The organism is Kluyvera sp. STS39-E (assembly GCF_040932435.1).
Taxonomy (GTDB): domain Bacteria; phylum Pseudomonadota; class Gammaproteobacteria; order Enterobacterales; family Enterobacteriaceae; genus Kluyvera.
In genome coordinates this window covers 346,029-402,123 of record NZ_JBFQGA010000001.1, presented here as the reverse complement: position 1 = coordinate 402,123, position 56,095 = coordinate 346,029, and the positions used below count along the sequence as shown (strand labels likewise).

The following is a 56,095-nucleotide window of genomic DNA, read 5'->3' as shown; positions in this document are numbered from 1 at the left end:
ACTTTCCCGGAGCATTGCCAGGTGGCGGGAGATCTTGGGCTGTGACTGTTCTAGCGCAGTACAAAGGTCGCACACGCACAGCTCTCCCATCTCTCTAAGCAGCAACACAATGCCCAAACGGGTTTCATCGGAGAGGTTTTTGAAGAGTTGTAATGCTGTAAAAATCATAGTCGTTCCCCTACCTATCTGGCTCTATGATACTCGGCGAAAGATTCCTTGCAAGATCACATATGGTAAATCAAATGTATAGCATAAATAGCGAACGCACAAGTTTGTGTGTTCGCTATTAACTAAAGGAATCATTCAGTAAGCCGACAAGTATCGACAAAAATATCGAGGTTTAAATCCAAAGGTTTTGATAAAAATGTTCTCTCATGCTTCCCATCACCAATAAAGAATAAATTCGTACCATCAGGGAAGTATCGATTTTTAATATCTTTAACCTTGGCTCTTCGGAATGCACTTATCTCTTTACCATCTTTCAAGAGGTTATCTTCAGCATACTCAGACATTGATATAAATGATTGAGTATCAGTCGGAAGATTTTTTCCCACAAACGACAGTATGAGATCAAAATTTCTGTCATCGATATCTTCCTTAAGAATTGCGTCAAGCATAAATGGAAGTCGATGTATATTGTCTGTTTTTCTTATTAAAGAATTTAATGCAAAATGATATGACATTACAGTTTTATGAAGTTCAACCCCTTGAAAAGGAAATGAATTTATTTTATAAAGATCTGTATATCTAGGTTCTGTTACATTGAACAACTGCATATCATTAAGATATTCTTTAAATATTTCCTTGAAATCTTTTTCTTTGTTAAACCGCTCGACAAAAAGAGACTGCTCCTCTCCCATCCCATCAATTAATCCTTTAATTTCATCAGACCTTTTTGTATATTCTTCTATCTCTTCATGAATATTGCCTAACAGACGTATGTTTGCTTTATTATCGATCCATGTGTTGACAGATAAATTTTGTGATTTTTTCTCAAGAAAATATGAATACTTTGAAGATATATCAATTTCTAACTTTTTAATCTTCGCAAGTGAACTATTAATGTCAGACTGTATTTTTTGTATTTTATTATTTATTTGCTCCGATAGTTTATCAGTATCATTGATGTTTTGATAATAACCATATAACCCTTCTAAGGAATAAGGAAGTATTTGCGTACATGCAGGACAACGATCAATATTGTTATAGTTTTGGTTTTTAATATTTCTTTTAGTTCTTCTTAGTATCTTGACATGATTTTTAGTTAAGGATAACTTATTACACAAACCAGTATATACATCACGTTCTTCATCTAATGATGCTACTAATTTAATATAACCATCTATATACTTCTGAGCCTCATCACCAAACTCTTCATCCAGTAATTTAGAAACAACAAAGTGATGCTCGGCGCTATATTTATTCAATGAGGAGATCTTCGACTGAAGTTGTGCCCGCTCTTTTGTTAATTTATAAAAATATTCTTTATCAAAAGAATTTTCTATGCCAAGATAATAATCAAGATACGTATCTTTAAAGTCTTTATAAAAACCAAGATTAGAGAATGACTCTCTTAAATAAACCCACCCTACAGATTGAGAAATATAATAAGGCAGGAACATGCATTCTATCGATGCTTTTTTTAGCTCACCCTTCTGTTCTAAAAGCATGTTAAAATCAAATAATTGAGATAACATCTCCTTAAGCTTCACATGTTCAACTCGACTATCAGAGTCAATTCCATGAAAACTAAAAACATTTCCCCCATCCTCTTTTAAATATATGCTACCAAGCTCTCTTACTATTATATATTTTTTATCTACGCCTCCTTTAGTGAGGCTGAAATCCAATCTGAACGTAGGGTTGTATCGAATAATTTCGCTCAAGCCATCTTTAACATCGTTAATTCCAAAGGTAAATAAAATACTCTGTATTAAAGTACTTTTACCTGAGGTATTACACCCACTTATTATGTTTATTTTATTTGAAAACTTTTGGTCGAAATATAAATTATGACTTTCAGAGACAACAAACAATCTATCAAACTTTATAATTGTCTTCATGGTTTACCTTAATCGTAGCACTCAACGTATGAACACAGAACTGCAAAAAATGTATCAATATTATCTAGGTTTATAGAATGAGATTTTCTAACATTATCAACATATGCAGTTAATGCGTCTTGAAGAGAAAAATATTGAGTTGTGTAATCATTATTTCTAACAAAGTCTTTAATGATTTGATAATCGTAATTACTCATATCCTTGAGTAGTTCAAAAGAGTTAAGTATATAGTTTTCATGATTTTTCTGTATGCTAAGTGGTATTCTGAATTTCATTGAGAATTGCTGTGCTTCGTCACGCCAATAGTCGAATGCCTTTTGCTGTGAATCAATTATATTCATAACTTTCTTAACATCTTCGCCTTCAACCCTTTTTGTTGGATCGAGTAGACATATTTCCTGCCCTTGATTATATACAGTTTCCACATTTCTAAATAGAGCAAGTATTACCTCGATGGCTGCTTTCGAGTCAGCTATATGAGAAAACTTTCTAGACATAAGTCCAATAAGCGATTCTTTTTGTTTTGCAGCTGTTCTTGGAAAATCTACCCACTGAATTTTTAGGTTACTTAGTTCTTTACGATGGAAAACAGAAGATTCTTCATTACAAATATCTGTAACTTTCTCTTCAATTTTATTCTGAATGTTTTTATGTAATTCATCATAAGCACAGATAGAGTTTTGCTCATTAATCCTTAATATCTGCTCAGTAATACCTTCTTTTTTTAACGCCTTTGGCGGTGAGTATTTTAATTCTATTTCTGTATTTGATATAAATGTTAGCTGGTGTTTATAATCTTCACTTTTTTCAAAAGCATCATTTCTTAAATTTTCGCCCACCAATAGTATTTTAGATACCATCTCAGAAAACCTAGAATCGATAGTCCATATTTTCCCGCTAAGTTTCTTTGCTTGATAGGCATGTATCTCGTTTATATAACTTAAGCAATCAGTTTTATAACAAAATAGAAAATCATCGTGATGTTCGATACAAATAAAGAACTCTTTATTGATAAAAGAATTGAAATTATCTAACAAAAGATACAATGCACAGTTTCTTTGAAACTCAAAACCAGTTAACGCATCAACCCCGGCGTTTGCCGCTTTATTTTTAGCCACCCTGCTCTCCTACAACAGCTAAAAATTTCCATCGTCATCCAGTGATGGATGTGGATGCAAATTAAACCATTTAAGGCGATGTGTATCACGAAAATCAAAAAAAATAAATTTGTAAGATCACTTTTAGTGATCTAATGCACTGTTTTACATACTGTTTTTTTATACAGTTAAAAGATAGTACTTCTAGGGAAAACTTTAAAAACTCGTTTTCCCTATTTACAGACTTATACAACCTTAGTCAAAGATGCTTCAATATAATCCGCATACCACTGCATCATCTCCTTCCTCCCCTCCAGATATTGAGCATGGTTATACGTTCCACGAATTGAGTTCTTATCGACGTGAGCCAGTTGTAACTCAATCCAGGCCGAGTTGAATCCCTGCTCATGCAAAATGGTACTCATCGTGTGGCGGAATCCATGCCCTGTAACGCGCCCGGCATAGCCGATACGCCTTACCAACACAGTTAATGCCATATCACTCATCGGTTTCTTAGGATTATTACGTCCTGGGAACAGCAACGTTCCTGCTCCAGTCATGGGTTTAAGCTGATTAAGCAGGTCAATTGCCTGGCTTGATAACGGAACCAGATGAGGTCGGCGCATTTTCATTCGCTCTGCTGGCACGTTCCAAACCTTCCGCTCAAAATCAAATTCCTGCCACTCCGCTTGCCTCAACTCCCCAGGCCTTACTCCTGTCAGAATAAGTAATTGCATCGCAATCTTAACAAGCACACTACCGGCATAGGTGTTCAGAGTCCGAAGAAACTCTGGCAATTCATCCTGGGTTAAAAAAGCATAGTGCTCTTTCTCATGAGGAGTCACGGCGCTGGCTAGATCTGGTGCTGGATTGTACTCGGCCCTGCCAGTCACAACGGCATACTTCCAGACTTCTCCACAACGCTGGCGAACCTTACGGACCTTCTCAGTTGCTCCTCGTGCTTCTATTTTTGAAAGAACTGCAAGCAACTCCATCGGCTTGATATCTTTGATTGGCCTGTGACCGATATAAGGAAATACATCTTTCTCAAAGGTTCTCAGCATTTCTTCGCGGTAGGAGACAGACCAGCGGTCATAGCGACGCTGATACCACTCCCGTGTGATAGCCTCAAACGAGTTTTCAGTGTCTTGTTGACGACTAAGTTTCTCAATTTTTCGTTCAAGAGAGGGATCGTTGCCAGCCGCTAATGTTCTTTTAGCATCCTCACGCTTACTTCGGGCTTCAGCTAAAGAAACATCGGGATAAACGCCAATAGCGAGCAGCTTCTCTTTACCTAACGAACGGTATTTGAGACGCCAGTATCTTTTACCGTTGGGATTAACCAGCAGGTAAAGCCCACCACCATCGGCCAGTTTGTAGGGCTTCTCTTTGGGTTTCGCAGTTTCAATCTGACGAGCAGTCAGCTTCATTGGGGGTACCTCTCAGCAGGGGGTACAATTATACCCCCATCCATACCCCCACATTGAGCTTGACCTTGGGGGAGTACAATTGAGTTCAATAGACTAATAGAATGCTATAACTGCTGATTTATCAAGGGAAAATTGAGTTTGGTAGACTTCAGGAGACTTGAGTTTGGAGCGGGTGAAGGGAATCGAACCCTCGTATGCAGCTTGGGAAGCTACCGTTACTCCATCTCAACATTGTACATATGGCTGTACCTGATAGCGTGATTTTAGAGGATTAAAATCATGTCTATCAAGAACAATCAGTATCTTTTTCAAAGTCATTCGGGCGTATGGATCTTTCAGGTCTTTGTACCTGCGTACATGCGTCACCTGTTCGACAATAAACGAGCCTGGCGAAAATCCACAGGGACAAAGGACATACTTAAGGCTCGCCACTTCAGAAATCACATGTTGATTGAGTTCAACAACCTGAAAGCCCTGTTGAATCCTGATCGTGAAGACATTCGCATCCAGAATGCGATCACCACACTCCACACCACAATAAAACAGGCAAAGAGTGCGCCTGTAGCAATATCTCCGATCCCAACGCTGGCAGTCATACGTGATGAATACATGACGGTGTATAGCGAACGTCGGGCATTTTCCACACTCAGCAAATCCGCGCGAGCCGTGGAAGTTTTTCTTCAGAGTATCGGTAAAGTTGATCTTGGGTTGAACAAGATCGGACGCCGAACCGTTACTGATTTCATCGAAGGCCAACAGAAAAAGGCAGCACCTCAGACCGTGCAGAACTGGCTAACCTCTTTGGGGAGCCTGTACGAGTTTGCCAAACGCCGCTACGACGCGATCCCGGACAGTAACCCTTTTCACGGTCATAACCTCGAAGCCCGCCGCACCATCGAAAGTTATCAGCCGTTCGAGCCACAGCAGCTAACTACGTTACTCAACGAAGCTGACGAAGAGCTACGAGACGTAATTCTGATCGGGCTGTTCTCTGGAGCCAGGCTCGACGAAATCGCCAGCATTAAGCGGGAAGAAATTGTCATGATGGATGGTGTGCGCTGCTTCTTCATCAGCAAAGCGAAAACCGTTGCCGGGGTCCGTTATATCCCAATCCATTCGTTGTTGATTGGCATCGTGGATAAACTCCTGAGCCAGAATAACGGCGAATACCTGTTCCCACACGCTAACAAGATTAAACGCGCTGACGGCAAGAAAGGCCCCTTCTACTCTCAAGCGTTCACGAGACTACGTAATCAAGCGTTGCCAACCGCTACAGATCGTCAATGTTATCATAGCCTTAGAGGCCACTTTATAACGTGCCTAGATCGCGCTGGCGTTCCTGAACAGCGTATAGGGGCAATAACGGGCCACACGGCGCAAAAGGCTAAGACGGAGGCTTTCAGGACGTACACCAAAGGCGCAAGCATGAAAGAACTGTCTGGGTATGTCGAGCTGGTCAGCTACCCAGATATGCCGAATATCTAAAGTTTTCCCAAATCCCAACGATACCAATATTAAACCCAGGAGCAGGTAAAAATCATGGCTATGAAAAAATGTCGCGAGTGTGGGCAGGCAGTATCATCGAGCGCAAAAATTTGTCCGAATTGCGGTGTGAAAAATCCGTATGCATCGCCGAAAGGCTTAATCAGATTTGTTCTCCTACTTGGGCTTATCGCATTCGCCGCGATAACCAACCAAGGCGGAAAATCGTCAAGTTCAAGCTCCAGTGGGAGCAATTATCAAACAGTTGAGGACTCTCAAGATTTACGGGACGAAGCGCAGTTGGTAATCCAGGCGAAGGGCTACAAATGCAAAAAGGTGAACAGCACGTCTGCCGCAGCCTTTGGCGGAGAAATTACTGTATTTTGTGATGATGTCTATCAGTACAAGATTAAAGACAACGGCGGGAAGTACGTTGTTACCGCTGAATAGCAGACACAAAAAAGGCCGGGTTGCCCGGCCTTAAGTTTTCAGTTTTGTCTTCCGTTGCTGATCGTAATAAGCGAGGGCCGATTCCCAGCCGTAATCGTTCACGCGTTGCAAAAATGTGCTACGTGGAATTTGGAAGTATCTCGCTATGGCTGAGAGGTTCAGCCATTTGTCAGATTGATTATCGAGACTCATCGCCAGAAGAGGCAGACCCTTCGAATTGAACAGTTTCATGTGCATGTGTAAATCTCCTTTCCATTGCCTCACCTGGCAGCGGGAGCAATGCGCTCCCACAATATACCCGCCAGGGGGTTAACGGTTATTACCGTTAATCGCCCTGCGATACCAATAGCCGCTGTTTATCTTACTCAACCGGGACCAAGGTCATTTTAGTGACCAGGTCGGGACGGAAGTTGTAGCTCAGGAGGCTGTACTCAGAATACAGATTGCGGTTCCGAAGTTCATCGAATGCCCTGTATGCGTACCAGTCTTCAACATCACCAGATGCGGAGATTTCCAGATGGCGAGCGCATGGACCAACGAAGCGACCCATTGGTAGACTCTGCTCAACCGGAGCATTTCCAAATACAGGGACCAGGAAAGCCTCGTTTGACTTCACGCCGCTAAATGCTGAGTCGCTGACTTCGATCAGGCGTACAGAACCCAGAATAAAGGAACTGAACCCTGGCAGAACGTCTGACGGGAACAGCACATCAGAACCAACCAGACCATTTCCGTAGACAAGCAACTCGCGGATTTGAGGATGGTAGCGAATTGCTCTGTAGGCATCGGAACCACACAGCAGAACCCAGCCACGTAGATATTGAGTCAGACCACCCATCAGTGCTTTTGTGGCACTGACCTGATCGTCAATATCGCGCATCGGGTCATCGTTTACTTTTTGGTGCAAATCAGCGGTTCGCTGGTTAAGTCCAAACTCTACAGACCAGTCGATCTCCGGCTGCTGTGTACCAAATGCATCAACTTTATTGAAGATCAGCGTCTGCCAATAGGCATATTCGCGGGAGCGCTCGAACTTGGCACGCATCTGAATAAACTTATTGGCCTCAATTTCATCAAGTGACTGCTCCAGGGCGCTCCCCGGCTTACGGTAACCTTTCAGATCGGCTGAAGTTACACGGTCCGTCACACCCCGCCACACTAGCTCGTAGAGATAACTCCCGGCAGTTGGTTTCTCGATGGTTCCCCACTCACTGGAAAATCGCATCAACGGAGCATCCACGCCAATTGCGGCGTCAGCAATGCGATCCACGGTCACTTTGTGGGAATCTGCGATCTGACGATCAGCAAAAACGTTGAGGTGAGTAAGTAACAGGTTGCTTTGTGGAACCTGGTCACGGAAAACTTTGCTGTAGTCAACATAATCAAATGATTTAATAGCCATTTTTGAAGTCCTTTTCTTGTCAGTTATTCTGCGATGACAACATCGTCAGAGGTCAGGCGAATGTTTCCGTTAGCGGTCAATGCTGCTAACGCTGCATTTGTCGCTGAACCCATTACGGCGCGAATTGCTTCCGGGTACACGTAAATCAGGCGGTCAGCCACGATGACAGGAACGTCAGAACCCGCGTCAGCGTAGGACAGGCAAAGGATCGCATCGTCGCCAGAGGTGTATAGCGTCCCGGTGGAATCAACCACGCTTCCCGGTTCAACGGCTTGCGCCAGTGTTTCGAACACATACATTTTGCGGTCAAAATTGGCAGTTGCCGAATTCTTCACCACGTTGTTATACGTTTTTGGATGACTATCCAGTTTCATAATCTTGAATCTCCATTCAGGTCATCGCCAATGATGGCGTTATTATTTCTCTGGCAAATTTGCCATTGAGGGGCGAAAAGAAAGCCGCTATCAGCGACTTCGTTCACTTCGTTTTCCATACAGAAAAAGACCAAGGCGAGAATATCCCGCCTGGTGTAGGTCAGTAGTTTTCTGATGGAGAGATTTGGAAAGCATGATCGGTGGGTCACGCTTCAGGAATAAGGAGCACGAGAGCGGGAGACCTCATATCTTCGCTGTCGCACTCAATGCCAGTTTGCATCATGGCTGATGACCGGAGGAGAGCCGGATTTAATGGCCTAATCCAGGGTTACCCGGAGTAGTACTTCTTTTCTGAATACAACCAGCGGTCGGCGAAAACCTTCCCGTATTGCCCCCACAGAATGATGATGATTTGCATCATCGCCCAGCGGCTTATTGAGAGTCGGATTATTGGCTGTATTTAGAAAAGGCGCTTTGGCGAAGCGCACTTTATTTCGTAGGAGAAGGGAAGAATGCAGTAGTACGCACATACAACCTGAATTATCACCCTATATTATTATTTTACCACGGAACTATATCTTTCACAACAAACACTTGGCGTATTTGACGGAAAAACATTGACTTCCTGTTAAATTTTTTATTCAGAAAATGAAATTAACGAAGCCCCATCATGAGGGCGTTTATTATCGCAGAACGATTAAACGAACGGCTAACCCGTTATCAGGTCACGAAGTGATGACACAAAGTGTCACCGCAAAGCGGCCTAGCTGCCGGGTACTTCTTAGTGCGGTGAATTAATATGGAACTCCCAGGATAAGGTTGTTCTGGGCCTGATTATTATCGTGAATCCGGGCATCGATCAGGTTATTAACAGCCCCGTCATTCACATTGATATCAATAGGTGAGAGTGTAATCTCAGCTTGTCCGGTAACGCTGACAGGGATCGGCTGTCGCTGCGTCATGCTGTTCATTGTCGGCGCGGTAAATGTCGGTTGTGGTGCCTGGTAGTTGAAATCGGGAACACTCAACGCTAACGCTGGATTGTTAAACGCCGTGCCTGAGCCGTATGTCTGCGACGGCATCCCCTGAACACCAGGAATTGTGCTGGCACGGGTAATACCTTCAACCGCATTGCTGAACGACTGCCAGACACGGCCCACCATCGAATCTTTATAGTAAAGACCGTTTTCCGATAGCTGTTCATGCTTGTTCTCAGGGTTGATGTCGATGGAGCTAAACCATGATGTAATTTTCAGCACTGCCGCTGACATTTCGCCCAGTGACTTACCCAAACCGTCCGTTATCGGGATTAACCCTGCCATGCCTTTGCTCAGGTTGTCGGTGTTCTGACCATACTCACCCAAGCCAGCGACGAACGAAGCGGAGAAATGATCAGACAAACTCGTCTGCACCCGGCTGTATTCAGTGTTCAGCGCTGAGAGTTTATCGAGGTTTGCCTGTTGTGCTTCGCTCAGGGCGTAACCATTCCGGGCGAGGTCATCCATGCGTTTCTGAACAGCGTCACCACCATCAGCAAAGGCGGGTAACACCTTGCCTGCATCGTTGATCGCTTCTGCAAAAGCGGCTGTTTCTTTATCCGTGAACTTGAAAGTCTTCTGCAACTGCTTCAAATAAACCAGGAAAAGATTAAAGTCGATCCCCTGAAGTTCTTTAACTACGCGCTTTGCCGTGGCAACGTTGGATTTGCCTGCAATAGCGTTGATAAGGTCACCAAGCTCACCACCACCGGACAACGTTGATTGACCGTTTTTGTTGGTCTTCCATGTTCCGTTAGCCGTCAACTGACCCACTTTGTCGTTATAGTCAGCAGAAAAATCAAGAGCTTTGTCTGGGGAAATATTAAAGCCGGTCTTATTTGCAACAACATCACGCACAGCTTCATATTCAAGGCGGGACACTCCTTGCGCCTGTAGGGATTTCATCTGTTGGTTGCGTTCAAAGCTACCCTGTAGCACAGTCCCGGCTTTAGAGATCCCCATACTACCGATCAAAGCAGCACCGCCGATCACACCAGCGGCGGCAAGACCTGATCGCCCTCCCCGACCTTCGGTGCGTACACGACCAGCACGAACACCTGCGGCTTTCTGTTCACGGGTAATACGTTGCTGTAAACGGGCCTGTTTGCGTAACTCAGTAGTGATCCGGGCCATTTCAAAGCGAGTTTCCTCGACGGTGTAGCGCTCTTCTTTCTGGGCTTTCAGCGCCTCTTTTGCCGCACGGATGGATTTGTACCGTGTTGCCACGTCTGCACCATTTATCGAGGCCAACTTATAAGAAGATGTGCGGAGCTGGTTGTAATACGTCACCTCGCGCTTAAGCGCCGCTTCCTTCTTCTCTTCAATCGCCAGTGACCGCTTTTGTGCCGTAATCTCTGCCGCTATGCCGCTATGACCACGGGCCATCTGTGCATTTTGACGAGAGGACACCGCCGGGTTGTAATGCTCTCGACCGATAGAAGGTGCATCCGGGTTATACGTCATAGCCCGGTGTTGGCTTGCGGCTCGCACCTTTGCAGAGATACGAGCAAGCCGCATATTCTGACGGGCCAGAGCCTCTGCGCTTCTTGCCTGGTCGCTTTGACTCTTCGCTGCAAGGTTCGCCATTTTCCTGGCGTGGGCTACCTCAGCGGCTGCGGCACGGGCTTGAATTTGCGACTGTTTCTGCTGTTCTTTGCCAAGCTGCTGTGCCTGACGTAGCTTCGCAGTCTGGGCCTTCGCCGCCTGCAACGCCGCCTTGCCTTCACTCTGAGCGGTACGCTTCTGAGCCTTTTCCAGCGCTTTAGCGGGTTTGGCGGTTAACTCCTGGAGGGAGATAATTTTCTTTTTCGCCTTCAGATAAGAATTATCGTCTGTGGTCCAAGAAATTTCGTTGACGGTACTAACGATAATCTTGTTCGATGCACTCATTCAGCCCCCTGCTGCTTGATGATATTACCGTAACGATCAGGGTCGGATTTTGCGAGTGCAGCAGCCGCTGCTTTAGCTTTCGCCAGCATTTCAGGATCGATGTGGTCAGCGGTATGACTTACCGCCGGACGACTATCTGCGCCCAAAGATTTTTTAATCCGTTTGGTGGGTGTGTCAGACGGGACTGATTTGAGCAACTCCGGATGATGATCCAGAAAGTCATCGGTGACGCTCTTCAGGTTGTCACGGGCTTTTTGTAGTTCGTACTCTGCCGGGGTCTTGCCGTGCATCGCTGCAAACAGAGCATTCTTTATGGTGTTCAGGGTCATTTTATGGTGTCTCCAGAGTAGGATTTTTGTCTCAAGGCGATGACGGGCAACGTCACTGCTTCGCAGCAAGAGGATCAGCCCGTCACGGACGCAGCGATACGCCAGCCAGTAAACTGGCAGGAAGTAAAATAAGTAATCAAGGTTCATTTGCCCCCGATGTGGGGTTGGGTCAGTGCATCGCAAGGCGATTAACAGCTAACGGTGCGGAGCACTCTCGCAGCAGCGAGACACCTTCGGTGCTGAAGGCAATTGCTGTTAACCCTTTCAGGGTATTAGTAGTGCAGGCGAGGTGATCGGCGTTTCGGCGTTGCCTGTTTTCTGGCGACCGTCTCACGATAAGCCACTAGTAAGGGGTCATCGTTTTCAGGCATACGATCTGCCATTTGTTGCTCTGTCACACCCTCGGCTTTTAGATGCGCAACCACTGTATAGAGCGGCAATTGCAGGTCACGACAGATAGTCGCCAGGAGTGCGCCAGACTCGTAATACATCCGGGCCATTCTCTTAGCGGTGTACTGGTTGGCGTGACTTACACGCCGGAACCGTGGGTTCCACGTTTTCGCGAGTTCAGCCACAAAATCGGGGTCGAGGCGGAGCAGGCAGGCGACCTTACCAGCCGTCATGCCATGCACGAGCAAAGTCTTGGCGGTTTTAACAACTGATTCATCACGGCGGCGCTTTTTGAATAGGCGCTCTAAATCTGGTGTCTTCTGGTCAGCCGTCAGGCTGTTGCATTCAACATTGTTCAATTAATCCTCACGTTATCAAAATGGCGGTTCCCAATTACTGTTTTTTTCACACATCCCGACCTCTTGAAAGCCGTGCTCCGAATAATTTTGGGTTGTGCTACCCCGTGGCAATGACACAACAGTTCTCCCGGTCACCGCATCATCATTGGCAGGTAGATCAGCATTGCCACCGCCAGAAAAGATAGAAACAGATTTTCGTTGTTCATCAGCGTTCTTATCAGATTTGCCATCCTCTTGTGCTCCGCAATTTCTTGTCTGGGCTGTGTGGAGGCGTTTGAGGGCCTCTTCATGATCATATGACGGCTTTCCGTTCAACAGTTTCGGATAGCTGAAAATAAAGTTGTGCTCCTGACTCACCACTGATCGCACTGTGTATGAATGGCTCTTCTGGCTCTCATCGATGACGAGTAAACCAAGCGTTTCAAGAACTTTCATCCATTTGCCAAGGGTTTTTGGTGAGCATTTACATTTAGTAGCGATATCCCTCTGATCTTCATAGAATGACTGGCCCTTTTTCCGGTAACTATTATATTGATCCACCATATAGGTATGAATTTTTGCAAGTTTGTCCTCAACCTTGAAACACTCACCAGTTGCCTTGATAGTGACGCTTTCTGCAAAGGAAAGGCGGCGATCCTCTTCAATCCATAACTCTGGCTTATTTTGCGATGCTCTGCTGTTCATTGTGTTCTCCATAAGTATTCCCCAAGGCGGGTAAAGTTTCACCGTTATCAAAAAGATGAGCGGCGATTTCTAGCACTTCGCGTGCAAGGTTTGGAACAGTTGTTCCCCGGCGCTTCGCTTCTGCTAAAAGTCCGGCGTAAACGTGCTGTTGAATTTTCAAATTCATATCAATTGTCCTCCCATAGGTCGCTACGCGATTTGCTGAACGCAAACCTGCACAGCAGGCAGAAATAGATCAACAGGTTCGCCCCTGGAATGTCGCATTGCGGCACAGAGGTATGGCGGTCTGGTGACCTGCATTTAGATTTGTTTGCCGTATGTGCGGCTGTCTGGTAGGTCGGCTCTCGCCGGGTATTAAAAATGCTTCTCGGGGTTAATTCCGTAACTCTTTAGATCTTCACGAGATTCAGAAAGGATTAGAGCCAAAACTTGCTGTTCAGATAACGCGATGCCTACACGGTCACGGTACAGGCAGATATAGCCATTGATAACATCAGAGAAGATATCCGTGATGTTTTCACCGTTCCGAATACGGGGATTGACTGGTTTGAGTACCGTCATAATTGCCCGCTGGTGTCTGGCATTGCGTTTTTGTTCAAGCTTGTATTGACGGAGCATCTCGAGCGCTTTCTTCGTGTTGCGCTTATTTGTGCCAACACGATTTTGGAAGCTATAAAGTGCGGAAGTAGTAGTGATCTTGTGGACTAATGCGTTGAAAATCTCTTCGGCGGTTGCGACTTGAAAGTCGATGGCGGCTGTTCTCAATATGGTCTCCTGTAGTCAGATAAGTGTTTATTCATTCAGTATGTACATATTAACAGTTAAACATCGATTTGTCAAGTTGTTTTTGTGTGTTTATCAATAAGTCAACATTATTTTTGTAAAGATAAAAACCTTGGCGACCTTATACAGCAATCCTTACCTCATTGTCAAGAGATTTGTTTGTATGGCGCTCTCTGAGGCTCCAGATTCAACGCTACAAGCCGAAGCGGTAAAGTCAGCAGCACATAGAAAAACGCGCTCAGGAGTCGATACAGGGCCGTTGGTTCGGCATACTATCTCCTTGCGAGAATGAGGGGGGACAGCCGCCCACCAAGGGGAGAGTTACGTCGCGTTGCAAGCTCCTCTGCGCCGTGCTCGATCCACATTTGACTGACGCGCCTCGCGGCTTGTCTTCCACACATATCTGAAGTGGCATGGCCATTCAGAGCAGAGCGACAGAAGCATCTCTCCTTTACTACCCCACAACGTGAACACCAGTTCACCCTGTCCTTGACCTAGGTCTTTAAGATCTTATTAGAGATTGATCTTAATGTTATTGATCTTATTGGTGAGTAACCATTACCGATGACTCATCTGTAACCATTACCGATGAAACCGCTTTTCATATGTACTGATTACCGATGACTTCTGACTGGTGCTTCCTGCCGTAACTGAGTAACCTCGTTCCATCAGCGAGCATAAGGAAACAACATGGAAATCATCCAGGGCAAAAACCGCTTTAACGAGATGGCAACCGGAATTCTGGTGAAACTGCATGCAGATTATCCGGTTTACTCATCTTTCGATTTTTCCGACTTCGGCTGGAAGCCCAGAGGAGACAGAACTCAAATTGACCTGTTGTGCTACACGCTCCAAGCTCTCAGCGATATGGGTTATATCGAAATAATCTCTTCAACCGACATGGACAGCGCCGCCAAGTTAACACCTCGTGGTTTGAATTTACTTCAGCAGCAGGCACCAGGCGCAGGCGATGCAATTATTAACGTTCTCAAAGGAGCTGCGGGTGAGAACCGCTCTGCGGTAATCGGTGCCGTCATCGGTTGGATTTTTGGTGGGAAATAATAGAGTTAAATACCCTTAAATGATCCTTCCTGCCGTCTGTTGTCCCTGGCTCGCCTGCGGGACGTGTAGAACGCTATGGTGTGATGTATGCAGGGAAGCCAGTAATGGCGGGGCCTCGGCAGATCTGCCACTCAAGGTACAGTTAAATACACTCCTTGATCCGCCCTCTCAAACCGAAAAAATAAATTTTCTTCGCAAAAACAACGATAAACAGCCCATTACTGGGCCTATGGGAGCCTCTCAGCGGGTCGCTGTGCTGGAGGTGAGTCAGTTCACATCTGGTGGAAGAACGCGCCGTGTAGCGCTTCTGGTGAAGTCAGGGAAGGAATGGTGGGGCTGCTTGCGCTTGTGTGGAAATGGTAACGGAACGGTGACAACCAAGCCGGGAGCATGGTCAGCCGCTGTCTGCAATTGTTGGTGAAAGTTTCAGCAGGCCGAAGGATGCAACGGACAGCCCACGGAGTTACGTCACAGTTCATCAGAATGTGACCTAAAGTGATTGGGCACACACTAAGATATTGAAAATTATATAATTGTAGCAATCTTAATTCTGAGACATCCGGGCACGGCCTGCTTATGCACTTCGAAACAGCATAAAAAACCACAATTTATGCACAAGAAATGAATACACAATCACTTCATGCTGCTGATTGTGGTGCTGTCGATGTCAGCGCCGCTGTGATATTCCCACAACATTCGTATGGACTATTGAGGGTCGGAACGACGGCCTAGCACAGCAGCCCATGCGCGGGATATTTTCTTACCCGTCAACCTATAGTGCATGGGGTCGTTGATAAGCCACTAACGGGGCGGGGTGTGTTCTCAACCGAGAATTTGACCAGAGGTCAAACCCTGAAAGGGCAAGCCGGGGTTGGTTTATTTTCATTTTGTGATGTAAAAACCCCTTGATAATGATCACGTTATGATCAATCATTGATTCATAACGAAACCTAGAAAGCCCGGTAACGGGTTAACCTTCCGGTTAATTGCTGGAAGCAACAAGGGGAGATAATGAAATGGCAAGAACAAACGCACCCACGCCAGAAGAAGCACGACAGATCGAGACAGTCCTCCGTCGTCGCAATGAAACTTACGCTGACGCCTGGGCGCTTAACCTGAATCTGGCATTGCGTATCAGTGACCTGCTGGCACTGACCTTTGATGATGTCGCCGGGAACGTGGTTACTATAAAGGAGAAGAAAACGGGTAAGCCGAAGGTGTTCCCGATTAACAACCGGGCGCGGGAGATTATCAGCCGTCGCCGTGCTGCATACCCGGAAGACAAATTCCTGTTCCAGTCGAAATCAAACCGGGTGAAGAATCAGCCAGCCAGAGCCATCACGAGAGAAGCGGCAAGCCGTGCATTCAGCGAAGCCGGGGAAGAAGTGGTGACAGATAAGAACATCAGCAGCCACAGCGCCCGTAAGTGTCGGGGCCGCGCCTTGTGGGAGACAGGAACGCCAATTGAGACGATCAGCAAAATGCTGAACCACAGCAGCCCAGCAGTCACAATGACGTACCTCGATATTACTCAGGATGAAGTTAACCAGACGTACCACGAACTGAACATTTGAGGATTGAGGAATGAAGAGAATCTTACTGTTTGTGCTGGCCCTGCTGCCATTAGTCGCTCATGCAGGCAAAATCACCATGAGCAACCCCGACCAGGAACAGACGGAGAACGGGAAAACGCTATGCACCTACCAGAACAGCAATTACCTTTTCACCTACGTAACAAAGGGCAAGTGCCCCTATACGAAAACCTTCAATACAGAGGATTCAGAAGAGTGAAAAAGGAGGAAGAGCCGATCATTAGCTTTCAATGGAACGGGGCCACCGTGCGTGTTTATACGCAGGTAGTGAAATTGGCAGGAACGACGCTACAGCGCCACCTGTTACCAACAAACCTTAGAAAGGCTGTAAACGAAGAAATGGCGAAGGCTGGCAACTTGCCGGAAGACAGCCCCCTCATTTTTAACGACGTGTAAGAGCCAACCTTAATCCTAATCCAAAAAATGTAACCCCCACAATCCGATCCAGGATTTTCTGCAATCCCCTATTTTGTGAGACAGCACCAGCGGCGCTACCTGCAAGTATGGCGAACGTTAAATCAGTAAAAAATGCGATCAGCGCGTAAGTCATCCCCAGGATCAGAAAAGAGGCTGTGTGGTGCTCGCCTCCAGGTGAAACGAATTGAGGAAAGAAGGAAATAAAGAACAAGAGTACCTTCGGATTGGTTAAGGTTGTAATAAATCCTTTAGAAAGCAGATTAGTAAGATTAGCTTTAGTCTTAACAGGTTCAACTTCGCTGTTATTCGTAGTTTGTTTTGCGAAGGTTCCCAAAACCATCTTTCCTCCCAGATACATCAAATAAGCAGCCCCTGCATATTTAATCACTGTAAACATCAGCGGAGATGCCGTTATCAGAGCAGTTAAGCCCACAGCACTTGCCACCGCGTGAGTACAACTACCTAAAGCAACACCCGTAGCCGAAAGAATCCCAGCCCGACGACCATTAGCCACACTTTGGCCTATCACGTAGGCCATATCAGGTCCTGGGGTTACGGAAAGAAGAAAAACAGACAGGGCAAAAAGCCCAAAGTTTGTTATGTCCAGCATCGCCATCTCCATGAAATACAAGATACAGCCTGCCATGCTAACATTGAATTATTATTCGTTAAATGAAGATTCCCACTCAAACAACAATAGAAGCCAATAAGCCCGTTGGTGGTAAGACAACGTGCGGAGCGTAGCGACTTCATCAGGGTTATGTCAGACAGTGAAGTTTATCAGGATCGCCGTGTACCCTTTCGGGAGCGTGGCTGAGACGCTGGCAGAGCTTGCATGTGGTGTGCAAGGACCATGACCACCATAGACCTGTTTATTCCCTGCAACGTCATCACGACGTGTGGCATGTGGGAGCATCGGCAAAAATGCGCTTCACTGAAAGTTTTGGGAGTTATGCCAGGTATGGGCTTTTTGTTCGTTGTTGTACTGTCGCGGTAAGAACATGGAACCACCGCCAGCGTGGTGATATGCTCCCTTAAACCACAGACCACTCACGCGACAGGTGCGGGCGTAGGACAATGGGTAGTTTAAGTTGTACCTGCTGAAGCGGGTCAACGTAACTAACTGATAAATCGTAACTTATTGATTTATCAGGAGATTGGAGCGGGTGAAGGGAATCGAACCCTCGTATAGAGCTTGGGAAGCTCTCGTTCTACCATTGAACTACGCCCGCTAAGGTGTGCGAGGAGCATTATAAACCTTACTCCTCGTCTGGCAAGGCCTTACGTGATTAAGTGACGATAAATTAGCCGCTTAGCATTTCGGTTTGCTGCCCTGAGGCGGCAGATAGCGCAAAGGGTCAATTGCCGTCGCGCGATAACGTATCTGGAAATGTAGCCTGACAGAATCAGCATCAGAGTTGCCCATGGTGGCAATCTGTTGACCAATCTTCACGCTCTGCCCGTTGCTCACCATCAGCTTATCGTTATGGGCGTAGGCGGTAATGTAGTCTTCGTTGTGCTTAATCATCACGAGGTTACCGTAGCCACGCAGCTGGTTACCCACATAGACCACCTTCCCTGCACCCGACGCATAGACCGGCTGACCACGGCTACCGGCGATATCAATCCCCTTGTTGCCGCCTTCCGAAGTCGAGTAGGTCATCACCACCTTCCCGCTTGCTGGCCATCGCCAGCAGCGCTGTCCAACCGGCGGCCAAGACGACTTAGGCACTGCAGATGATGGCGTGACTTTTGCCGTCTGAGTGGAGGATGATTTTTTACTGCCTGAGGATTTCGATGCGCCGTTAACCTTCAGCTTTTGCCCAATCTCAATGGTATAGGGCGGCGAAATGCCGTTCATTCGCGCCAGATCCCGAACGCTGGTGCCGGTCATCCGTGAAATACGCGACAGCGTATCCCCTCGCTTCACGGTGTACACCGAACCACTGTAACTGCCCCCTGATTTGGACGAGTTACCCGCACAGCCAGAAAGCACGAGTCCGATAATCAGACACATTAATAGGCGAATTGGGGAAGTGATTTGGCGTCCTGCTCGCAAAACGAATCCTCAGGTAAGAAAGAGTTGGGCATTCTATGATAGCAGGGTCACGGCAGATGCTAAACCACCTGTCACGCTAGCTCGAGGGAAAAGGATACCCTTCAGCCACCAGCTCCATCACCTGTGCACACCAGTTTACGCCCGGCATCTTGACCATCGCCGGGTAAAATATCTGCGGTGAAGGGAACACATCCACCACGTAGCACTGGCTTAGCTTCTCGGCACAAACCTCCGACGAAGGCAGCAGCGTTGCCGCAGCAAGCCCGGACTCCAGCCAATCAATAATCACCCCCGGCTGGGTGATATGCATGATGACCTTAGGTGAGACGCCCGCTTTACGAAACAGGTCAATAAGCATTTCATAGGTTCCAGAATCCTTCGCACGATGGAGCAATACCAGCGGTAGCTGCCCGAGTGCATTGTAGTCAAAAGGATCCTCTGGCGGCTGTGGCAAACACTGTTTGTTAATCACCGCGACCAATTTAACCGGATCGAAGGAGACATAATCAAATCCCTCGCTACGATAGGGACGCTGAATAAAGGCAAGATCAATGGCCCCTTCATTCAATAACCCTTCGAGATGGCTGGAGTCAGTCACTGAGATATTAATTTCAATTTCCGGATGACGTTGGTACAGCGCCAAGAGAAGTGGTTTGAAGTAGGATTGAAAAAGATGGCTCATCCCAAAGCGGAAATACAGCCGGTCTTTTTGCGCAATCCTCATCGTCTCATGCGCCGTGTCCTCAACCTGGCGCAAGATCTCGCAGGCTTTGCGATAGAGGAAATATCCCGCCTCGGTTGGCTCAATACGATTACCGTGGCGCAAAAATAGCGGCGTATGCAGTTCGTCCTCAAGCTCCTGAATGCGCTTGCTGAGCGGCGGCTGTGCCATATTCAGCACTTTCGCCGCCTGACTTATCGACCCCTGCTCAACCACCCGGCAGAAATAACGTAATCGTTTTAAATCCATGCCGCACCGATCTCCGTTCTCTTTTTTGACTGTTTACGCACGATATCTTTGTACACCCATCTTTTTGATCTTCCCAGACCTAGCGAAACGGTATTTGTCCATAAATTGTATAAGGAATAGGGTTAGCGCAGACATTCTCCTACGATTCACAACAGGAATACACTGTGAAAAATTCCCCTACCGTGCGCGACCTGCGCTCTGCGCTGGCGCTGCTTAAAACGCTGCCAGGCGAATATGTTGAAACCGATACCGAAGTCGATCCACATGCCGAACTGTCCGGCGTTTACCGTTATGTTGGTGCTGGTGGCACCTGCCAGCGCCCAACGCGTAAAAATGGCCCGGCGATGGTGTTCAACAAAATCAAAGGATTTGACGATATCAGCGTTGCTATCGGCATTAATGGCTCCCGTAAACGCGTAAGTCATTTCCTGAATTGCCCGCCGGAAAAACTCGGCCATCTGCTGAAAGACTCCGTTCAAACCCCTATTTCACCGGTAGTAACGACGGAAAAATCGACATCTCAGGAAGTGGTACATCTGGCAACCGATGCCGGTTTCGACCTGCGTAAGCTGCTGCCTGCGCCGACCAATACCGAAGAGGATGCCGGCCCGTACATTACGATGGGCCTGTGCTATGCATCCGATCCGGTTACGCATGAATCGGATATCACCATTCACCGTCTGTGCGTGCAGAGCCGCGATGAGCTCTCTATGTGGCTCACTCCGGGTCGACATATCGATGCGTTCCGCATGAAAGCAGAAGAAATGGGCCAGCCGCTGCCGATCTCTATCAGCATCGGCGTTGACCCAGCTATCGAAATCGCCGCGTGCTTCGAACCCCCTACCACACCGCTGGGATTTGACGAATTGAGCATTGCAGGCTCGCTGCGCGGACAGGCCGTCGAAATGGTGAACTGCCTGACCATCAACGAAAAAGCGATTGCCCACGCTGAAATCATCATCGAGGGTGAACTGCTGCCAAACGTCCGCGTTCGTGAAGACCAGAACACCAACACCGGCCGCGCAATGCCCGAATTCCCGGGCTACACCGGCGAGTCCAAAGATGCGCTGCCGATCATTAAGGTGAAAGCCGTCACCCATCGTCATAACCCAATCTGGCGCACCACCGTGGGTCCTGGCGAGGAACACGTCAACATGGCGGGTATTCCTACCGAAGCGAGCATTTTGGACATGGTTGGCCGCGCAATGCCGGGCAAACTGCTGAACGTTTTTGCTCATTCTGCGGGCGGCGGCAAACTGCTGGCCGTTATGCAGTTCAAAAAATTCTCCCCGGCAGATGAAGGTCGTCAGCGTCAGGCAGCATTACTGGCATTTTCAGCCTTCCCTGAACTAAAACATGTGATTCTCGTGGATGAAGATGTCGATATCTTCGACAGCGACGACGTGCTGTGGGCAATGCAGACGCGCTATCAGGGCGATGTCGATACCATCACCATTCCTGGCGTACGCTGCCACCCGCTAGATCCATCCCAAGTGCCGGAATACAGCCCGAGCATTCTGCAACAGGGGATGTCCTGCAAAACTATCTTCGACTGCACCGTACCGTTCCACCTGAAACATCACTTTGAACGTTCTAAATTCAAAGAAGTGGACGTGAAACGCTTCCTGCCGGACTTCGAGTAAGAGGAATAGACAATGAAACCACGCATCATCATCGGCATCAGCGGCGCATCCGGTTTTCAGTATGGCGTTAAGGCGCTGGAACTCCTTCGGCCTCTTCCGCTTGAGGTTCATCTGGTCGTCTCAAAAGGCGCAGAGAAAACCTGTGAACTGGAAACGGACTTCCGTTTAGATGAGGTGATGGCGATGGCTGACGTTGTCTACCCCATTGGTAATCTCGGCGCGGCTATCTCCAGCGGATCGTTTAAAACGCTGGGGATGCTGGTTGCCCCATGCTCCATGAGGACACTGGGCGCCATTGCGCATTGCCTTACCGATAACCTGCTCAACCGAGCCGCAGACGTTGTGCTCAAAGAGCGTCGTCGTCTGGTGCTGTTGGCAAGAGAAACACCGTTAAATCTCGGCCATATCCGCAATATGGCGGCCGTAACGGAAATGGGCGGGATTATCTTCCCGCCGGTTCCGGCTCTCTATCAGCGCCCGCAAACCGCGGACGATATTATTACGCACAGCGTGAATCGTGCGTTGGATCTGTTCGATATCAACGTGGACAACATTCCACGCTGGGGCGAAGGGTCCCTACGTCACGACGGCTAGTGCGACAAAGGAAATACTTTTATGTTAATCGGTCCCTATGTAAATGGGTCTGCCGTAATTATCGGCGGACTGATCGGCGCGGTTGCGGGAGGAAAACTTCCGGAGCGCGTGAAAACGGCGCTGCCTATGACCTTCGGCCTTTGCTCTGTGGGTCTTGGCATCACGCTGGTACTAAAAGTGAAATATATGCCGGCGGTCGTGCTGGCCATGATCGTCGGCGCGATGATTGGCGAACTGCTGCATCTGGAAAACAGGATTGGCAAAGTGGCGGGCTCAACCCGTACTTTGATTAATAAGGTGCTGCCGCCGGTTCAGGGTTTAAGTCACGAAGCGTTCACTGAAAAATTCGTCGCTATTTTGGTACTGTTTTGTGCCAGCGGCACCGGTATTTTCGGGGCGATGACCGAAGGAATGAGCGGCGATCCTTCTATCCTTTACATCAAAACGATTCTTGACCTCTTTACAGCCGGGATCTTTGCCACCCTGCTCGGCTATGCAGTGATGACGATCGCGATTCCACAGTTCATTATCCAGTTGGCTCTGGCGATGCTGGCCGTGTTCCTGATGCCAATGATTTCGCCTTCCATGATGGCCGACTTTTCCTGCGCAGGGGGCTTGCTGATGGTGGCTACCGGATTGCGTATCTGTAACATCAAACTCTTCCCGGTTGCCAACATGTTACCGGGGCTTGTTTTGGTATGTCAACGCAAAGCAGAAGTGTCACCATCGGTGCGAAACAGAGATGTCATGCTTTGGTTCAGAGAATGCGTTTGACCGCCTCGCTATATACTTCCGAGCGTTCTCTTTTCCCAACAGAAATCACGAAAACGACAACTTTCTCGTCTATAACCTGGTATACAAGGCGATAGCCTGAAGACCGGAGCTTAATCTTGTAACAATCAGGCATACCACGGAGCTTGTTTGCTTCAATCCGGGGTGACTCAAGTACTTCAACCAGCTTCTTTTTCAACTGTTCACGTACCGTCGAGCCCAGCTTTCGCCATTCCTTTAGTGCCCGCTCGTCAAAATCCAGAAAATACGCCATCAGAGTTCATCCAGCGTCACACGTACTGGCTTAGGATTACGAAGTCGTTCTTTCACTATCTCCACAAGTTCAGCATCTTCATCACTCAGGAGTGTCTGTTTGAACGGCAAGCGTTCATTGTCAGCGATATACTCGAGCATGAGACGAAGCGCTTCAGAAGGAGTTACGCCCATTTTTTCAAGCGCGGCGTAAGAACGCGCTTTAAGTTCATCGTCAATACGTAGGTTAATGCTACCCATGTCTTACACCCCTTGTAATTACAAATGTCATTACAAGTATCGCACTACAACATGCTTAGGGCAAGTCACGAAGTAAGTCAGAAAGTAGTCGTAAGAACGGTGATCACTGTCCGCTTTGTGCCAGAAGCGGACTTTTTAAAAATATTGCGTGCCCAACAATTGGGCGCAGGTCACATCAAGTACCCTCAGAATTATAGAGAATACCTGAAATTTTTGTAGAGCGAGGTTTGTTACCCTGCCCGACCAGCGACATGTGGTTAGTTTAGTGATCAGAAATGTCGAGCGTTTGGTCGTTCATTGACGCGGGATCTTCCAACGGTTCCACATGAGTGGTGATATGGATAAAAGGCAGTGCGGTGCGGATATCATTCTCTATACGCTCGGCCCAGTCGTGCCCATATTGAACAGTCCATCGCCCAGGAACTAGGATGTGCATTGTCATAAACGCCCGCCCGCCAGCCTGGCGTGTACGTAGTGCATGGAAATCAAGCCCCTGTTCACGATATCCTGCCAGCAGTGACTCGATTTTTTTGAGTTCTTCCGTGGGTAGCGATACGTCCATCAGACCTGCAGCTGAACGACTCATAAGCTGATAACCAGTCCAAACGATGTTGGCTGCGACCAGCAATGCAACGATCGGATCGACCCAAAACCAGCCGGTCAGATAAACCAGTCCGACACCAAAAATGACACCGACCGACGTCCAGACATCGGTCAGCAGGTGATGAGCATCTGCCTCAAGAGTGATAGAGTTGTGCTGCCTGCCAGCCCTTAACAAAATGCGAGCCGTCACAAAATTAAGGATTGATGCGACTGTTGAAACCAGTAATCCGAGACCAATCTCCTCAAGCGGCTGTGGAGTTAACATCCGCTCAACTGCGGTATAGGCGATACTGGCTGCCGCCAATAGGATCAGAAATCCTTCGAAAGCACTCGAGAAATATTCGGCTTTGCCGTGCCCATATGCATGGTTCTCATCGGCCGGAAGCGCAGCCAAGGTCAGCATCCAGAGCGCCATTAGGGCTCCTGCGAGGTTAACTACGGATTCGATGGCATCAGATAGCAGACCGACCGAACCGGTCATTTTCCACGCCACACCTTTGAGTCCGATAGTGGCAATAGCCGTGGCAATGGAAAGCCAAGCGTAGTGCGTCAGCGGACGAGGTAACCCTTTTGTTTTAGTCATTATTAACTTCCTAAAATAGGACGACTAACTCACATTTCTATCCATGATAGATAATTAAACAATCATTTCGCCATGAATATTTTTTCGTTTTTATTAAATTTAATTAAAAAGTCTCTGCAAGTGCTGTTTCATCTTCTAGTAAACTAAATTTTATTTTTAGGGTTTTCTTCAACTTGAAGTAATATTATCTCACAACAGATTAGTCACTTAGGTTAACTGAGCGGCTTTTATATTTTTCAATTAAAATATGCAAAACTCCCATTGCACCATGTGCATAAAAATAGACCTCAATGAAAGTAGTAAAGAACTTATGCCAGTGGATTACTGTTTCAGCCAGATTTGACTGCATGGTATTCAACAAGAACCATAGGCCACCTGAAAGTGCTACAATTAGCAATGCTAGAACTCCAAATCCTTGGATTGTACTGGCAATACCTCCCGAATGTGCATCGGGCAGTCGGAAACTAGTCAACGTTTTTATATCTTGCTTAATACCACTAAAGTCAAGCCCTACCCATGAAAAATAATAAGTAAAACCTCTTTGAGTAAGCATCCAACTTAACATAATAAAACCACAAATAATCAGTCCTAACCCTGAAATAATGTGCATCCAGGTTATAACTCCTTCAAGACTATGTTCACCAATTGCTTCGGTCTCTGTCAGATTAGAGTTAATAATTTGTGATAATATTAGAAATGCCACAATGATGTGAAGAATACGAAAAAAAGGAGCGTAATCATGGGGTAATAGATTCCAGAGTCGCAATTTCATTAATGAGTCCTTAGTAAATTTATCGATGATCTTAATCATACAAAAGAATTATTAGGATAACCTTAATTCTTAAAATTGCAGCAGGCATTAGTTCACCTCTGATATGGCCACTTGCGAAATGGGAATGGTAACTGTTATTACTATGTGTTTACTTGCTGTTCTTGTTACGCAGCCCCTTAAACACATTACTTTCAAATATGATTTCCTGCTGGGTTTAAATATGTGTCTTTCTATAGTGCGGCAACCTATTTTTACACCAACTCATGAATTAAATAAGAATCATAAATTAAATGAGAGGTTTAATTCTCTTGCTTAACGCGATGATATTAAATGGAAATTTTAATTTTTGTAATTTATTAAACAGTTAGAATGAGACATGGTAAATACGATCTTCCTTTAGATAATTCTGATAGCACTTTTTCTACTGGGCAGTCTGCAATGTCCGCTTCTCGCTCTTAGCGGACATTAGCATAGGCTATTTACCATAACGCCGCATTACGCGTACCGCTCAGACGGCCTGAGCGCGTTTCTGACGTGTCCCCGTTAAAAACAGTAACAAACCACCCGAAAATGCACGCCAGAAACGCTACGTAAGAATCTATCCTATGACTGGATATGCATTCAACTGAATAACGCCTGGTTTCAGTCCATTTTATCGGGATCAGCCTTCTTTCTGGGTAATTTAGGGGGCTTCACTTGCTGATTACTTTGCGTGCGGCGCGTGAGCCAAGGATGGTCAGCTTTAGGTTTTACGTAGAATTTTGAGCGTAAATCAAAACGGGCATTATCCACACGTTCATGGACACTTTTTTCATCATCCAGTGGTATAGGCTCCGGGCCATCAACATATTTTTCCCATCCCAACGCTTTCCCATCATACAGAACCTTAATTTCACCGTTAAAGCTTTCGCATACCGTGACAACCGAATGCCGAAGTCGATATCCCCGGCCTTCACTGCGAATCTGAAACGCACTGCTTTTGTACTGGAAAGTGAGATTTTTGGAGAGAACGCGCTTCGCCTGGAGGCTGAAGATATAACCCAGTTCCTCTTCAGAATGGTGTACATCAAGATGGGCGTTATCAGCAATACGAGGCGGCGTAGCAAACCGGTTGTTATAGGCTTCAATAAAGGTCGGCAACCATGCGTTTGCTGTTTCAATATCACTGATACCCTGAAGCCGCATTTCTTTGACCAGCCTGTCCTGCAGTGTCTGATTGGCACGCTCTACCCGCCCTTTTGCCTGCGGGCTGTTGGCATGGATTGGCTCGATGCCCAGTGTCTTTATCGCACGTGTGAACTGAGTCAACTCTCCTTCCCGCTCCGGGTTATTTACTCTGAATATACTGTGTCTGTCAGAATAGAGAGCCAGTGGTACGCCATGATCATTAAGGTAACCCCGGAGGGTTTCCATGTAAGCCCGGGTTGTTTCTGCAGGAGCGAATCGTAGCGCCATCAGAGCGCTGGTAGCATCATCGATAAAGACTATCAGTGTGCATTTGGGGCCCCGACCTTCAAACCAGTCATGAGGCGAGCCATCAATCTGGATGAGTTCACCGTAGGATGGGCGCCGCATCCGGCGCTGATAAATTCGGGCAAACTTACGACGACGTTCGCGCCATATGCCCTCCTCTACCATCCACTTCCTGAGAGTTTCAATGGATAAACACAAGCCGTGTATCTCGCGCAATTTTTCGCACGCAAGCGTAGGTCCAAAATCAGCGTAGCGGCCTTTGAGGAGTGAAATTACTGTTGCTCTGAATTCGGTAGAAAAGGAATTATTGGGACGCTTTCCACGTCGGCGGGAAACTAGACCAGAAGGCCCTTCATGTCTATACCGTTGCACCAGACGTTTAACCTGCCGAATAGAAATGCCAATGCGTGCCGCAGCTTGTTCCTGAGTAATATGGCGATTAAGTGACTCCTGAATAATGTGAAGTCGGTCGAGTTCCTTATGACTCATCGTAACAGTCTCTTTGATCATGAAAAATCCCCCAGAGAATTGTCTGGGGACATTTTAGAATGGTTCAAAGGGGACATTACAGCTTGGTGTTAACAGGGGCTTGTTTTGGTAATGCCTTTTTCTCATTTATGGGCTACGCTGGTTGCCTGAGTATATGACCCGGCGGGTTTATGCCGGGTCATCTTTCATTTTCAGGAGTAGTCATGACTGGCGAACATGTCATTTTGCTCGATGAGCACGATAAACCTGCTGGCATTCTGGAAAAGTACGCCGCTCACACGCTCTCCACCCCACTGCATCTCGCTTTCTCATGTTGGTTATTTAACGAAAACGGCCAACTGCTGGCTACCCGCCGTTCGCTTAGCAAGGTCGCGTGGCCCGGCGTATGGACCAACTCGGTGTGCGGCCACCCGCAGCAAGGTGAAACCTTCGAACAGGCAATTATTCGCCGCTGCCGCTTTGAAGTAGGCGTTGAAATTGCCAATATCACTCCCGTTGCAACCGAGTTTCGCTATCGCGCCGTGGCGCCTAATGGCATTGTCGAAAACGAGGTTTGCCCGGTTTACGCAGCGCGTGTAACCAGCCCCGTGCAGGCCAACCACGATGAAGTTATCGAATATCAGTGGTGCGAGCTCGACGCTATTTTTCAAGCGCTGAAGCTGACGCCGTGGGCGTTTAGCCCGTGGATGGTAATGGAAGCAGCCGATGAGAACGCGCGTCAGGCGCTTATTGCCTTTGCAAAACCAATCTGAATCTCATTAGTAGGCCGGATAAGGCAAAGCCACCATCCGGCGTTGCTGCACGATACCTGATGGCGGCTTTGCCTTATCAGGATTACGCGAGCAGATAGCCAAATCAAAGGCATAAAAAAACCCGGCTAGGCCGGGTTTTTGCTTTTCGCTCGCGCGATTATTTCACTGGACGCATCGCCGGGAACAAAATCACGTCGCGGATGGTGTGGCTGTTGGTGAACAACATAACCATACGGTCGATACCAATACCCAGACCCGCAGTCGGTGGCAGGCCGTGTTCCAGCGCGGTGACATAGTCTTCGTCGTAGAACATCGCTTCGTCATCGCCCGCTTCTTTAGCGTTAACCTGATCTTGGAAACGCTGCGCTTGGTCTTCTGCATCGTTCAGCTCGCTGAAACCGTTACCGATTTCGCGGCCGCCGATGAAGAACTCAAAGCGGTCGGTGATTTCTGGATTCTCGTCGTTACGACGTGCCAGAGGAGAAACCTCTGCCGGATATTCGGTGATGAAGGTCGGCTGAATCAGGTGCGCTTCGGCAACTTCTTCGAAGATCTCAGTCACGATACGACCCAGGCCCCAGCTCTTCTCAACGTGAACGCCGATGCTTTCAGCAATCGCCTTCGCGGAGTCGAAGTTATCGAGGTCAGCCATATTGGTTTCTGGACGGTATTTCTTGATGGCTTCACGCATGGTCAGTTTTTCGAACGGCTTGCCGAAATCGAAAGTCTGATCGCCATAAGGCACTGCGGTGTTGCCCAGAATATCCTGCGCCAGAGTACGGAACAGAGATTCGGTCAGTTCGATCAAATCTTTGTAGTCCGCGTACGCCATGTAGAGTTCCATCATGGTGAACTCTGGGTTATGGCGAACGGAGATCCCTTCGTTACGGAAGTTACGGTTAATTTCGAACACGCGTTCGAAGCCGCCAACCACCAGACGTTTCAGGTACAGTTCCGGCGCGATACGCAGGTACATGTCCAGATCCAGGGCATTGTGATGGGTGATGAACGGACGCGCCGCGGCACCGCCTGGGATCACCTGCATCATTGGCGTTTCAACTTCCATGAAGTTGCGACCAACCATGAACTGACGGATACCCGCCATAATCTGCGAACGCACTTTGAACGTCTTGCGGGACTCATCATTGGAGATGAGATCCAGGTAGCGCTGACGATAACGCGCTTCCTGGTCCTGCAGGCCGTGGAATTTATCCGGCAGCGGGCGCAGCGCTTTGGTCAGCAGACGCAGCTCGGTGCAATGGATAGACAGTTCACCAGTTTTGGTTTTGAACAGTTTACCTTTTGCGCCCAGGATATCGCCGAGATCCCATTTTTTGAATTGTTCGTTATAAATGCCTTCTGGCAGATCATCACGCGCAACGTACAGCTGAATACGACCACCGACGTCTTGCAGGGTAACGAAAGATGCCTTGCCCATAATACGGCGAGTCATCATACGACCGGCAACGGAAACTTCGATGTTCAGCGCTTCCAGCTCTTCGCCTTCTTTGTCATCGAATTCAGCGTGCAGAAGATCTGAGGTACGGTCACGACGGAAATCATTCGGGAACGGGATACCCTGCTCACGCAGCGCGGCCAGCTTCTCACGGCGTGCCTTCATTTCGTTATTAAGATCGACTACCTCGTCAGCGCCTTTTGCGTTTTGTTCAGACATGTTGGTTCCTCATAACCCTGCTTTCAGACTTGCTTCGATAAATTGATCCAGACTTCCGTCCAGTACCGCCTGCGTGTTACGGGTTTCAACCCCGGTGCGCAGGTCTTTAATGCGGGAATCGTCCAGAACATAAGAACGAATCTGGCTGCCCCAGCCAATGTCGGACTTGGTGTCTTCCATCGCCTGCTTTTCTGCATTCTTTTTCTGCATTTCCAGTTCATAAAGCTTGGCTTTCATCTGCTTCATGGCCTGGTCTTTGTTCTTGTGCTGTGAACGGTCGTTCTGGCACTGAGTCACGATACCGGTTGGCAGGTGAGTAATACGCACCGCGGATTCCGTACGGTTAACGTGCTGACCGCCCGCACCGGAGGCGCGGTACACGTCGATACGCAGATCTGCCGGGTTGATTTCGATATCGATATCGTCGTCCACTTCCGGATAGACAAACGCGGAGCTGAACGAGGTATGACGACGGCCGCCGGAGTCAAACGGGCTCTTACGGACCAGACGGTGAACGCCGGTTTCCGTACGCAGCCAACCGTACGCATAGTCGCCGGAGATTTTGATGGTCACGGATTTAATCCCGGCCACATCACCTTCGGACTCTTCAATAATTTCGGTTTTAAAGCCGCGCGCTTCTGCCCAACGCAGATACATGCGTTCGAGAATGCTTGCCCAGTCCTGTGCTTCAGTACCGCCTGAACCGGCCTGGATATCGATATAGCAATCCGCGCTGTCATATTCACCGGAGAACATACGACGGAACTCCAGCTGCGCCAGCTTCTCTTCCAGCGTGTCCAGCTCAGCAACGGCTTCGTTGAAGGTCTCTTCGTCATCGGCTTCTACGGCCAATTCCAGCAGGCCAGAAACATCTTCCAGACCCTGAGTCATCTGATCGAGCGTATCGACAATGGCTTCAAGGGAAGAACGTTCTTTGCCTAGCGCCTGTGCGCGTTCGGGTTCGTTCCAGACATCCGGCTGTTCTAGCTCGGCGTTTACTTCTTCCAGACGCTCTTTCTTAGCATCATAGTCAAAGATACCCCCTAAGAACGGCGGAGCGCTCCGTGAGGTCCTGAATGCGATTATTTACCGGGTTTATTTCAAACATGGTCTATTTTCTTTTAATGGACGAGAAAAATGCGGTCATAAGAGCGGAATATTAACGGATTCCCGCTCTTAATTACAGTTAAAGCGATGCTAAATCGGCCAGAGATTCTCGATGATAAGCTGTAAGGTGCGGTTGCCACGATATTCGTTGATGTCCAATCGATAGGCCAGCGTCACCTCTCGTACGCCGTTATCCGGCCAAACCGCGGTATCGACGTTAAACGCAATGCCGTCCAGTAACGGACCACCGCCAACCGGTTCCACCATCACCTTCAGATGACGCTCGCCCACCAGCCGCTGTTGCAACAGGCGAAAACGCCCATCAAACAACGGTTCTGGGAACATTTGCCCCCACGGCCCGGCTTCGCGCAGCATCTGCGCCATCTCCAAAGACATTTCCTGCGCGCTTAGCTCACCATCAGACAGGATTTCTCCCTGCAATAGCGCCGGATCGAGCCACTCGGTAACCAGTTCGCCGAAGTAGCGCTGGAACTCATCAAAGCGCGCTTCTTCCAAAGAGAGTCCCGCCGCCATTGCATGGCCGCCGAATTTCAGCATCAAACCCGGGTGCAAGGTATCCAGACGCTCCAATGCATCGCGCATATGCAGCCCCTGAATAGATCGTCCCGAACCTTTTAACTGACCGTTACCGGCAGGCGCAAAAGCGATAACCGGACGATGGAAGCGTTCTTTGATGCGCGAAGCCAGAATGCCGACCACGCCCTGATGCCATTCCGGGTGATACATCGCCAGCCCGCCGGGAAGCTCATCGCGGCTACGCTCAAGCTTTTCGCATAACGTCAGCGCTTCCGCCTGCATCCCCTGCTCAATCTCTTTACGCGTCTGGTTTAACGCATCCAGTTCGTTAGCCAGTACGCGCGCTTCGCCCAAATTTTCGGACAACAACAGCGCCACGCCAACGGACATGTCGTCTAAACGCCCGGCGGCATTCAGGCGCGGTCCCAGCGCAAAACCGAGATCGCTTGCCACCAGCTTCGATGCATCGCGGTTGGCAATTTCCAACAGCGCTTTGATTCCCGGACGACAGATCCCGGCACGAATGCGGCTTAAACCCTGCCAGGTCAGAATGCGGTTGTTGGCATCCAGCGGCACCACGTCAGCCACGGTTCCCAGCGCCACCAGGTCGAGGAATTCAACGATCTTCGGCGCGGCAATGCCACGAGCGTCAAACCAACCCTTAGCCTTCAGGTGGTTACACAGCACCAGCATCAGATAAAACGCGACGCCAACGCCCGCCAGTGACTTCGACGGGAACGGGCAGTCGGCAAGGTTCGGGTTGACCATCGCGTCGGCTGCGGGCAGCGTATCGCCCGGCAGGTGGTGATCGGTGACCAACACGCCGATACCAAGCGCGTGGGCGTGATCAACGCCGGCATGTGAGGAGATCCCGTTATCGACCGTCATGATCATCTGCGCGCCACGCGCGTGGGCCTGATCGACAACTTCTGGGCTTAAACCGTAACCGTCTTCAAAACGATTAGGAACCAGATACTCCACGCTTTGGCAGCCCATCGCCCGCAGCGACAGAACGCTTAACGCGGTGCTGGTCGCGCCATCGGCATCAAAATCACCCACCACCATAATGCGCAGGTTTTTCTCAAACGCGTCGTGCAGCATTTCGACGGCTTTTTCGACGCCCGTCAGGTCACGCCAGTGCAGCATGCCTTTCAGGCTACGTTGTAAATCGTCCGCTGTTTTCACGCCTCGGCTGGCGTACAGGCGACGCAGCAGAGGTGAAAGATCTTCGGGCAACGAGATTGAGTCATCCACCTCACGGCGGCGAAGTTGAGTCTGTGATTTCACGCGAATTATTTACCGCTGGTCTGTTTTTTATGTTCGTCGAGGAAAGCCTTCATCTCTTTTGGCCCCTGATAACCCGGGACCACGTAGCCGTCATTGAGGACGATGGCTGGCGTACCGTTAATGCCAAACTGCACGCCTAGCGCGTAGTGATTAGCGATATCGATGTCACAGGTCGCCGCCTGCGTTCCTTTACCGGCCATCGCATCATCGAACGCTTTGTTACGATCTTTGGCGCACCAGATAGCTTTCATGTCCTGCTCGGCTTGGCTTTGCACACCCTGACGCGGGAAAGCCAGATAGCGCACGGTAATTCCCAGCGCGTTGTAATCTTTCATCTCTTCATGCAGCTTGTGACAGTAGCCGCAGGTGATATCGGTGAAGACGGTGATGACGTGTTTTTCCTGCGGCGCTTTGTAGACGATCATCTCTTTTTCCAGCGCTTTCAGATGGGTCATCAGTAGACCGTTGGTCACGTTCACCGGCTGCGCGCCGCTGACGTCATACATTGGCCCTTGGATAATGTGCTTACCGTCTTCGGTGACATACAGTACGCCGCTGTTGGTCAGCACGGTTTTCATCCCGGCAACCGGAGCTGGTTGGATATCGGTGCTCTCAACGCCCAGTTTCGCCAGCGATTGTTTGATTGCGGCATCGTCAGCGTGCGCCAGACCGGTAAAAGCGGCGGCCAGCAGGGTGAACATCATTAAACCTTGTTTCATACTTTGTCCTTTTAAATCAGCATCACGCCCGCGGGTGGTGCTGTTGATGAAGTTGTCGCAGCCGCTCTGTCGCGACGTGCGTATAAATTTGAGTGGTGGATAAATCACTGTGCCCTAAAAGCATCTGCACCACGCGCAGATCCGCCCCGTGGTTTAGCAGATGCGTGGCAAAGGCGTGACGTAAAACGTGCGGTGATAGCTTCTCACTATCAATTCCCGCCAACTGAGCATAGTGCTTAATACGATGCCAGAAGGTCTGCCGGGTCATCTGCTGGGCGCGCTGGCTGGGAAACAGCACATCCAACGCCACACCATTGAGCATCCACGGCCGCCCGTGTTCCAGCCACGTCTCGACCCAGTAAACGGCCTCTTCCCCAAGCGGCACCAGCCGCTCTTTATTACCTTTACCGATCACCCGAACCACGCCCTGACGCAAACTGATATCGCTCATCGTCAGGCCGACGAGTTCTGAAACACGCAGCCCTGTGGCATACAGTACCTCAAGCATAGCCTTATCGCGCAGTTCAAGCGGCTGATCGACTACCGGCGCCTGTAGCAAACGCTCGACCTGTGCTTCGCTGAGATCTTTCGGCAACCGCTGGGGAAGCTTAGGCGACGCCAGCAGCGCGCTGGGATCGTCCGCACGCACTTTTTCACGATACAGGTGCTGGAAGTAACGACGCATGGCACTCAGTAGACGTGCAGTGCTGGTCGCTTTATAGCCGCCCTGCTGACGTTCAGCGAGCAGGTTCTGCAGATCGTCGCTCTGCGCGTTCTCCACCGTAAGCCCGCGATGCGCCAGCCACTCCACCACCATCGTTAAATCACGACGGTACGCACTTAGGGTATTTTCCGCCAGATTGCGTTCCAGCCACAGCGCATCGAGATACTGTTCGATTCGTGCAAGATCCTTGTCCACGTCGGCTCCTGTGCGTGTTTAATCAGCACCATTATGCCTGATTCAGATGCCTTTCTGGTACACTAGCGACATCGTCATCGCAAGAATCGAGAGCTGTACGTCATGAATATTGGCCTTTTTTATGGTTCCAGCACCTGCTACACCGAAATGGCAGCGGAAAAAATTCGCGACATTATCGGACCGGAACTGGTCACTTTGCACAACCTGAAAGATGATTCGCCCGCATTAATGGAGCAATACGATGTGCTCATTCTCGGGATACCGACATGGGATTTTGGTGAAATTCAGGAAGATTGGGAAGCGGTCTGGGAACAGCTGGATACGCTGAACCTGGAAGGCAAAATCGTTGCGTTGTACGGCATGGGCGATCAGCTTGGCTACGGCGAATGGTTCCTCGACGCACTGGGCATGTTGCACGATAAGCTGGCCACCAAAGCAGTGAAATTCGTCGGCTACTGGCCAACCGAGGGGTATGAGTTCACCAGCCCGAAACCGGTTATCGCTGACGGGCAGCTGTTTGTCGGTCTCGCGCTGGATGAAACGAACCAGTACGATCTGAGCGATGAACGTATCCAGAACTGGTGTGAGCAGATCCTCGGCGAAATGGCCGAACAGTTCTCTTAACGTTTACTCGGGCGTGGGCTGCTGTAAAAGAATTCGCCGCAGGTCGCGCCACTCTTCCGGATTCATGCTGTCAGCGGCTAGCCATAAATGATGGCGTCGGCCACCACCACAGTGACGAATGCGCAGCATCATTCCTGAACTCAGCATCCACGGTGCCCCCAAAATATCCCACTCCTGATTGCGCCAGCGCAGCCGGGAGTCCATCAGCAGCTTAATCTCGCCCTGATGTGAATGGATACGCCGCTGACTGCGTACGCAGTCGAACACCACCAAAGAAAGCAGCAGCAGCCAGAGCGGGGTATAGCTCAGCGGCCAAGGCATCAGCAGCACGAAAGCCGCCACCAGACCGTGAAGCAGCAAAGAGAGCCACTGCGAGCGCCAAGAGACGCGTAAATCAGATTGCCACAGGACCACGTTCCCGATTCCGTATCTGAATAAGTTGGACCATCCGCTGGAGGTTGGCATCGGCCGGTTTACCGTGGTTCATCAACCAGTTGAACAGGTCCGGATCGTCACATTCCAGTAGACGAATGAAAATGGCTTTATCTTCATCGCTCAGCGTGTCGTACTCATGCTCAAAGAACGGCATGATGGAGATATCGAGTTCACGCATACCACGGCGGCATGCCCAGTGGATACGGGCTTTATTATTGATGTCCATAATTTCCTTCCAGCATAACGTTGCTACTAGTTTAACGTGTTTTTTGCAGTTTCTTTACTGGAATCTCACGTCACACGCGTCATACCGAGAAAAAAACCACGATAAATGAAGGGGATTCATTTTCTTACGCCCCTTATCGCAGAAGATGAGAACGGCACAAAACGGCTGTCAAAACCGCTTGCAATGCCGGGCATCTCTTTTACCATGAGTGAATAAGCGCGTTCGTTAATCAATTCAGGACACCCATATGGCTTTTACTCCTTTTCCTCCACGCCAGCCTTGCGCCAGTGCGCGTTTACCGCTGACGTTAATGACGCTTGATGATTGGGCGCTGGCGACCATTACCGGCGCCGACGGCGAAAAGTACCTGCAGGGCCAAGTTACCGCGGACGTCGCACAAATGACCGAACACCAGCATCTGCTGGTTGCCCACTGTGACGCCAAAGGCAAAATGTGGAGCAACCTGCGTCTGTTCCGTCGTCAGGATGGTTTCGCCATCATCGAGCGACGCAACCTACGTGAAGCACAGCTAACGCAGCTGAAGAAATACGCGGTGTTCTCCAAAGTCACTATCGCCGCCAATGACGATCTGGTGCTGCTGGGCGTCGCAGGTTTCCAAGCGCGCGCCGCGCTGGCCAATCTGTTCGCCGAGCTGCCAAACGCCGAAAAACCCAACCTGCAGGAAGGTGAAACCTCACTGCTGTGGTTCGCACAGCCGGACGAACGTTTCCTGCTAGTCACCGATATCGCCACCGCCGAGCGCGTAACCGAAGCGCTGCGTGGCGAAGCGCAGCTCAATAACAGCCAGCAATGGTTGGCGCTGGAAATTGAAGCCGGCCTACCGGTGATTGATGAAGTCAACAGCGCGCAGTTTATCCCACAGGCCACTAACCTCCAGGCGCTGGGCGGCATCAGCTTTAAGAAAGGCTGCTATACCGGCCAAGAGATGGTCGCTCGCGCCAAATTCCGCGGCGCCAACAAACGCGCACTCTGGACGCTTGCGGGCAAAGCCAGCCGCGTGCCTGAGGCTGGCGAAGACCTCGAGCTGAAAATGGGCGACAACTGGCGACGAACCGGCACGGTGTTAGCGTCGGTACAGCTGGAAGATGGTCAACTGCTGGTGCAGGTGGTGATGAATAACGACATGGAAGCCGACAGCGTATTCCGCGTGCGTGACGATGCAAATACCCTGAGCATCAAGCCGCTGCCGTATTCGTTAGAAGAAGAGTAGGTTCTTTTGGTATTTCCCCGGGATCGCTTACGCTCGCCCGGGCTACCTTCACCATCGTAGGCCTGATAAGCACAGCGCCATCAGGCAATTCAGCGCTGGTTGCCGGATGGCGGCGTTGCCCTAACCGGCCTACCAAAAAGCAGGCAATCGTGGATTTCCCCGTTATCCCTAGCTACCGTAGGCCTGATAAGCGCAGCGCCATCAGGCAATTCGGTACCGGTTGCCGGATAGCAGCGTTGCCCTAACCGTGCTGCCCTACATACAGATAAATCGCCAAGAAATGGCAGGTGCTGCCGCCCAACACAAACGCGTGCCAGATGGCGTGATTGTAAGGTATTCGCTTGCAGACGTAGAAGATAACCCCTAGTGAATAGACAATTCCCCCTACCGCCAGCAGCGTCACCCCACCTATCGACAGCTTCACCGCAAGTTGGTAAACCACAATCAGCGACAGCCAGCCCATCGTCAGGTAGGTCACCAGCGACAGGATTTTGAAGCGATGTGCGATGGTGAGCTTAAATAAGATCCCCAGCAGCGCCAGACTCCAGATAACAATCATCAGCCCTCGCGCCAGCGGCGAGTCTAGTCCGACTAACAAGAACGGCGTGTAAGTTCCGGCAATCAAAAGATAAATTGCGCAGTGGTCGAATTTTTTCAACCACACTTTTGCGCGTTTTGAGGGAATCGCGTGATACAGCGTTGAGGCCAAAAACAGCAGGATCATACTGCCGCCATACAAACTGTAGCTGGTGATAGCAGTTGCGCTGGCATTAGTGTCTATGGCCTGAACCAGCAATAAGACTAGGCCAACGATCCCCAGCACAAAACCAATACCGTGACTGATGCTATTGGCAATTTCCTCTGCCAGAGAATATCCCTGTTGAATGAGTGGTTTCTTATCCATTACGCGCTCCGGGCGAACGACAAATCGAGCTAATGCCCTAGCGTAACTGAGAATGATTTCAGTGAACACATGTAAGCTAAAATAAAATGATGAATTTTTGTAAAATCAGATTAATCAAAAGGTTACAAAGACCATTCAACTAACACGTGTACCAACTTTCACTCGATTCGTTTAAATTCAATAACATAAAAAGTATTTTCGCCAGGATAAATATCAGCGATCACTTGCTTGAGTTCGGGCAGAGTCATGTTTTCTTGCTCTGCATGGCGCTGCGTCAGCGTGTCCATCGTTACCGTCGACGTTGCCTGTACCACGATAGTACAAAAATAGTCGTTATCTTCGTAACGCCCAACCCGCAGAATATCCCCAACCTTAAAATGAGATTCCGCCGCATCACGCAGGGTAATCGTTTTGCGTCCGGCGAGAATGTCGTCCTGAAAGCGCTGAAAAAAAGTGATGTCGTTAGGCTGCATGGTATCATTCCCTTTAGGTCATTTAATTTTACGAGTATCGTCACCGTGAGCCTATTCTCCCACGCCACTATCGCCAGCCTCAATAATCTTGAGATGATGGTCTATCACTACGTCATCAAAAATCGTGACACGGTGATGTACATGACCATCCGTGAGCTGGCCGACGCGGCGGGAGTCTCTACCACCACCGTGATGCGTTTTTGCCGTAAACTCAACTGTGAAGGCTACTCGGAATTTCGCGTACGCTTTAAATTATATCTGGAACAAGATGAACCGCAGCAGGCTAATTTTGGTGCCAGTGAAATTATCAGTTTTTTCAAAAGCGTCAATAATGATGAATTCGAAAAACTAGTCGATAACGCCGTTGATATTATCCAGGCTTCGGAACGTATTATTTTTATCGGCGCGGGAACCTCAGGCTCACTGGCAAAATATGGTGCACGATTCTTTTCAAATATCGGTAAATTTAGCAACCATATCGACGATCCTTATTTTCCCGTCACCAATGACATGGCTAAAAATGCGCTGGCCATTGTCCTGTCGGTCTCGGGCGAAACCGAAGAAATCCTGCGTTTCGCCAGCCAACTCAGCCTGCACCGCTGCAAGGTGATGTCGATTACCAGCCATGAACATTCGCGGCTGGCGAAACTCGCCGACTTTAATCTCTCTTGGCATGTCCCACAAACGCGTATTGGCGGCGTTTACGATATTACAACGCAGATCCCGGTTATTTATATTCTGGAATCCTTGGGGCGTAAACTGGCGAAGAAATTAGCATAAAAATACAGGGTGTTTTTTTGATGTAACATATTCCATCCGGTGCAATTTGTTATATCGTGACATTTAATTGTCCTTTGTTAGACTCAGTTTTATTAAGCCCAATACATGAGCATAGCAAAGATGAAAAAACTGACCTTACCGAAAGACTTTTTATGGGGTGGCGCTGTTGCCGCACACCAGGTTGAAGGCGGCTGGAATAAAGGTGGCAAAGGCCCCAGCATCTGTGACGTGCTAACCGGCGGCGCCCACGGCGTGCCGCGCGAAATTACTCAAGAAGTGGTGCCGGGTAAATACTACCCAAATCACGAAGCCATCGACTTCCACGGTCACTACAAAGAAGACATCAAGCTGTTCGCCGAGATGGGATTCAAATGCTTCCGCACCTCCATTGCATGGACTCGTATTTTTCCAAATGGCGACGAAACGCAGCCCAATGAAGAGGGGTTGAAGTTTTACGACGATATGTTCGATGAGCTGCTGAAATACAACATCGAGCCGGTTATTACCCTTTCCCACTTCGAAATGCCGCTGCACTTGGTGCAACAATACGGCGCTTGGACCAACCGTAAAGTGGTTGATTTCTTCGTCCGTTTCGCAGAAGTCGTATTCGAGCGCTATAAGCACAAGGTCAAATACTGGATGACCTTCAACGAAATCAATAACCAACGTAACTGGCGCGCACCGCTGTTTGGTTATTGCTGTTCTGGCGTGGTCTATACCGAGCATTCCAATCCGGAAGAGACCATGTACCAGGTATTGCACCACCAGTTTGTGGCGAGCGCCCTAGCGGTGAAGGCTGCACGCCGAATTAACCCGGAGATGCAGGTCGGTTGCATGTTGGCTATGGTTGCGCTCTACCCATACTCCTGTAAACCAGAAGATGTCATGTTTGCTCAGGAATCCATGCGCGAGCGTTATGTCTTCACCGATGTGCAAATGCGCGGCTACTACCCGCGTTACGTGTTAAACGAATGGGAGCGTCGCGGCTTTAATATCAAAATGGAAGCGGGCGACGAGGCGATTTTGCGTGAAGGCACCTGCGACTACCTTGGCCTGAGCTACTACATGACCAACGCGGTTAAAGCCGAAGGCGGTAGCGGCGATGCCATCTCCGGCTTCGAAGGCAGCGTGCCGAACCCACACGTGAAAGCCTCTGACTGGGGCTGGCAGATTGACCCGGTTGGCCTGCGTTACTCGTTATGCGAACTGTACGAGCGCTACCAAAAGCCGCTGTTTATTGTCGAAAATGGCTTCGGGGCCTACGACAAAGTGGAAGACGATGGCAGCATCAACGATGACTACCGTATCGACTATCTGCGCGCGCACGTTGAAGAGATGATGAAAGCGGTCACCTACGATGGCGTTGACCTGATGGGCTACACGCCGTGGGGCTGCATCGACTGTGTGTCATTCACCACCGGGCAGTACAGCAAGCGCTATGGCTTCATCTACGTGAATAAGCATGACGACGGCACCGGCGATATGTCGCGTTCACGTAAGAAGAGTTTTAACTGGTACAAAGAGGTCATCGCCAGCAACGGCGAGAAACTGTAAGTTATTGCCGGATGGCGGCGCAAACGCCTTATCCGGCCTACTCTGACGCGATGATTGCCCCTGTAGGCCGGATAAGCGCAGCGCCATCCGGCATACCCTGGCGCGATGATTGCCCTTGTAGGCCGGATAAGCGCAGCGCCATCCGGCATACCCTGGCGCGATGATTGCCCTTGTAGGCCGGATAAGCGCAGCGCCATCCGGCATCAATCGCACTACTTCCCGCCCGCCAGCTCAAGAAAACTTCCCGTCACATACGACGCTTTCTCGCTCAGCAGCCAGGCAATCGCCTGCGCCACCTCTTCCGGCTGCCCGCCACGCTGCATCGGCAACATCGACTTCACACGATCAACTCGCCCCGGCTCCCCACCGGAAGCATGCATTTCGGTATAAATCAGGCCAGGACGCACGCAGTTTACACGGATCCCCTGCGCCGCCACCTCCAGCGCCAGCCCGGTGGTCAGCGTATCGACAGCCCCTTTTGAGGCCGCATAATCCACATACTCGAAAGGCGCCCCCAGCCGCGATGCCGCCGAAGAGACATTCACAATCGCCCCACCATTACCGCCGTGTTTCGAGGACATTCGCTTCACCGCTTCACGACAGCAAAGGAAATAGCCGGTGACGTTGGTCGTCAGCACGCGGTTAATGCGCTCGGCAGTCAGGTTTTCCACCGTGCTCTGGGTAAATAAAATCCCCGCATTATTCACCAGCGCGATCAGCGGCTCCTGCCGCTTATCCAGCAGGGCGAACATCGCTTCGACCTGCTCCTCATCGCCAATATCCGCCCGCACGCTAAATGCCCTGCCGCCCTGTGCGACAATCACATTCACCACGTCAGCCGCTGCCGCTTCGTTCTGGTGATAGTTCACCGCCACCGTATAGCCTTCCTGAGCCAGCTGTAACGCCGTCGCCCGGCCAATTCCCCGGCTCGCGCCGGTTATCAATGCAAGTGCCATCCGTTTCTCCAAAAAAATAAAGGCGCCGCAGCGCCTTTAAAAGATAGTCTAATCAGACGATTACTGATATTCGCTCATCGGTACGCAGGAGCAGAACAGATTACGGTCGCCATAAACATCATCAAGACGCTTCACGGTAGGCCAGTACTTGTTCGCCATGCCCGCCGGGAAGACGGCGATTTCGCGGCTATAACCGTGATTCCATTCCGCCACCAGCTCGTTTTGGGTGTGCGGTGAGTTGACCAGCGGGTTATCGGTAAGCGCCCATTCACCGGATTTCACGCGGTCAATTTCACCACGGATAGCCAGCATTGCATCGATAAAGCGGTCCAGTTCAGCCTTGCCTTCCGATTCGGTCGGCTCAACCATCAATGTTCCGGCAACCGGGAAGGACATGGTTGGTGCATGGAAACCATAGTCGATCAGACGCTTGGCAATATCCAGTTCGCTAATCCCGGTCTCTTCTTTCAGCGGACGAATATCAAGAATACATTCGTGTGCCACATGACCATCGCGGCCGGTATACAGCACCGGGTACGCGTCTTTCAGACGAGTGGCAATGTAGTTCGCATTAAGGATCGCCACCTGACTGGCCTGTTTTAAGCCTTCCGCGCCCATCATGCGGATGTACATCCAACTGATTGGCAGAATGGAGGCGCTGCCGAACGGTGCGGCAGAGACCGCGCCCTGACGGGTCAGCATGCCTTCAATGTGCACCACGCTGTGTCCTGGTACAAACGGTGCCAAGTGCGCCTTCACGCCGATTGGCCCCATACCCGGACCACCGCCGCCGTGTGGAATACAGAACGTTTTATGCAGGTTAAGGTGCGATACGTCCGCGCCGATAAAGCCCGGTGAGGTAATGCCGACCTGGGCGTTCATGTTCGCGCCATCAAGATAAACCTGGCCGCCGAACTGGTGGACGATCTCGCACACTTCGCGGATGGTCTCTTCATAAACACCGTGGGTAGACGGATAGGTCACCATGATGCAGGAGAGATTCGCCGCGTGCTGCTCCGCTTTCGCGCGCAGATCCGCCAGATCGATGTTGCCGTTTTTATCGCAGGCCACCACCACCACCTGCATTCCCGCCATCTGTGCGGAAGCCGGGTTAGTACCGTGTGCCGAGCTTGGAATCAGGCAAATATCACGATGGCCGTCGTTGCGGCTTTCATGGTAGTGACGAATCGCCAGCAGACCGGCGTACTCGCCCTGCGCACCGGAGTTCGGCTGCATGCAAAGTGCATCATAACCGGTCAGCTTCACCAGCCAATCGGACAGCTGGCCGATCATCTGATGGTAGCCTTCAGCCTGATCAACCGGGCAGAACGGGTGCAGTTCAGCAAATTCCGGCCAGGTAATCGGGATCATTTCCGCCGCAGCGTTGAGCTTCATGGTGCAGGAGCCCAGCGGGATCATCGCCTGGTTCAGCGCCAGATCTTTACGCTCCAAAGAGTGCATATAGCGCATCATCTCGGTTTCGCTGTGGTAGCGATTGAACACCGGGTGGCTAAGAATTGCATCATCACGCAGCATCGTTTGCGGGATGGAACGGCTATCCAGTGCCACGTCTTTGTCCAGCGTATCGATATTCAATCCGTGGTTATCGCCAAGAACAACAGCGAAAAGAGCCAGCACGTCTTCACGGGTAGTGGTTTCGTTCAGGGTGATGCCAACCGCGTTGAGGATATCGCTACGCAGGTTGATTTCTGCCGCCTTCGCGCGCGCCAGCACCGAGGCTTTATCCGCCACTTCCACACACAGAGTGTCAAAGTAGTGCGCAAAACGCAGCTTCTGACCTTTCTGCTGTAAACCGGCTGCCAGAATATCAGTCAGGCGGTGGATACGATTAGCAATGCGTTGCAGACCTGCCGGGCCGTGGAAGACCGCATATAGGCTCGCGATGTTAGCCAGCAGCACCTGGGAGGTACAGATATTAGAGTTAGCCTTCTCGCGGCGGATATGCTGCTCGCGAGTCTGCATTGCCATGCGCAGTGCGGTATTGCCCGCCGCATCTTTCGATACGCCGATAATACGGCCCGGCATGGCGCGTTTGAATTCATCCTTGGCGGCGAAGAATGCCGCGTGTGGGCCACCGTAGCCCATCGGAACGCCGAAACGCTGGGCGGAGCCGAAGACAATATCCGCGCCCTGCTTGCCCGGCGCAGTTAACAGCACCAGCGCCATGAAATCTGCGGCGACGCTCACCACTACTTTGCGCGATTTCAGTTCCGTAATCAGCGGCGCGTAGTCATGAACTTCACCGGTGGTGCCCACCTGTTGCAGCAATACGCCGAACACGTCTTGATGATCCAGCGCTTTGTCGGCGTCATCCACAATCACGTCAAAACCGAAGGTTTCTGCACGGGTACGAACAACGTCCAGCGTTTGTGGGTGCACGTCGGCGGCCACAAAGAAACGGTTAGCATTTTTGAGTTTGCTGACGCGCTTAGCCATCGCCATCGCTTCTGCGGCGGCGGTAGCTTCGTCCAGCAAAGAAGCGGAAGCCATATCCAGACCGGTCAGATCCAGCGTCACCTGCTGGAAGTTGAGCAGCGCTTCAAGGCGGCCCTGAGACACTTCCGGCTGGTAAGGGGTATAGGCGGTATACCAACCTGGGTTTTCCAGCATATTGCGCTGGATAACAGGCGGTAGCTGCACTGGGGTATAGCCCATGCCAATGTATGACTTAAAGCGCTTGTTGCGACCGGCAATCACCTTCAACTCCGCCAGCGCGGCGAATTCGGTAGTCGCGTCGCCAACCTGCGGCGGCGTAGCAAGCTGGATATCTTTTGGCACGATCTGCGCAATCAGTGCGTTTAATGAATCCGCGCCAACTGTTTTGAGCATCTCTTGCTGCTGCTGGGCATCCGGCCCAATGTGACGTTCAATAAACGCGCCACGGTTTTCAAGCTGGCTTAAAGTCTGTGTCATGAGCGATGGTTCCTGAAACGTGCGGTGAATCGTAATTGTCTAACGGTGTTGCCCGCTGGCAAACATAGGCCGGATAAGGCGTGAACGCCGCCATCCTGCTTTCGGGGCAGTTGCCGGATGGCGGCTTTGCCTTATCCGGCCTACAAGAGCTACCTTATTCGTCTTCTAACAGGGCCTGGTACGCGGTGGCATCCAGCAGAGCGGCAACTTCCGCTTCATTGCTGGCTTTGATCCGGAAGATCCAACCATCGCCGTAAGGTTCGCTGTTGACCTGCTCTGGGGAATCGCCCAGTTCTTCGTTCACGGCAACAATTTCACCGCTGATTGGCGCGTAGATATCGGATGCCGCTTTAACGGATTCCGCAACCGCGCAGTCATCACCCGCGCTCACCACCGTGCCGACTTCCGGCAGGTCAACAAACACCATATCGCCCAGAAGTTCCTGCGCGTGTTCGGTGATACCCACGGTGTAGCTGCCGTCTTCTTCTTTACGCAGCCATTCGTGTTCTTTGCTGTATTTCAGTTCTGCTGGTACGTTGCTCATCAAAAAGTCTCCAGAATAAGAATGGGTTACGCGACGGCCTTGCCGTTACGCACAAAAATAGGTTTGGTTACCTTAACCGGCATTTCGCGGTTACGGATTTGCACAATCGCCGTTTCGCCAATCCCTGCCGGGACACGGGCCAACGCAATACTGTGGCCTAAAGTAGGGGAGAATGTTCCGCTGGTGATAACCCCTTCACAGGCGTTACCTTTGGCATCAGTAAATCGCACCGGCAGTTCGCCGCGCAGCACGCCTTTTTCCGTCATCACTAAACCAACCAGTTGTTCGGTGCCTTTTTCGCGTTCCAGCTCCAGCACTTCGCGACCAATGAATTGACGATCGGCAGGTTCCCAAGCAATGGTCCAGCCCATATTGGCAGCCAGCGGAGAGATGCTTTCGTCCATCTCCTGACCGTACAGGTTCATGCCAGCTTCCAGACGCAGCGTATCGCGCGCGCCTAGGCCGCATGGCTTAACGCCTGCCTGTACCAGTTTTTGCCAGAAATCTGCCGCCTGCTCTTTTGGCAGCGCGATTTCATAGCCCGCTTCACCGGTGTAGCCGGTCGTGGCGATAAAGAAATCCCCCGCCTGTACACCGAAGAAAGGCTTCATCCCTTCTACCGCATGGCGCTGTTCATCGCTGAACAGACTGGTTGCTTTTGCCTGGGCATTCGGCCCCTGTACAGCAATCAGCGACAGGTCATCACGGACGATGATATCGATGGCATAGGGTTCAGCGTGTTGGGTAATCCAGGAGAGGTCTTTTTCGCGGGTGGCAGAGTTTACAACGAGGCGGAAATAATCTTCGGTGAGGTAATAGACGATAAGGTCGTCAATCACGCCACCCGATGCGTTTAGCATCCCGCTATAAAGCGCTTTGCCGGGTTTGGTGAGCTTCGCCACGTCGTTCGCCAGCAGATAGCGCAGGAACTCGCGGGTCCGTGGGCCGTGAAGGTCGACGATGGTCATATGTGACACATCGAACATGCCGGCATCGGTACGCACCGCGTGGTGCTCATCAATCTGCGAACCATAGTGCAGCGGCATCATCCAGCCGTGGAAATCCACCATCCGCGCACCACACAGCACGTGCTGGTCATACAAAGGCGTTTGTTGAGCCATCATGTCCTCGTTGAATATATCGCACCACAAAATCTAACGCCGACGTCCATTTGGGCATCGACGCAAACGTTCTCTTTTCCCTTGAACTTACCACCGAACATCGTGCTAAACCATCAGCAAAAGAGGGACATCACATTAGCTTATGACCAAAAGTCGCCAAAAAGCATACAGAGTTATTGACTGGCAAAAAGCGAAATACGCCACAGATAATTAACAACAATAGGTCATTATTTAGCACAAGATGATATTTCATGCGGAAAAGCAGGCGTGTTTTCCGTAATGTGAAAATTGATGAATTAAAAAAACTAATGCGAAAAATGGCGTGGAATTAGATTTTTTCAAATGAGGAGTCAGGCTCCCGGTGGGACCACCGGGAGCAAAAGTGTGAGCGACTTAACGAAGCCACTCCGGCAGATCATTCAGGCCCATTGCTTGGCGAATGAGTTGAGGTTTAACGCCTGGCAGCGTATCCGCCAATTTCAGACCAATATCGCGCAGCAGTTTTTTCGCCGGATTTTCCCCGGCAAACAGCTCGCGGAAACCCTGCATCCCCGCAAGCATCAGCGCGGCGCTGTGCTTGCGGCTGCGCTCGTAGCGGCGTAGATAGAAATGCTGGCCGATATCTTTGCCCTGCGCATGCAGGCGTTTGAGCTCATTGATAAGTTCAGCGGCGTCCATAAAGCCAAGGTTCACACCCTGCCCTGCCAGCGGGTGGATGGTGTGAGCCGCGTCGCCCACCAGCGCCAGACGATGTGCGGCAAACTGGCGCGCGTATCGTCCCGTCAGCGGATAAACCTGACGTTCGCTTTCCACTTTGCAAAGTCCAAGACGATTATCGAAGGCTATGTTTAGCGCCTGATTAAACTCGGCGTCGCTGGCCTGCTGCATTCGCTCAGCTTCCTGTGGCGATAACGACCAGACGATAGAGCACAGGTTGGGATCGGATAACGGCAGAAACGCCAGAATCCCTTCACCATGGAAACACTGGCGCGCAACGGCTTCATGCGCCTCGTCGGTGCGCACTGTCGCCACCAACGCGTGATGACGATAATCCCAGAAAGTCAGAGGAATATCAGCTTTGTTGCGCAGCCAGGAGTTGGCACCGTCGGCCCCCACCACCAGACGAGCGGTGAGCATGTTGCCATCCTGCAAAGTCAGAAAGGCTTCGTTCTCTCCCCACACAACCTGTTGGAGTTCAGCCGGCGCCATCAGCGTCACATCGGCACAGCGTTGTGCCTTCTGCCACAGCGCTTGGTGGATCACTGCATTCTCAACAATATGGCCGAGATGGCTGTAGCCCATGCTGCTGTCGTCAAATGCGATGCGCCCGAAGCTGTCTTTATCCCATACTTCCATGCCGTGATAGCAGCTGGCACGCTGGGCCACGATTGCCGGCCAAACGTCGAGTTTTGACAGCAGTTTTTCGCTGCCGGCATTAATAGCCGACACGCGTAGCGCAGGCGGCGCATCGTCGGCAAGCGGCTGTGGCAGCGATTGCTCGAGCACTGCTACGCGTAGACCGCTGCCTTGTAAACCGCAGGCTACCGCCAGCCCAACCATTCCACCGCCTACGATGGCAACATCAACACTTTGCACATTAACTCCTTAACTGCTCTTAGCGGGCGACCCAGCCCAGCGTCCGCTGCGCCAGCACATCGCGTGCGGGGGTAAACATTTCCATCGCCATCAGCCCTGCGTTGCGCCCGGCAACTAAAGGAGCCCAGCGATTAGCAAACAGATGAACCAAGCTATCGGTCACGCCGATAGTCGCGGATTTATCCTCCGCGCGTTGACGTTGATAATGACAGAGCAACGGATAGTCGCCGATGTCCTGGCCGGCGTGATGCGCTTGCGCCAGCGTTTCCGCCAGCGTCATCACATCGCGCAGGCCTAAGTTGAAGCCTTGCCCTGCGATCGGATGCAGCGTTTGCGCCGCGTTGCCGACCAACGCCAGACGGTGCGATACCGTGCGTGTTGCGGTGGTCAACGAGAGAGGATAGGCGCTGCGGCTACCAGCCTGCGTAATCCGTCCCAGCCGCCAGCCGAATGCCTGCTGCAACTCACGGCAAAAACGCGCATCGGACCATCCTATGACGTCGTCATGATGTTCCAACGGATGGCACCACACCAGCGAACAGCGGTTTTGCGACATCGGCAACATCGCCAGCGGGCCATGTTCGGTAAAGCGCTCAAATGCGCGCCCCTGATGCGCAACAGCCGTGGTGACGTTAGCAATAACCGCTACCTGATTATAGGGCTCCTGTTGCCAGTGAATACCGCACTGCTCGCCAAGCGTCGAACGAGAGCCGTCGGCGGCCACCAGCAGTTTACCGTTTAGCGTTTCGCCGCTATCCAAGGTCACGCTGACGCCGTCAATTTGCCGCTCAACTTGCGTCACTCGTGAGGGACAATGCAGCGTCACACCGCGCGCCTTGCGCAGCAGGCTGAAAAGCCGTTGGCCGACATCGTGCAGTTCCACGACGTTCCCCAGCGCGGCCAGACGATAGTCAACAGCATCGAGGGTGACAAACCCAGCGTGTCCACGGTCACTCACATGAACGGTAGTAATTGCCGTTGCGCAGTCAGCGATGGCCTGCCAAAGGTCGATTTTCGCCAACTGCTGACAGGTTCCCGCCGCCAGCGCTATCGCTCGGGCGTCAAATCCAGGATGTTCGGCGGCATCAATATCTGCCGCCTCTACCAGATGTACTGGCAATCGACCCGCCGTGAGATGCGACACGGCCAACGCCAGCGTGGCACCGGTCATCCCGCCGCCGACAATAATCACGCTCATAGCTGACGCGCCGCCGCCATTAACGCTTCGATTTCATCCGCCGTTTTCACCACCGACGCGGTCAGGTTTTCGTTACCGTCTTCGGTAATGAGAATGTCGTCTTCAATGCGAATACCAATGCCACGATACTCAGCAGGCACGTCGGCATCAGGCGCAATGTACAGACCTGGTTCAACGGTGAGCACCATCCCGGGTTCCAGCACGCGCGAGCGTTCTGGGCCGTACACGCCAACATCGTGAACATCCAGCCCCAGCCAATGGCTTAGGCCATGCATAAAGAACGGACGGTGGGCGTTGTCGGTAATAAGCTGATCGATTTCCCCTTTCAGGATCCCCAGCGCATGAAGCCCGGTTACCATAATGCGCACCACTTCGGTGGTCACTTCCTGCATTGAGGTGCCGGGACGATAGAGCTCAAGCGCTTTGTGCAATGATGCCAGCACGATGTCATAGATTTCGCGCTGGGCTGGGCTGAATTTGCCGTTCACCGGGAAAGTACGGGTGATATCACCGGCATAGCCTTTGTATTCACAGCCGGCATCAATCAGCACCAACTCGCCATCGCGCAGCTCTGATTCATTTTCGGTGTAGTGGAGAATACAGCCGTTTTCACCGCCGCCAACAATGGTGTTGTAGGACGGGAAGCGCGCGCCGTGGCGGGTAAATTCATGCAGAATTTCGCCTTCCAGCTGGTATTCAAACATGCCAGGGCGGCATTTTTCCATCGCACGCGTATGGGCCAGCGCGCTGATTTCACCGGCGCGGCGCAGGATTTCAATTTCTTCGCTGTCTTTAAACAGGCGCATCTCGTGCACCATTGGACGCCAGTCGATCATCGAATCTGGCGCTTTCAGGTTCTGGCGCGAGCCTTTGCGCAGTTTCTCAAGCGCGGTGAAGACAATGTCGTCGGCCCAGCGATACTCGCCCTGTGCGTGGTAAATCACATCTAGGCCGTTCAGCAATTGATACAGCTGCTGATTGATTTCACTGAAAGCCAGCGCGCGGTCAACGCCCAGTTTCTCGGGCGCTGCATCCTGTCCTAGACGGCGACCAAACCAAATTTCAGCCGTCAGGTCGCGAACGCGGTTAAACAGTACGCTGTGGTTGTGAGTATCATGACTTTTAATCAGCACCAGCAGGGCTTCCGGCTCGTTAAAGCCGGTGAAGTACCAGAAATCACTGTTCTGCCGATAGGGGTACTCAGAATCCGCGCTACGAGTCACCTCTGGAGCGGCAAAAATCAACGCCGCGCTGCCGGGTTTCATCTGCGCCAGTAGCTGCTGGCGACGACGGAGAAACGCTTGCTGTGTCATGACATCTCCTTTCAATCCCAAATCACCCCGTCAGCGTCTTTGCGCAGTCAACGGAGCCGTTAAGATTAATGTAATGTTGGTTTTTGAACTTCCGGCGCTGTCGGCTGTGGGCGAGTGAACGAATCGTGGCATAACAACGCGGCTACGCGAACGTATTCGATGATCTCTTCCAGCGACATCTCCAGTTCTTCTTGGTCTTCATCTTCTTCATAACCAAGTTGCGCAATATTACGAAGATCGTCAATGGCTTCGCCCGTTTCATCTTTCACTTTATCCAGCTTCGGCTGCACCATGCCCAGCCCCAGCAGGAAGTGGTTCACCCAGCCAGAGAGTGCGTCGGCGCGTTCAAACACGCTGACCTCATCGCCTTCAGGCAGGTAAAGCTGAAAAAGAAAACCGTCATCCTCCAGCGCATCGCTGGTTGCCGCATGCATTGCACGCAATGACTGAGCCAGTTCATGACCGAAAGCCAGACCTTCGTTGGTCAGGTCGTGAACCAGCGGCTGCCAGGAGCTGTCCTTGTTGCCGCCACAAAGCAGGCCACTGATCAGACCGTGCATTTCAGCAGGCGTCAGGCCCACCCCTTGTTGGTTTAATTGCTGGTTCACCACGGTGTAACCCGGCATTTCATTCTGTATAGGCATGCGCATTCGTCATTGTTGGGGGGATTTCATGATATGCTACCACTTTGGACCCTGGAGATACCAGAAAAGGGCTTGTGTGTTCATTCCAGGGTAGCTATAGTGTCGCCCCTTCACCGCCTGAGTGTGAAGGACGCGCAGTTAATCAGCAGGAAGGTGGCATGTCTGCAGAACCCGTCGATATTCATATTTTTGGCCGTTCACTGCGAGTGAATTGTCCGCCTGAACAAAGGGATGCTTTGAATCAGGCTGCGGACGATCTGAATCAGCGGTTGCAAGATCTGAAAGAACGCACTAAAGTCACAAATACTGAGCAGCTGGTTTTCATCGCCGCGTTGAATATCAGCTACGAGTTAACTCAGGAAAAGGCGAAGACGCGTGACTATGCTTCGAGCATGGAACAGCGGATTCGGATGCTGCAACAGACCATTGAACAAGCGCTGCTTGACCAAGGTCGCACATCTGAAAAGTCAGGGCCAAAGTTTGAATAACACTTTGCAGTTTACTATGGTAGAGTGACTGTGAAGAAAAAATTTCTCTGAGATGTTCGCAAGCGGGCCAGTCCCCTGAGCCGATATTTCATACCACAAGAATGTGGCGCTCCACGGTTGGTGAGCATGCTCGGTCCGTCCGAGAAGCCTTAAAACTGTGACGACGCATTCACCTTGAACCAAGGGTTCAAGGGTTACAGCCTGCGGCGGCATCTCGGAGATTCCCCTTCTACCCAGCGGTCTTATGACACAGCATTCTGAGCAAATTCCTTCCCGACAAGATATTCGCCAACTCATCCGGCAACGACGTCGTGCGCTCACACTCCAGCAGCAAATACTTTACGGCGAACAAGCCGCAGATCGTATGATCGCTTGGCCTCCCGTGGTCATGGCGAAAACTGTCGCCCTGTTCTTATCCTTTGACGGCGAACTTGATACCCAGCCCTTGATAGAACAACTCTGGCGAGCCGGGAAGCGCGTATACCTGCCGGTGTTACATCCGTTTAGTCCGGGAAACCTGCTGTTTCTGCATTACCATCCCCATAGTGAACTGGTGGTGAACCGCCTGAAAATCCGCGAGCCGAAGCTTGATGTGCGCGATGTGCTGCCGCTTGCGAAGCTCGACGTGCTGATAACACCGCTGGTTGCTTTTGATGAGCAGGGGCAGCGCCTCGGCATGGGTGGCGGTTTTTACGACCGCACGCTGCAAAACTGGCGTATGCATGGGATCCAGCCCGTCGGTTACGCCCATGATTGCCAGCAGGTTGAAGCCCTGCCAATCGAAGACTGGGACATTCCCCTACCCGTGGTGATCACGCCGTCAAAAGTGTGGCAGTGGTAAACGCTTTTTGCAGATTGACACCGTTTCTTTTTTGACCTAAATTCCTCGGTAAAGGGTGAGGGAGGCAAGCCTCCCTCCTGCGTAAAGACTGTTAATATGCTGGGTAAGCGATGATTAACAGAATCAGCAGTATGATGACGAGTCTCATCATTATCCCTTTCCTTTTAGAGCCCCTGCTTCGGTAGGGGCTTTTCCGTTTCAGCCCTATGCTGAGCCCCTATCGTAAATTCCTTTTCCCGACAAACAATGCGTGCCAGAGCCTTTAATCACCGTTTGCGGCGAGGCTCGGAAAGACAATGTATGGGTTGCACAAAGAAGCATGAGAAACAAAAACGGGCAGACCAATGGCCTGCCCGTTTGGCTAAAAAAGATAAAAATTAGTACAGCAGACGTGCGCGGACGGTACCCGGGATCGCCTTCATGCTCAGCAGTGCTTTCTCAGCCACATCCTCTTCCGCTTCGATATCGATAACCACATAACCCATCTCTGAGTTGGTTTGCAGATACTGTGCGGCAATGTTGACGCCCTGCTCGGCAAAAATCTGGTTCAGTGCGGTCATGATGCCAGGACGGTTTTCGTGAATGTGCAGCAGGCGACGCCCACCGTGCAGCGGCAAAGAGACTTCCGGGAAGTTCACCGCAGACAGCGTAGAACCATTGTCAGAGTACTTCGCCAGTTTGCCCGCAACTTCCAGACCAATGTTTTCCTGCGCTTCCTGAGTAGAACCACCGATGTGCGGCGTCAGAATCACGTTGTCAAATTCACACAGCGGCGATGTGAACGGCTCGCTGTTGGTTGCAGGCTCGGTTGGGAAGACGTCCACGGCGGCACCGGCCAGATGCTTGCTCGAAAGCACCGCGCACAGCGCTGGAATGTCGACAACCGTACCGCGAGAGGCGTTGATCAGCAGCGCGCCCGGCTTCATCAGCGCCAGTTCTTCCGCACCCATCATGTTTTTCGTTGAGGCGTTTTCCGGCACGTGCAGACTGACCACGTCGCTCATATTCAGCAGATCGGACAGATGTTGCACCTGGGTCGCATTGCCCAGCGGCAGTTTGCTTTCGATATCGTAGAAGAAGACGTGCATCCCCAGCGACTCAGCCAGAATCCCCAACTGCGTACCGATGTGACCGTAACCGATGATGCCCAGTTTTTTGCCACGCGCTTCATAAGAACCCGCAGCCAGTTTGTTCCACACGCCGCGGTGCGCTTTGGCATTAGCTTCTGGAATACCACGCAGCAGCAGCAGCAGTTCGCCTATCACCAACTCCGCTACGGAACGGGTGTTAGAGAATGGCGCGTTAAATACCGGAACACCACGTTTCGCAGCGGCTACGAGGTCAACCTGGTTAGTGCCAATACAGAAGCAACCCACCGCCACGAGTTTCTCTGCGGCGGCAAAGATCTCTTCCGTCAGATGCGTGCGGGATCGCAGGCCAATGAAATGAGCATCACGGATAGATTCTTTCAGCTGTGCGCTATCCAGCGCACCCTTGTGAAATTCAATATTGGTATAACCTGCTGCGCGAAGGCTATCGACAGCCTTCTGGTGCACGCCCTCCACTAGCAGAAACTTAATTTTGTCTTTTTCCAGTGATACCTTAGCCATTTCCCCGTCCTGTCTTTGCTTTATTCGTGTTGTGTTGAACGAAAGTTCATCTAAGCAACATATCAAAAATAAATAATGCAGCAATATGAACGTTTGCGTAGGCGTCATGAAGAAACGTCATGCAACGCGAAATGACAGCATAAAATGCTGAACGGAAATCTAAACGTGGGATGTTAATTAGATGAGCGGTCGTAAATGTGACACAAGTCACCAAATTACGCCTCAAGAAAAAAAATGGGGGAAATGGTTATTCCCCCACGGTCAGATCATTTCACAATGGTTTTCACGCCGTCGGCGGTACCAATCAGCGCCACATCAGCACCGCGATTGGCGAACAGACCCACGGTGACAACGCCTGGGATACCGTTAATGGCATTTTCCAGCGCAATAGCGTCAAGGATTTCAAGGCCGTGTACGTCGAGGATCACGTTGCCGTTATCGGTCAACACGCCCTGACGGTATTCCGGGCGACCGCCGAGTTTCACCAGTTCACGCGCTACGGCGCTGCGTGCCATTGGAATAACTTCAACCGGCAGCGGGAAGTTGCCTAGGATATCAACCTGCTTTGAAGCGTCGGCGATACAGATAAATTTATCCGCCACCGAAGCAATGATTTTCTCGCGAGTCAGCGCCGCGCCACCGCCTTTGATCATCTGCATATGGCCGTTTATCTCATCTGCGCCATCCACATAGATGCCCAAGCGGTCGACTTCATTCAGATCGAACACGGTGATGCCGAGGCTTTTCAGCTTCTCGGTAGAGGCATCTGAGCTGGAGACTGCGCCTTCGATTTGTCCTTTCATGGTACCCAGCGCATCGATAAAGTGCGCTGCAGTTGATCCCGTACCCACACCCACAATCGTACCCGGCTGTACATATTGAAGAGCCGCCCAGCCTACTGCTTTTTTCAGTTCATCCTGCGTCATGATCGTTTCGCCTGTGGTGTCATCATTTGCGCGCATTATAGAACAGAAGTCTGCAACAATTCGAGCCGCGAACCCGGCTCAGGAAAGGTACGGCGGATGATGAGTTCAACACGTGAGCAGCATCACGGTAATGTGCAAACCATTTTCGTCTGTATCTCCGGTAAATTTATGTCATAGTGCAGATAACACCTTTACGGAGTACCTCAGAGCAATGAAACGTCCGGACTACAGAACACTACAGGCGCTGGATGCCGTTATCAGGGAACGTGGGTTTGAACGCGCCGCGCAAAAACTGTGTATCACCCAGTCCGCCGTTTCGCAGCGAATTAAACAGCTGGAGAACATGTTCGGCCAGCCGCTGCTGGTGCGTACCGTTCCGCCCCGCCCAACCGAACAGGGACAGAAGCTGCTGGCGCTGCTGCGTCAGGTTGAGCTGCTGGAAGAAGAGTGGCTGGGCGATGAGCAAACCGGCTCCACGCCGTTGCTGCTGTCGCTTGCGGTCAACGCCGACAGTTTGGCAACGTGGCTGCTGCCGGCGCTGTCAGAAGTCCTGAACAACTCACCGATTCGATTGAATCTCCAGGTTGAAGATGAGACCCGCACCCAAGAGAGACTGCGTCGTGGCGAAGTGGTTGGTGCGGTGAGTATCCAGCCTCAGGCGCTGCCAAGCTGCCTCGTCGATCAGCTCGGTGCACTCGATTACCTGTTTGTCGGTTCGAAAGCCTTCGCCGAACGCTATTTCCCTAATGGGGTCACCCGTTCTGCGTTGCTGAAAGCCCCTGCCGTCGCCTTCGATCATCTAGACGATATGCATCAGGCCTTCTTGCAGCAAAATTTCGACCTGCCACCGGGCAGCGTACCGTGTCATATCGTTAACTCATCGGAAGCGTTCGTACAGCTGGCGCGTCAGGGCACCACCTGCTGCATGATCCCACATCTGCAAATCGAAAAAGAGCTGGCCAGCGGCGAGCTTATCGATCTCACGCCAGGGCTATTCCAGCGTCGGATGCTGTACTGGCACCGCTTTGCGCCAGAAAGCCGAATGATGCGCAAAGTCACGGATGCGCTACTCGCATACGGCCATCGCGTTTTACGTCAGGATTAAGCAAAAAAACCCTCGCACTGCGAGGGTTTTTAAAAAGTCACTTCGATTATTTTGCCGCTGCGGGAGCCGCCGCCGGTGCTGTCGCCTGTTCTGGCTGCAGCTGGAACACCACATCTACTTGGTCATCAAACTGAATCGTAGCCTGCTCGTAGGTTTCTTGTGCAGAAACCGGGGCGGCGTCAGCCTTCATCATGCGTACCATCGGGCTTGGCTGATAGTTCGAGACGTGATAACGCACGCTGTATACTGGTCCAAGCTTGCTGTGGAATCCAGATGCCAGCGACT

Annotated in this window: 59 protein-coding genes, 1 tRNA gene, 1 other RNA gene and 1 pseudogene (2 of these 62 only partly in view); 19 read left to right on the top strand and 43 right to left on the bottom strand. The window is 50.6% G+C overall.

Going from position 1 to position 56,095, the window contains the following annotated elements; translation table 11 throughout:
- From arsR to AB4K05_RS01935, 4 genes are all read right to left on the bottom strand, one after another.
- On the bottom strand, positions 1–168 hold the beginning of the coding sequence (arsR, locus tag AB4K05_RS01950; protein ID WP_047620677.1) for an As(III)-sensing metalloregulatory transcriptional repressor ArsR. 183 nt of this gene lie to the left of the window's left edge; the window shows 168 of its 351 coding nt (coding positions 1–168); its start codon is at positions 166–168; its stop codon lies beyond the left edge, outside the window.
- Positions 169–299: 131 nt separating this feature from the next.
- Positions 300–2,063, bottom strand: a complete 1,764-nt coding sequence (locus AB4K05_RS01945; RefSeq protein WP_059356152.1) for a hypothetical protein — start codon at positions 2,061–2,063, stop codon at positions 300–302.
- A gap of 8 nt (positions 2,064–2,071) precedes the next feature.
- Positions 2,072–3,181 carry a hypothetical protein gene (locus AB4K05_RS01940; RefSeq protein ID WP_059356151.1) on the bottom strand — a complete coding sequence of 370 codons (1,110 nt, stop codon included), beginning with the start codon at positions 3,179–3,181 and terminating at the stop codon, positions 2,072–2,074.
- Positions 3,182–3,405: 224 nt separating this feature from the next.
- Entirely contained in the window at positions 3,406–4,590 is a 1,185-nt protein-coding gene (locus tag AB4K05_RS01935) for a tyrosine-type recombinase/integrase (protein ID WP_368478367.1), read from the bottom strand.
- 279 nt (positions 4,591–4,869) lie between these two features.
- Here AB4K05_RS01935 and AB4K05_RS01930 point away from each other — a divergent pair, with 279 nt between their 5' ends.
- Positions 4,870–6,075, top strand: coding sequence for a tyrosine-type recombinase/integrase (locus AB4K05_RS01930; RefSeq protein WP_368478366.1), 1,206 nt, complete (start codon positions 4,870–4,872; stop codon positions 6,073–6,075).
- Positions 6,076–6,129: 54 nt separating this feature from the next.
- On the top strand, positions 6,130–6,522 hold the full coding sequence (locus AB4K05_RS01925; protein ID WP_368478365.1) for a hypothetical protein: 393 nt from the start codon (positions 6,130–6,132) through the stop codon (positions 6,520–6,522).
- A 30-nt stretch (positions 6,523–6,552) separates the two neighbouring features.
- On the opposite strand, the gene AB4K05_RS01920 is transcribed toward AB4K05_RS01925, so the two are convergent.
- From AB4K05_RS01920 to AB4K05_RS01880, 9 genes are all read right to left on the bottom strand, one after another.
- A complete protein-coding gene (locus tag AB4K05_RS01920; RefSeq protein ID WP_368478364.1) occupies positions 6,553–6,759 on the bottom strand; it encodes a hypothetical protein in 207 nt (68 codons plus the stop codon).
- 124 nt (positions 6,760–6,883) lie between these two features.
- Positions 6,884–7,924 (bottom strand): major capsid protein, encoded by a 1,041-nt coding sequence (locus AB4K05_RS01915; protein ID WP_368478363.1) that lies wholly within the window; start codon positions 7,922–7,924, stop codon positions 6,884–6,886.
- A 23-nt stretch (positions 7,925–7,947) separates the two neighbouring features.
- Complete coding sequence (locus tag AB4K05_RS01910) at positions 7,948–8,298, bottom strand: hypothetical protein (protein ID WP_368478362.1); 351 nt, start codon at positions 8,296–8,298, stop codon at positions 7,948–7,950.
- Positions 8,299–9,092: 794 nt separating this feature from the next.
- Entirely contained in the window at positions 9,093–11,225 is a 2,133-nt protein-coding gene (locus tag AB4K05_RS01905) for a chemotaxis protein (RefSeq protein WP_368478361.1), read from the bottom strand.
- A complete protein-coding gene (locus tag AB4K05_RS01900) occupies positions 11,222–11,701 on the bottom strand; it encodes a hypothetical protein (RefSeq protein ID WP_368478360.1) in 480 nt (159 codons plus the stop codon). Before AB4K05_RS01900 ends, AB4K05_RS01905 begins: the two co-directional genes overlap by 4 nt.
- 125 nt (positions 11,702–11,826) lie before the next feature.
- Positions 11,827–12,303: a hypothetical protein gene (locus tag AB4K05_RS01895; protein WP_368478359.1), complete on the bottom strand. Its 477-nt coding sequence runs from the start codon at positions 12,301–12,303 to the stop codon at positions 11,827–11,829.
- Positions 12,304–12,318: 15 nt separating this feature from the next.
- Positions 12,319–12,987, bottom strand: a complete 669-nt coding sequence (locus AB4K05_RS01890; protein WP_368478358.1) for a hypothetical protein — start codon at positions 12,985–12,987, stop codon at positions 12,319–12,321.
- Positions 12,962–13,153 (bottom strand): hypothetical protein, encoded by a 192-nt coding sequence (locus AB4K05_RS01885; RefSeq protein ID WP_368478357.1) that lies wholly within the window; start codon positions 13,151–13,153, stop codon positions 12,962–12,964. The genes AB4K05_RS01890 and AB4K05_RS01885 overlap by 26 nt, the downstream gene beginning before the upstream one ends.
- 188 nt (positions 13,154–13,341) lie before the next feature.
- Complete coding sequence (locus AB4K05_RS01880; RefSeq protein ID WP_368478356.1) at positions 13,342–13,752, bottom strand: hypothetical protein; 411 nt, start codon at positions 13,750–13,752, stop codon at positions 13,342–13,344.
- A gap of 708 nt (positions 13,753–14,460) precedes the next feature.
- Here AB4K05_RS01880 and AB4K05_RS01875 point away from each other — a divergent pair.
- From AB4K05_RS01875 to AB4K05_RS01860, 4 genes are all read left to right on the top strand, one after another.
- Positions 14,461–14,832, top strand: a complete 372-nt coding sequence (locus tag AB4K05_RS01875) for a hypothetical protein (protein WP_368478355.1) — start codon at positions 14,461–14,463, stop codon at positions 14,830–14,832.
- Positions 14,833–15,848: 1,016 nt separating this feature from the next.
- On the top strand, positions 15,849–16,406 hold the full coding sequence (locus AB4K05_RS01870) for a tyrosine-type recombinase/integrase (RefSeq protein ID WP_368478354.1): 558 nt from the start codon (positions 15,849–15,851) through the stop codon (positions 16,404–16,406).
- Between the two features lie 10 nt (positions 16,407–16,416).
- On the top strand, positions 16,417–16,623 hold the full coding sequence (locus AB4K05_RS01865; protein ID WP_368478353.1) for a hypothetical protein: 207 nt from the start codon (positions 16,417–16,419) through the stop codon (positions 16,621–16,623).
- Positions 16,620–16,820: a hypothetical protein gene (locus AB4K05_RS01860; RefSeq protein ID WP_368478352.1), complete on the top strand. Its 201-nt coding sequence runs from the start codon at positions 16,620–16,622 to the stop codon at positions 16,818–16,820. The genes AB4K05_RS01865 and AB4K05_RS01860 overlap by 4 nt, the downstream gene beginning before the upstream one ends.
- On the opposite strand, the gene AB4K05_RS01855 is transcribed toward AB4K05_RS01860, so the two are convergent.
- The 4 genes from AB4K05_RS01855 to AB4K05_RS01840 form a co-directional block, all read right to left on the bottom strand.
- Positions 16,807–17,451 (bottom strand): LysE family translocator, encoded by a 645-nt coding sequence (locus AB4K05_RS01855; protein WP_368478351.1) that lies wholly within the window; start codon positions 17,449–17,451, stop codon positions 16,807–16,809. The genes AB4K05_RS01860 and AB4K05_RS01855 overlap by 14 nt on opposite strands.
- 548 nt (positions 17,452–17,999) lie before the next feature.
- Positions 18,000–18,073 (bottom strand) — tRNA-Gly (locus tag AB4K05_RS01850).
- 80 nt (positions 18,074–18,153) lie between these two features.
- Positions 18,154–18,858, bottom strand: a complete 705-nt coding sequence (gene actS / locus AB4K05_RS01845) for an amidase activator ActS (protein WP_368478634.1) — start codon at positions 18,856–18,858, stop codon at positions 18,154–18,156.
- 118 nt (positions 18,859–18,976) lie between these two features.
- Positions 18,977–19,870 (bottom strand): LysR substrate-binding domain-containing protein, encoded by an 894-nt coding sequence (locus AB4K05_RS01840; protein ID WP_368478350.1) that lies wholly within the window; start codon positions 19,868–19,870, stop codon positions 18,977–18,979.
- Between the two features lie 164 nt (positions 19,871–20,034).
- Here AB4K05_RS01840 and AB4K05_RS01835 point away from each other — a divergent pair, with 164 nt between their 5' ends.
- From AB4K05_RS01835 to AB4K05_RS01825, 3 genes are read left to right on the top strand one after another with little or no spacing between them, the layout of a single operon-like run.
- Positions 20,035–21,513 (top strand): UbiD family decarboxylase, encoded by a 1,479-nt coding sequence (locus tag AB4K05_RS01835; RefSeq protein ID WP_368478349.1) that lies wholly within the window; start codon positions 20,035–20,037, stop codon positions 21,511–21,513.
- A 12-nt stretch (positions 21,514–21,525) separates the two neighbouring features.
- A complete protein-coding gene (locus AB4K05_RS01830) occupies positions 21,526–22,107 on the top strand; it encodes a UbiX family flavin prenyltransferase (RefSeq protein ID WP_368478348.1) in 582 nt (193 codons plus the stop codon).
- A gap of 21 nt (positions 22,108–22,128) precedes the next feature.
- Positions 22,129–22,881: a DUF554 domain-containing protein gene (locus AB4K05_RS01825; protein ID WP_368478347.1), complete on the top strand. Its 753-nt coding sequence runs from the start codon at positions 22,129–22,131 to the stop codon at positions 22,879–22,881.
- On the opposite strand, the gene relE is transcribed toward AB4K05_RS01825, so the two are convergent.
- On the bottom strand, positions 22,865–23,152 hold the full coding sequence (relE, locus tag AB4K05_RS01820; RefSeq protein ID WP_000323025.1) for a type II toxin-antitoxin system mRNA interferase RelE: 288 nt from the start codon (positions 23,150–23,152) through the stop codon (positions 22,865–22,867). The two genes, AB4K05_RS01825 and relE, sit on opposite strands and share 17 nt — an antisense overlap.
- Positions 23,152–23,391, bottom strand: a complete 240-nt coding sequence (relB, locus tag AB4K05_RS01815; protein ID WP_000534858.1) for a type II toxin-antitoxin system antitoxin RelB — start codon at positions 23,389–23,391, stop codon at positions 23,152–23,154. The genes relE and relB overlap by 1 nt, the downstream gene beginning before the upstream one ends.
- A gap of 24 nt (positions 23,392–23,415) precedes the next feature.
- Between relB and ydfV the strand changes: the two are divergent.
- A pseudogene (gene ydfV, locus AB4K05_RS01810) lies at positions 23,416–23,520 on the top strand (protein YdfV); the annotation flags it as partial.
- A 133-nt stretch (positions 23,521–23,653) separates the two neighbouring features.
- On the opposite strand, the gene AB4K05_RS01805 reads toward ydfV, so the two are convergent.
- The 3 genes from AB4K05_RS01805 to AB4K05_RS01795 all read right to left on the bottom strand — a co-directional run bounded on the left by AB4K05_RS01805 (position 23,654) and on the right by AB4K05_RS01795 (position 27,332).
- Positions 23,654–24,577, bottom strand: a complete 924-nt coding sequence (locus tag AB4K05_RS01805; RefSeq protein WP_000167917.1) for a cation diffusion facilitator family transporter — start codon at positions 24,575–24,577, stop codon at positions 23,654–23,656.
- Between the two features lie 199 nt (positions 24,578–24,776).
- Positions 24,777–25,349, bottom strand: a complete 573-nt coding sequence (locus AB4K05_RS01800) for a cytochrome b/b6 domain-containing protein (RefSeq protein WP_001515348.1) — start codon at positions 25,347–25,349, stop codon at positions 24,777–24,779.
- 642 nt (positions 25,350–25,991) lie between these two features.
- The gene (locus tag AB4K05_RS01795) at positions 25,992–27,332 is read right to left on the bottom strand and encodes an ISNCY family transposase (RefSeq protein WP_044713528.1); all 1,341 of its coding nucleotides are present in this window, start codon (positions 27,330–27,332) and stop codon (positions 25,992–25,994) included.
- A gap of 182 nt (positions 27,333–27,514) precedes the next feature.
- Here AB4K05_RS01795 and idi point away from each other — a divergent pair, with 182 nt between their 5' ends.
- A complete protein-coding gene (idi, locus tag AB4K05_RS01790) occupies positions 27,515–28,063 on the top strand; it encodes an isopentenyl-diphosphate Delta-isomerase (RefSeq protein WP_368478346.1) in 549 nt (182 codons plus the stop codon).
- Between the two features lie 157 nt (positions 28,064–28,220).
- Here idi and lysS read toward each other — a convergent pair whose 3' ends face one another.
- The 5 genes from lysS to xerD form a co-directional block, all read right to left on the bottom strand.
- Positions 28,221–29,738 (bottom strand): lysine--tRNA ligase, encoded by a 1,518-nt coding sequence (lysS, locus tag AB4K05_RS01785; protein WP_368478345.1) that lies wholly within the window; start codon positions 29,736–29,738, stop codon positions 28,221–28,223.
- A gap of 9 nt (positions 29,739–29,747) precedes the next feature.
- A protein-coding gene (prfB, locus tag AB4K05_RS01780; RefSeq protein ID WP_368478344.1) for a peptide chain release factor 2 occupies positions 29,748–30,846 on the bottom strand; the annotation gives its coding sequence in 2 pieces (ribosomal slippage) (positions 29,748–30,770 and positions 30,772–30,846; 1,098 coding nt in all).
- Between the two features lie 89 nt (positions 30,847–30,935).
- Complete coding sequence (gene recJ, locus AB4K05_RS01775) at positions 30,936–32,669, bottom strand: single-stranded-DNA-specific exonuclease RecJ (protein ID WP_368478343.1); 1,734 nt, start codon at positions 32,667–32,669, stop codon at positions 30,936–30,938.
- Positions 32,670–32,674: 5 nt separating this feature from the next.
- Positions 32,675–33,388 (bottom strand): bifunctional protein-disulfide isomerase/oxidoreductase DsbC, encoded by a 714-nt coding sequence (gene dsbC / locus AB4K05_RS01770; protein ID WP_368478342.1) that lies wholly within the window; start codon positions 33,386–33,388, stop codon positions 32,675–32,677.
- Between the two features lie 22 nt (positions 33,389–33,410).
- Positions 33,411–34,307 carry a site-specific tyrosine recombinase XerD gene (gene xerD, locus AB4K05_RS01765; protein ID WP_368478341.1) on the bottom strand — a complete coding sequence of 299 codons (897 nt, stop codon included), beginning with the start codon at positions 34,305–34,307 and terminating at the stop codon, positions 33,411–33,413.
- A 102-nt stretch (positions 34,308–34,409) separates the two neighbouring features.
- Between xerD and fldB the strand changes: the two genes are divergently transcribed.
- Positions 34,410–34,931, top strand: a complete 522-nt coding sequence (gene fldB, locus AB4K05_RS01760; RefSeq protein WP_368478340.1) for a flavodoxin FldB — start codon at positions 34,410–34,412, stop codon at positions 34,929–34,931.
- Between the two features lie 3 nt (positions 34,932–34,934).
- Here fldB and AB4K05_RS01755 read toward each other — a convergent pair whose 3' ends face one another.
- Positions 34,935–35,345, bottom strand: a complete 411-nt coding sequence (locus AB4K05_RS01755; protein WP_368478339.1) for a protein YgfX — start codon at positions 35,343–35,345, stop codon at positions 34,935–34,937.
- Positions 35,326–35,592 carry an FAD assembly factor SdhE gene (sdhE, locus tag AB4K05_RS01750; RefSeq protein WP_368478338.1) on the bottom strand — a complete coding sequence of 89 codons (267 nt, stop codon included), beginning with the start codon at positions 35,590–35,592 and terminating at the stop codon, positions 35,326–35,328. Before sdhE ends, AB4K05_RS01755 begins: the two co-directional genes overlap by 20 nt.
- Positions 35,593–35,839: 247 nt before the next feature.
- Between sdhE and ygfZ the strand changes: the two genes are divergently transcribed.
- Complete coding sequence (ygfZ, locus tag AB4K05_RS01745) at positions 35,840–36,823, top strand: tRNA-modifying protein YgfZ (RefSeq protein WP_368478337.1); 984 nt, start codon at positions 35,840–35,842, stop codon at positions 36,821–36,823.
- Between the two features lie 241 nt (positions 36,824–37,064).
- Here the strand turns inward: ygfZ and AB4K05_RS01740 are convergent, their stop codons facing one another.
- A complete protein-coding gene (locus AB4K05_RS01740; RefSeq protein ID WP_368478336.1) occupies positions 37,065–37,727 on the bottom strand; it encodes a hemolysin III family protein in 663 nt (220 codons plus the stop codon).
- A 158-nt stretch (positions 37,728–37,885) separates the two neighbouring features.
- Entirely contained in the window at positions 37,886–38,200 is a 315-nt protein-coding gene (gene yqfB / locus AB4K05_RS01735; protein WP_368478335.1) for a N(4)-acetylcytidine aminohydrolase, read from the bottom strand.
- Positions 38,201–38,245: 45 nt separating this feature from the next.
- Here yqfB and AB4K05_RS01730 point away from each other — a divergent pair, with 45 nt between their 5' ends.
- Complete coding sequence (locus AB4K05_RS01730; RefSeq protein ID WP_368478334.1) at positions 38,246–38,980, top strand: MurR/RpiR family transcriptional regulator; 735 nt, start codon at positions 38,246–38,248, stop codon at positions 38,978–38,980.
- A gap of 120 nt (positions 38,981–39,100) precedes the next feature.
- Entirely contained in the window at positions 39,101–40,534 is a 1,434-nt protein-coding gene (gene bglA, locus AB4K05_RS01725; protein WP_368478333.1) for a 6-phospho-beta-glucosidase BglA, read from the top strand.
- A 212-nt stretch (positions 40,535–40,746) separates the two neighbouring features.
- On the opposite strand, the gene AB4K05_RS01720 is transcribed toward bglA, so the two are convergent.
- The 8 genes from AB4K05_RS01720 to AB4K05_RS01685 all read right to left on the bottom strand — a co-directional run bounded on the left by AB4K05_RS01720 (position 40,747) and on the right by AB4K05_RS01685 (position 50,840).
- Positions 40,747–41,490 (bottom strand): SDR family oxidoreductase, encoded by a 744-nt coding sequence (locus AB4K05_RS01720; protein ID WP_368478332.1) that lies wholly within the window; start codon positions 41,488–41,490, stop codon positions 40,747–40,749.
- A gap of 60 nt (positions 41,491–41,550) precedes the next feature.
- Positions 41,551–44,424: an aminomethyl-transferring glycine dehydrogenase gene (gene gcvP / locus AB4K05_RS01715; RefSeq protein WP_368478331.1), complete on the bottom strand. Its 2,874-nt coding sequence runs from the start codon at positions 44,422–44,424 to the stop codon at positions 41,551–41,553.
- 154 nt (positions 44,425–44,578) lie between these two features.
- A complete protein-coding gene (gene gcvH, locus AB4K05_RS01710) occupies positions 44,579–44,968 on the bottom strand; it encodes a glycine cleavage system protein GcvH (RefSeq protein ID WP_368478330.1) in 390 nt (129 codons plus the stop codon).
- A gap of 26 nt (positions 44,969–44,994) precedes the next feature.
- On the bottom strand, positions 44,995–46,089 hold the full coding sequence (gcvT, locus tag AB4K05_RS01705) for a glycine cleavage system aminomethyltransferase GcvT (RefSeq protein ID WP_368478633.1): 1,095 nt from the start codon (positions 46,087–46,089) through the stop codon (positions 44,995–44,997).
- A gap of 393 nt (positions 46,090–46,482) precedes the next feature.
- The gene (gene ubiI / locus AB4K05_RS01700) at positions 46,483–47,685 is read right to left on the bottom strand and encodes an FAD-dependent 2-octaprenylphenol hydroxylase (protein WP_368478329.1); all 1,203 of its coding nucleotides are present in this window, start codon (positions 47,683–47,685) and stop codon (positions 46,483–46,485) included.
- 19 nt (positions 47,686–47,704) lie between these two features.
- Positions 47,705–48,883: a 2-octaprenyl-6-methoxyphenyl hydroxylase gene (ubiH, locus tag AB4K05_RS01695; protein ID WP_368478328.1), complete on the bottom strand. Its 1,179-nt coding sequence runs from the start codon at positions 48,881–48,883 to the stop codon at positions 47,705–47,707.
- Entirely contained in the window at positions 48,880–50,196 is a 1,317-nt protein-coding gene (gene pepP / locus AB4K05_RS01690) for a Xaa-Pro aminopeptidase (RefSeq protein WP_368478327.1), read from the bottom strand. Before pepP ends, ubiH begins: the two co-directional genes overlap by 4 nt.
- A gap of 65 nt (positions 50,197–50,261) precedes the next feature.
- Entirely contained in the window at positions 50,262–50,840 is a 579-nt protein-coding gene (locus tag AB4K05_RS01685; protein WP_368478326.1) for a YecA family protein, read from the bottom strand.
- 158 nt (positions 50,841–50,998) lie between these two features.
- On the opposite strand from AB4K05_RS01685, the gene zapA reads away from it, so the two are divergent.
- From zapA to AB4K05_RS01670, 3 genes are all read left to right on the top strand, one after another.
- Positions 50,999–51,328: a cell division protein ZapA gene (zapA, locus tag AB4K05_RS01680; protein WP_166515589.1), complete on the top strand. Its 330-nt coding sequence runs from the start codon at positions 50,999–51,001 to the stop codon at positions 51,326–51,328.
- A gap of 41 nt (positions 51,329–51,369) precedes the next feature.
- Positions 51,370–51,553: non-coding RNA, 6S RNA (gene ssrS, locus AB4K05_RS01675), on the top strand.
- A gap of 19 nt (positions 51,554–51,572) precedes the next feature.
- Entirely contained in the window at positions 51,573–52,169 is a 597-nt protein-coding gene (locus AB4K05_RS01670; RefSeq protein ID WP_368478325.1) for a 5-formyltetrahydrofolate cyclo-ligase, read from the top strand.
- A gap of 91 nt (positions 52,170–52,260) precedes the next feature.
- Here AB4K05_RS01670 and AB4K05_RS01665 read toward each other — a convergent pair whose 3' ends face one another.
- From AB4K05_RS01665 to rpiA, 3 genes are all read right to left on the bottom strand, one after another.
- Positions 52,261–52,320, bottom strand: a complete 60-nt coding sequence (locus AB4K05_RS01665; protein ID WP_156315568.1) for a type I toxin-antitoxin system Ibs family toxin — start codon at positions 52,318–52,320, stop codon at positions 52,261–52,263.
- Positions 52,321–52,546: 226 nt separating this feature from the next.
- Positions 52,547–53,779: a phosphoglycerate dehydrogenase gene (gene serA, locus AB4K05_RS01660; protein WP_368478324.1), complete on the bottom strand. Its 1,233-nt coding sequence runs from the start codon at positions 53,777–53,779 to the stop codon at positions 52,547–52,549.
- Positions 53,780–54,045: 266 nt separating this feature from the next.
- Positions 54,046–54,705, bottom strand: a complete 660-nt coding sequence (rpiA, locus tag AB4K05_RS01655) for a ribose-5-phosphate isomerase RpiA (protein WP_062772996.1) — start codon at positions 54,703–54,705, stop codon at positions 54,046–54,048.
- Positions 54,706–54,916: 211 nt separating this feature from the next.
- On the opposite strand from rpiA, the gene argP reads away from it, so the two are divergent.
- Positions 54,917–55,810, top strand: a complete 894-nt coding sequence (gene argP / locus AB4K05_RS01650) for a DNA-binding transcriptional regulator ArgP (RefSeq protein WP_368478323.1) — start codon at positions 54,917–54,919, stop codon at positions 55,808–55,810.
- Positions 55,811–55,856: 46 nt separating this feature from the next.
- On the opposite strand, the gene AB4K05_RS01645 is transcribed toward argP, so the two are convergent.
- On the bottom strand, positions 55,857–56,095 hold the 3' portion of the coding sequence (locus AB4K05_RS01645; RefSeq protein WP_368478322.1) for an oxidative stress defense protein. Its footprint extends 508 nt past the window's final position; the window shows 239 of its 747 coding nt (coding positions 509–747); its start codon lies off the right edge, out of view; the stop codon is at positions 55,857–55,859.

Bases quoted from the DNA above. Each gene is read 5' to 3' on its own strand.
- AB4K05_RS01945 (WP_059356152.1), bottom strand. From the start codon at position 2,063: ATGAAGACAATTATAAAGTTTGATAGATTGTTTGTTGTCTCTGAAAGT.
- AB4K05_RS01935 (WP_368478367.1), bottom strand. From the start codon at position 4,590: ATGAAGCTGACTGCTCGTCAGATTGAAACTGCGAAACCCAAAGAGAAG.
- AB4K05_RS01930 (WP_368478366.1), top strand. From the start codon at position 4,870: ATGTCTATCAAGAACAATCAGTATCTTTTTCAAAGTCATTCGGGCGTA.
- AB4K05_RS01925 (WP_368478365.1), top strand. From the start codon at position 6,130: ATGGCTATGAAAAAATGTCGCGAGTGTGGGCAGGCAGTATCATCGAGC.
- AB4K05_RS01920 (WP_368478364.1), bottom strand. From the start codon at position 6,759: ATGCACATGAAACTGTTCAATTCGAAGGGTCTGCCTCTTCTGGCGATG.
- AB4K05_RS01915 (WP_368478363.1), bottom strand. From the start codon at position 7,924: ATGGCTATTAAATCATTTGATTATGTTGACTACAGCAAAGTTTTCCGT.
- AB4K05_RS01910 (WP_368478362.1), bottom strand. From the start codon at position 8,298: ATGAAACTGGATAGTCATCCAAAAACGTATAACAACGTGGTGAAGAAT.
- AB4K05_RS01905 (WP_368478361.1), bottom strand. From the start codon at position 11,225: ATGAGTGCATCGAACAAGATTATCGTTAGTACCGTCAACGAAATTTCT.
- AB4K05_RS01900 (WP_368478360.1), bottom strand. From the start codon at position 11,701: ATGAACCTTGATTACTTATTTTACTTCCTGCCAGTTTACTGGCTGGCG.
- AB4K05_RS01890 (WP_368478358.1), bottom strand. From the start codon at position 12,987: ATGAACAGCAGAGCATCGCAAAATAAGCCAGAGTTATGGATTGAAGAG.
- AB4K05_RS01885 (WP_368478357.1), bottom strand. From the start codon at position 13,153: ATGAATTTGAAAATTCAACAGCACGTTTACGCCGGACTTTTAGCAGAA.
- AB4K05_RS01875 (WP_368478355.1), top strand. From the start codon at position 14,461: ATGGAAATCATCCAGGGCAAAAACCGCTTTAACGAGATGGCAACCGGA.
- AB4K05_RS01870 (WP_368478354.1), top strand. From the start codon at position 15,849: ATGGCAAGAACAAACGCACCCACGCCAGAAGAAGCACGACAGATCGAG.
- AB4K05_RS01865 (WP_368478353.1), top strand. From the start codon at position 16,417: ATGAAGAGAATCTTACTGTTTGTGCTGGCCCTGCTGCCATTAGTCGCT.
- AB4K05_RS01855 (WP_368478351.1), bottom strand. From the start codon at position 17,451: ATGCTGGACATAACAAACTTTGGGCTTTTTGCCCTGTCTGTTTTTCTT.
- actS (WP_368478634.1), bottom strand. From the start codon at position 18,858: ATGTGTCTGATTATCGGACTCGTGCTTTCTGGCTGTGCGGGTAACTCG.
- AB4K05_RS01840 (WP_368478350.1), bottom strand. From the start codon at position 19,870: ATGGATTTAAAACGATTACGTTATTTCTGCCGGGTGGTTGAGCAGGGG.
- AB4K05_RS01830 (WP_368478348.1), top strand. From the start codon at position 21,526: ATGAAACCACGCATCATCATCGGCATCAGCGGCGCATCCGGTTTTCAG.
- AB4K05_RS01825 (WP_368478347.1), top strand. From the start codon at position 22,129: ATGTTAATCGGTCCCTATGTAAATGGGTCTGCCGTAATTATCGGCGGA.
- relE (WP_000323025.1), bottom strand. From the start codon at position 23,152: ATGGCGTATTTTCTGGATTTTGACGAGCGGGCACTAAAGGAATGGCGA.
- relB (WP_000534858.1), bottom strand. From the start codon at position 23,391: ATGGGTAGCATTAACCTACGTATTGACGATGAACTTAAAGCGCGTTCT.
- AB4K05_RS01805 (WP_000167917.1), bottom strand. From the start codon at position 24,577: ATGACTAAAACAAAAGGGTTACCTCGTCCGCTGACGCACTACGCTTGG.
- AB4K05_RS01800 (WP_001515348.1), bottom strand. From the start codon at position 25,349: ATGAAATTGCGACTCTGGAATCTATTACCCCATGATTACGCTCCTTTT.
- AB4K05_RS01795 (WP_044713528.1), bottom strand. From the start codon at position 27,332: ATGATCAAAGAGACTGTTACGATGAGTCATAAGGAACTCGACCGACTT.
- idi (WP_368478346.1), top strand. From the start codon at position 27,515: ATGACTGGCGAACATGTCATTTTGCTCGATGAGCACGATAAACCTGCT.
- lysS (WP_368478345.1), bottom strand. From the start codon at position 29,738: ATGTCTGAACAAAACGCAAAAGGCGCTGACGAGGTAGTCGATCTTAAT.
- dsbC (WP_368478342.1), bottom strand. From the start codon at position 33,388: ATGAAACAAGGTTTAATGATGTTCACCCTGCTGGCCGCCGCTTTTACC.
- fldB (WP_368478340.1), top strand. From the start codon at position 34,410: ATGAATATTGGCCTTTTTTATGGTTCCAGCACCTGCTACACCGAAATG.
- sdhE (WP_368478338.1), bottom strand. From the start codon at position 35,592: ATGGACATCAATAATAAAGCCCGTATCCACTGGGCATGCCGCCGTGGT.
- ygfZ (WP_368478337.1), top strand. From the start codon at position 35,840: ATGGCTTTTACTCCTTTTCCTCCACGCCAGCCTTGCGCCAGTGCGCGT.
- AB4K05_RS01740 (WP_368478336.1), bottom strand. From the start codon at position 37,727: ATGGATAAGAAACCACTCATTCAACAGGGATATTCTCTGGCAGAGGAA.
- yqfB (WP_368478335.1), bottom strand. From the start codon at position 38,200: ATGCAGCCTAACGACATCACTTTTTTTCAGCGCTTTCAGGACGACATT.
- bglA (WP_368478333.1), top strand. From the start codon at position 39,101: ATGAAAAAACTGACCTTACCGAAAGACTTTTTATGGGGTGGCGCTGTT.
- AB4K05_RS01720 (WP_368478332.1), bottom strand. From the start codon at position 41,490: ATGGCACTTGCATTGATAACCGGCGCGAGCCGGGGAATTGGCCGGGCG.
- gcvP (WP_368478331.1), bottom strand. From the start codon at position 44,424: ATGACACAGACTTTAAGCCAGCTTGAAAACCGTGGCGCGTTTATTGAA.
- gcvH (WP_368478330.1), bottom strand. From the start codon at position 44,968: ATGAGCAACGTACCAGCAGAACTGAAATACAGCAAAGAACACGAATGG.
- gcvT (WP_368478633.1), bottom strand. From the start codon at position 46,089: ATGGCTCAACAAACGCCTTTGTATGACCAGCACGTGCTGTGTGGTGCG.
- ubiH (WP_368478328.1), bottom strand. From the start codon at position 48,883: ATGAGCGTGATTATTGTCGGCGGCGGGATGACCGGTGCCACGCTGGCG.
- pepP (WP_368478327.1), bottom strand. From the start codon at position 50,196: ATGACACAGCAAGCGTTTCTCCGTCGTCGCCAGCAGCTACTGGCGCAG.
- AB4K05_RS01685 (WP_368478326.1), bottom strand. From the start codon at position 50,840: ATGCCTATACAGAATGAAATGCCGGGTTACACCGTGGTGAACCAGCAA.
- zapA (WP_166515589.1), top strand. From the start codon at position 50,999: ATGTCTGCAGAACCCGTCGATATTCATATTTTTGGCCGTTCACTGCGA.
- AB4K05_RS01670 (WP_368478325.1), top strand. From the start codon at position 51,573: ATGACACAGCATTCTGAGCAAATTCCTTCCCGACAAGATATTCGCCAA.
- serA (WP_368478324.1), bottom strand. From the start codon at position 53,779: ATGGCTAAGGTATCACTGGAAAAAGACAAAATTAAGTTTCTGCTAGTG.
- rpiA (WP_062772996.1), bottom strand. From the start codon at position 54,705: ATGACGCAGGATGAACTGAAAAAAGCAGTAGGCTGGGCGGCTCTTCAA.
- argP (WP_368478323.1), top strand. From the start codon at position 54,917: ATGAAACGTCCGGACTACAGAACACTACAGGCGCTGGATGCCGTTATC.